The 55741-nt window shown below is 65.7% G+C and carries 56 protein-coding genes, 2 tRNA genes and 1 pseudogene (2 of these 59 only partly in view); 41 read left to right on the forward strand and 18 right to left on the reverse strand.

The window, feature by feature from the left end; genetic code table 11:
• Window positions 1-403 carry the final stretch of a carbohydrate ABC transporter permease gene (locus G5B40_RS19520; protein WP_165102373.1) on the forward strand. It extends 485 nt beyond the left edge of the window, so the window shows 403 of its 888 coding nt (coding positions 486-888); its start codon lies off the left edge, out of view; the stop codon is at window positions 401-403.
• Between the two features lie 147 nt (window positions 404-550).
• Here G5B40_RS19520 and G5B40_RS19525 read toward each other — a convergent pair whose 3' ends face one another.
• Window positions 551-2134 carry an MFS transporter gene (locus G5B40_RS19525; protein WP_246209653.1) on the reverse strand — a complete coding sequence of 528 codons (1584 nt, stop codon included), beginning with the start codon at window positions 2132-2134 and terminating at the stop codon, window positions 551-553.
• A gap of 500 nt (window positions 2135-2634) precedes the next feature.
• Between G5B40_RS19525 and G5B40_RS19530 the strand changes: the two genes are divergently transcribed.
• The 3 genes from G5B40_RS19530 (at window position 2635) to G5B40_RS19540 (ending at window position 5742) form a co-directional block, all read left to right on the forward strand.
• A complete protein-coding gene (locus G5B40_RS19530) occupies window positions 2635-3168 on the forward strand; it encodes a TRAP transporter small permease subunit (protein WP_165102376.1) in 534 nt (177 codons plus the stop codon).
• 54 nt (window positions 3169-3222) lie between these two features.
• A complete protein-coding gene (locus G5B40_RS19535) occupies window positions 3223-4281 on the forward strand; it encodes a TRAP transporter substrate-binding protein (RefSeq protein ID WP_165102379.1) in 1059 nt (352 codons plus the stop codon).
• 153 nt (window positions 4282-4434) lie between these two features.
• The gene (locus G5B40_RS19540; RefSeq protein ID WP_165102382.1) at window positions 4435-5742 is read left to right on the forward strand and encodes a TRAP transporter large permease; all 1308 of its coding nucleotides are present in this window, start codon (window positions 4435-4437) and stop codon (window positions 5740-5742) included.
• A gap of 171 nt (window positions 5743-5913) precedes the next feature.
• Here G5B40_RS19540 and G5B40_RS19545 read toward each other — a convergent pair whose 3' ends face one another.
• Entirely contained in the window at window positions 5914-6612 is a 699-nt protein-coding gene (locus G5B40_RS19545) for a LysR substrate-binding domain-containing protein (RefSeq protein WP_165102384.1), read from the reverse strand.
• A gap of 51 nt (window positions 6613-6663) precedes the next feature.
• Window positions 6664-6765: pseudogene (locus G5B40_RS21560) on the reverse strand (helix-turn-helix domain-containing protein); the annotation flags it as partial.
• Between the two features lie 126 nt (window positions 6766-6891).
• Here G5B40_RS21560 and G5B40_RS19550 point away from each other — a divergent pair.
• Both G5B40_RS19550 and G5B40_RS19555 read left to right on the forward strand, forming a co-directional pair.
• Entirely contained in the window at window positions 6892-7881 is a 990-nt protein-coding gene (locus G5B40_RS19550; RefSeq protein WP_165102387.1) for a fatty acid desaturase, read from the forward strand.
• Window positions 7878-8726: a sugar phosphate isomerase/epimerase family protein gene (locus G5B40_RS19555; RefSeq protein WP_246209654.1), complete on the forward strand. Its 849-nt coding sequence runs from the start codon at window positions 7878-7880 to the stop codon at window positions 8724-8726. The genes G5B40_RS19550 and G5B40_RS19555 overlap by 4 nt, the downstream gene beginning before the upstream one ends.
• A gap of 72 nt (window positions 8727-8798) precedes the next feature.
• Here the strand turns inward: G5B40_RS19555 and G5B40_RS19560 are convergent, their stop codons facing one another.
• Window positions 8799-9392 carry a VPLPA-CTERM sorting domain-containing protein gene (locus G5B40_RS19560; RefSeq protein WP_165102390.1) on the reverse strand — a complete coding sequence of 198 codons (594 nt, stop codon included), beginning with the start codon at window positions 9390-9392 and terminating at the stop codon, window positions 8799-8801.
• A 173-nt stretch (window positions 9393-9565) separates the two neighbouring features.
• On the opposite strand from G5B40_RS19560, the gene G5B40_RS19565 reads away from it, so the two are divergent.
• Window positions 9566-9650: transfer RNA gene (locus tag G5B40_RS19565), tRNA-Leu, on the forward strand.
• 89 nt (window positions 9651-9739) lie between these two features.
• On the forward strand, window positions 9740-11134 hold the full coding sequence (locus G5B40_RS19570; protein WP_165102393.1) for an L-serine ammonia-lyase: 1395 nt from the start codon (window positions 9740-9742) through the stop codon (window positions 11132-11134).
• 19 nt (window positions 11135-11153) lie between these two features.
• Here the strand turns inward: G5B40_RS19570 and G5B40_RS19575 are convergent, their stop codons facing one another.
• Entirely contained in the window at window positions 11154-11612 is a 459-nt protein-coding gene (locus G5B40_RS19575) for an NUDIX hydrolase (protein WP_165102397.1), read from the reverse strand.
• Window positions 11613-11707: 95 nt separating this feature from the next.
• On the opposite strand from G5B40_RS19575, the gene G5B40_RS19580 reads away from it, so the two are divergent.
• Window positions 11708-13204 carry a CoA-acylating methylmalonate-semialdehyde dehydrogenase gene (locus tag G5B40_RS19580; RefSeq protein WP_165102400.1) on the forward strand — a complete coding sequence of 499 codons (1497 nt, stop codon included), beginning with the start codon at window positions 11708-11710 and terminating at the stop codon, window positions 13202-13204.
• 66 nt (window positions 13205-13270) lie between these two features.
• Here the strand turns inward: G5B40_RS19580 and G5B40_RS19585 are convergent, their stop codons facing one another.
• Entirely contained in the window at window positions 13271-14125 is an 855-nt protein-coding gene (locus tag G5B40_RS19585; RefSeq protein ID WP_165102403.1) for a PEP-CTERM sorting domain-containing protein, read from the reverse strand.
• A 395-nt stretch (window positions 14126-14520) separates the two neighbouring features.
• Between G5B40_RS19585 and G5B40_RS19590 the strand changes: the two genes are divergently transcribed.
• The 11 genes from G5B40_RS19590 (at window position 14521) to G5B40_RS19640 (ending at window position 27766) form a co-directional block, all read left to right on the forward strand.
• Window positions 14521-15660, forward strand: coding sequence for a carboxylate-amine ligase (locus G5B40_RS19590; RefSeq protein ID WP_165102406.1), 1140 nt, complete (start codon window positions 14521-14523; stop codon window positions 15658-15660).
• Between the two features lie 132 nt (window positions 15661-15792).
• Window positions 15793-16941: an acyl-CoA dehydrogenase family protein gene (locus G5B40_RS19595; protein WP_165102409.1), complete on the forward strand. Its 1149-nt coding sequence runs from the start codon at window positions 15793-15795 to the stop codon at window positions 16939-16941.
• Complete coding sequence (locus G5B40_RS19600) at window positions 16938-17975, forward strand: 3-hydroxyisobutyryl-CoA hydrolase (protein WP_165102411.1); 1038 nt, start codon at window positions 16938-16940, stop codon at window positions 17973-17975. Before G5B40_RS19595 ends, G5B40_RS19600 begins: the two co-directional genes overlap by 4 nt.
• A gap of 14 nt (window positions 17976-17989) precedes the next feature.
• Window positions 17990-18859, forward strand: a complete 870-nt coding sequence (gene mmsB, locus G5B40_RS19605) for a 3-hydroxyisobutyrate dehydrogenase (RefSeq protein ID WP_165102414.1) — start codon at window positions 17990-17992, stop codon at window positions 18857-18859.
• A 2-nt stretch (window positions 18860-18861) separates the two neighbouring features.
• Entirely contained in the window at window positions 18862-19632 is a 771-nt protein-coding gene (locus tag G5B40_RS19610) for an enoyl-CoA hydratase (RefSeq protein WP_165102417.1), read from the forward strand.
• A gap of 106 nt (window positions 19633-19738) precedes the next feature.
• Window positions 19739-20974, forward strand: coding sequence for an SAM-dependent methyltransferase (locus G5B40_RS19615; protein WP_179961590.1), 1236 nt, complete (start codon window positions 19739-19741; stop codon window positions 20972-20974).
• A gap of 94 nt (window positions 20975-21068) precedes the next feature.
• Complete coding sequence (gene gpmI / locus G5B40_RS19620; protein WP_165102420.1) at window positions 21069-22604, forward strand: 2,3-bisphosphoglycerate-independent phosphoglycerate mutase; 1536 nt, start codon at window positions 21069-21071, stop codon at window positions 22602-22604.
• On the forward strand, window positions 22604-23734 hold the full coding sequence (locus G5B40_RS19625; RefSeq protein ID WP_165102423.1) for a murein hydrolase activator EnvC family protein: 1131 nt from the start codon (window positions 22604-22606) through the stop codon (window positions 23732-23734). Before gpmI ends, G5B40_RS19625 begins: the two co-directional genes overlap by 1 nt.
• Complete coding sequence (locus G5B40_RS19630) at window positions 23731-25050, forward strand: S41 family peptidase (protein ID WP_165102427.1); 1320 nt, start codon at window positions 23731-23733, stop codon at window positions 25048-25050. The genes G5B40_RS19625 and G5B40_RS19630 overlap by 4 nt, the downstream gene beginning before the upstream one ends.
• Before the next feature lie 4 nt (window positions 25051-25054).
• Window positions 25055-25564 carry an RNA pyrophosphohydrolase gene (locus tag G5B40_RS19635; RefSeq protein WP_246209656.1) on the forward strand — a complete coding sequence of 170 codons (510 nt, stop codon included), beginning with the start codon at window positions 25055-25057 and terminating at the stop codon, window positions 25562-25564.
• A gap of 108 nt (window positions 25565-25672) precedes the next feature.
• Window positions 25673-27766 carry a transglycosylase domain-containing protein gene (locus G5B40_RS19640; protein ID WP_165102430.1) on the forward strand — a complete coding sequence of 698 codons (2094 nt, stop codon included), beginning with the start codon at window positions 25673-25675 and terminating at the stop codon, window positions 27764-27766.
• A 3-nt stretch (window positions 27767-27769) separates the two neighbouring features.
• Here G5B40_RS19640 and G5B40_RS19645 read toward each other — a convergent pair whose 3' ends face one another.
• The 3 genes from G5B40_RS19645 to G5B40_RS19655 all read right to left on the reverse strand — a co-directional run bounded on the left by G5B40_RS19645 (window position 27770) and on the right by G5B40_RS19655 (window position 30719).
• Window positions 27770-28531, reverse strand: coding sequence for an SDR family NAD(P)-dependent oxidoreductase (locus G5B40_RS19645; RefSeq protein WP_165102433.1), 762 nt, complete (start codon window positions 28529-28531; stop codon window positions 27770-27772).
• Between the two features lie 137 nt (window positions 28532-28668).
• The gene (locus tag G5B40_RS19650) at window positions 28669-29373 is read right to left on the reverse strand and encodes a M48 family metallopeptidase (protein ID WP_165102436.1); all 705 of its coding nucleotides are present in this window, start codon (window positions 29371-29373) and stop codon (window positions 28669-28671) included.
• Between the two features lie 8 nt (window positions 29374-29381).
• Entirely contained in the window at window positions 29382-30719 is a 1338-nt protein-coding gene (locus G5B40_RS19655; protein WP_246209659.1) for a polyhydroxyalkanoate depolymerase, read from the reverse strand.
• A 202-nt stretch (window positions 30720-30921) separates the two neighbouring features.
• Between G5B40_RS19655 and G5B40_RS19660 the strand changes: the two genes are divergently transcribed.
• The 18 genes from G5B40_RS19660 to G5B40_RS19745 all read left to right on the forward strand — a co-directional run bounded on the left by G5B40_RS19660 (window position 30922) and on the right by G5B40_RS19745 (window position 46526).
• The gene (locus tag G5B40_RS19660; RefSeq protein WP_165102438.1) at window positions 30922-31377 is read left to right on the forward strand and encodes an FYDLN acid domain-containing protein; all 456 of its coding nucleotides are present in this window, start codon (window positions 30922-30924) and stop codon (window positions 31375-31377) included.
• Between the two features lie 106 nt (window positions 31378-31483).
• Window positions 31484-31559: transfer RNA gene (locus tag G5B40_RS19665), tRNA-Ala, on the forward strand.
• Between the two features lie 84 nt (window positions 31560-31643).
• Window positions 31644-33041, forward strand: a complete 1398-nt coding sequence (locus tag G5B40_RS19670) for a M20 family metallopeptidase (protein ID WP_165102441.1) — start codon at window positions 31644-31646, stop codon at window positions 33039-33041.
• A 162-nt stretch (window positions 33042-33203) separates the two neighbouring features.
• Window positions 33204-35507 (forward strand): bifunctional salicylyl-CoA 5-hydroxylase/oxidoreductase, encoded by a 2304-nt coding sequence (locus G5B40_RS19675; RefSeq protein WP_165102444.1) that lies wholly within the window; start codon window positions 33204-33206, stop codon window positions 35505-35507.
• Entirely contained in the window at window positions 35507-36268 is a 762-nt protein-coding gene (locus G5B40_RS19680) for an SDR family NAD(P)-dependent oxidoreductase (RefSeq protein ID WP_165102447.1), read from the forward strand. The genes G5B40_RS19675 and G5B40_RS19680 overlap by 1 nt, the downstream gene beginning before the upstream one ends.
• Window positions 36265-36774: a MarR family winged helix-turn-helix transcriptional regulator gene (locus G5B40_RS19685; RefSeq protein WP_246209661.1), complete on the forward strand. Its 510-nt coding sequence runs from the start codon at window positions 36265-36267 to the stop codon at window positions 36772-36774. Before G5B40_RS19680 ends, G5B40_RS19685 begins: the two co-directional genes overlap by 4 nt.
• The gene (locus G5B40_RS19690; RefSeq protein ID WP_425500071.1) at window positions 36771-37583 is read left to right on the forward strand and encodes an enoyl-CoA hydratase family protein; all 813 of its coding nucleotides are present in this window, start codon (window positions 36771-36773) and stop codon (window positions 37581-37583) included. The genes G5B40_RS19685 and G5B40_RS19690 overlap by 4 nt, the downstream gene beginning before the upstream one ends.
• Window positions 37583-38734, forward strand: a complete 1152-nt coding sequence (locus G5B40_RS19695; protein WP_165102449.1) for an acyl-CoA dehydrogenase family protein — start codon at window positions 37583-37585, stop codon at window positions 38732-38734. The genes G5B40_RS19690 and G5B40_RS19695 overlap by 1 nt, the downstream gene beginning before the upstream one ends.
• Before the next feature lie 24 nt (window positions 38735-38758).
• Entirely contained in the window at window positions 38759-39211 is a 453-nt protein-coding gene (locus G5B40_RS19700; protein ID WP_165102452.1) for a cupin domain-containing protein, read from the forward strand.
• Between the two features lie 4 nt (window positions 39212-39215).
• Window positions 39216-40832, forward strand: coding sequence for an AMP-binding protein (locus G5B40_RS19705; protein WP_165102454.1), 1617 nt, complete (start codon window positions 39216-39218; stop codon window positions 40830-40832).
• Between the two features lie 10 nt (window positions 40833-40842).
• The gene (locus tag G5B40_RS19710) at window positions 40843-41079 is read left to right on the forward strand and encodes an Lrp/AsnC ligand binding domain-containing protein (RefSeq protein ID WP_165102457.1); all 237 of its coding nucleotides are present in this window, start codon (window positions 40843-40845) and stop codon (window positions 41077-41079) included.
• Window positions 41080-41113: 34 nt separating this feature from the next.
• On the forward strand, window positions 41114-42256 hold the full coding sequence (locus G5B40_RS19715) for an ABC transporter substrate-binding protein (protein ID WP_165102460.1): 1143 nt from the start codon (window positions 41114-41116) through the stop codon (window positions 42254-42256).
• 121 nt (window positions 42257-42377) lie between these two features.
• Window positions 42378-43298 (forward strand): branched-chain amino acid ABC transporter permease, encoded by a 921-nt coding sequence (locus G5B40_RS19720; RefSeq protein WP_165102463.1) that lies wholly within the window; start codon window positions 42378-42380, stop codon window positions 43296-43298.
• Window positions 43295-44275, forward strand: a complete 981-nt coding sequence (locus G5B40_RS19725) for a branched-chain amino acid ABC transporter permease (RefSeq protein WP_165102466.1) — start codon at window positions 43295-43297, stop codon at window positions 44273-44275. The genes G5B40_RS19720 and G5B40_RS19725 overlap by 4 nt, the downstream gene beginning before the upstream one ends.
• Window positions 44268-45017, forward strand: a complete 750-nt coding sequence (locus G5B40_RS19730) for an ABC transporter ATP-binding protein (protein WP_165102470.1) — start codon at window positions 44268-44270, stop codon at window positions 45015-45017. The genes G5B40_RS19725 and G5B40_RS19730 overlap by 8 nt, the downstream gene beginning before the upstream one ends.
• Window positions 45017-45706, forward strand: coding sequence for an ABC transporter ATP-binding protein (locus G5B40_RS19735; RefSeq protein ID WP_165102473.1), 690 nt, complete (start codon window positions 45017-45019; stop codon window positions 45704-45706). Before G5B40_RS19730 ends, G5B40_RS19735 begins: the two co-directional genes overlap by 1 nt.
• Window positions 45707-45708: 2 nt before the next feature.
• Window positions 45709-46134, forward strand: a complete 426-nt coding sequence (locus G5B40_RS19740) for an acyl-CoA thioesterase (protein ID WP_165102476.1) — start codon at window positions 45709-45711, stop codon at window positions 46132-46134.
• Window positions 46131-46526 (forward strand): RidA family protein, encoded by a 396-nt coding sequence (locus G5B40_RS19745; protein WP_165102479.1) that lies wholly within the window; start codon window positions 46131-46133, stop codon window positions 46524-46526. The genes G5B40_RS19740 and G5B40_RS19745 overlap by 4 nt, the downstream gene beginning before the upstream one ends.
• Window positions 46527-46559: 33 nt before the next feature.
• Here the strand turns inward: G5B40_RS19745 and G5B40_RS19750 are convergent, their stop codons facing one another.
• On the reverse strand, window positions 46560-47285 hold the full coding sequence (locus G5B40_RS19750; protein ID WP_165102482.1) for a COQ9 family protein: 726 nt from the start codon (window positions 47283-47285) through the stop codon (window positions 46560-46562).
• Between the two features lie 94 nt (window positions 47286-47379).
• Between G5B40_RS19750 and rpsU the strand changes: the two genes are divergently transcribed.
• Both rpsU and G5B40_RS19760 read left to right on the forward strand, forming a co-directional pair.
• Window positions 47380-47586 (forward strand): 30S ribosomal protein S21, encoded by a 207-nt coding sequence (gene rpsU / locus G5B40_RS19755; RefSeq protein WP_165102485.1) that lies wholly within the window; start codon window positions 47380-47382, stop codon window positions 47584-47586.
• 209 nt (window positions 47587-47795) lie between these two features.
• Entirely contained in the window at window positions 47796-48713 is a 918-nt protein-coding gene (locus G5B40_RS19760) for a LytTR family DNA-binding domain-containing protein (RefSeq protein WP_165102488.1), read from the forward strand.
• A 45-nt stretch (window positions 48714-48758) separates the two neighbouring features.
• Here the strand turns inward: G5B40_RS19760 and G5B40_RS19765 are convergent, their stop codons facing one another.
• From G5B40_RS19765 to G5B40_RS19785, 5 genes are all read right to left on the reverse strand, one after another.
• Window positions 48759-49550, reverse strand: coding sequence for an enoyl-CoA hydratase/isomerase family protein (locus G5B40_RS19765; RefSeq protein ID WP_165102490.1), 792 nt, complete (start codon window positions 49548-49550; stop codon window positions 48759-48761).
• A 145-nt stretch (window positions 49551-49695) separates the two neighbouring features.
• Window positions 49696-51099, reverse strand: coding sequence for an NAD(P)(+) transhydrogenase (Re/Si-specific) subunit beta (locus G5B40_RS19770; RefSeq protein ID WP_165102493.1), 1404 nt, complete (start codon window positions 51097-51099; stop codon window positions 49696-49698).
• Between the two features lie 11 nt (window positions 51100-51110).
• Window positions 51111-51551, reverse strand: a complete 441-nt coding sequence (locus tag G5B40_RS19775) for an NAD(P) transhydrogenase subunit alpha part 2 (protein WP_165102496.1) — start codon at window positions 51549-51551, stop codon at window positions 51111-51113.
• A 4-nt stretch (window positions 51552-51555) separates the two neighbouring features.
• Window positions 51556-52692, reverse strand: coding sequence for a Re/Si-specific NAD(P)(+) transhydrogenase subunit alpha (locus tag G5B40_RS19780; protein ID WP_165102498.1), 1137 nt, complete (start codon window positions 52690-52692; stop codon window positions 51556-51558).
• Between the two features lie 49 nt (window positions 52693-52741).
• The gene (locus G5B40_RS19785; protein ID WP_165102501.1) at window positions 52742-52876 is read right to left on the reverse strand and encodes an aa3-type cytochrome c oxidase subunit IV; all 135 of its coding nucleotides are present in this window, start codon (window positions 52874-52876) and stop codon (window positions 52742-52744) included.
• A 112-nt stretch (window positions 52877-52988) separates the two neighbouring features.
• On the opposite strand from G5B40_RS19785, the gene G5B40_RS19790 reads away from it, so the two are divergent.
• A complete protein-coding gene (locus G5B40_RS19790) occupies window positions 52989-53477 on the forward strand; it encodes a GNAT family N-acetyltransferase (protein WP_211907373.1) in 489 nt (162 codons plus the stop codon).
• 56 nt (window positions 53478-53533) lie between these two features.
• Here the strand turns inward: G5B40_RS19790 and G5B40_RS19795 are convergent, their stop codons facing one another.
• The 3 genes from G5B40_RS19795 to G5B40_RS19805 form a co-directional block, all read right to left on the reverse strand.
• Window positions 53534-54259 (reverse strand): PEP-CTERM sorting domain-containing protein, encoded by a 726-nt coding sequence (locus G5B40_RS19795; protein WP_165102506.1) that lies wholly within the window; start codon window positions 54257-54259, stop codon window positions 53534-53536.
• A gap of 176 nt (window positions 54260-54435) precedes the next feature.
• The gene (locus tag G5B40_RS19800) at window positions 54436-55326 is read right to left on the reverse strand and encodes an SDR family oxidoreductase (RefSeq protein ID WP_165102509.1); all 891 of its coding nucleotides are present in this window, start codon (window positions 55324-55326) and stop codon (window positions 54436-54438) included.
• A gap of 11 nt (window positions 55327-55337) precedes the next feature.
• Window positions 55338-55741, reverse strand: the 3' end of a protein-coding gene (locus G5B40_RS19805; protein WP_165102512.1) for an MBL fold metallo-hydrolase. 676 nt of this gene lie beyond the right edge of the window; only the last 404 of its 1080 coding nucleotides appear in the window; its start codon lies beyond the right edge, outside the window — the gene reads right to left on this strand; the stop codon is at window positions 55338-55340.

The following is a 55741-nucleotide window of genomic DNA, read 5'->3' on the forward strand; positions in this document are numbered from 1 at the left end:
GACCTATCCGACCTTTCTGATCCCGTTCTGCACCTGGCTATTGATGGGGTATTTCCGCACGATCCCCTTCGAGCTTGAGGAAAGCGCCCTGGTGGACGGCGCGACGCGCTGGCAGATCCTTACCCGTGTGATTCTTCCACTTGCGGTTCCGGGGCTGATCTCGGCCGGTATCTTCGCTTTCACGCTGTCGTGGAACGAATTCATCTATGCGCTCACCTTCATCTCTTCGTCCGAGAACAAGACCGTCCCCGTCGGCGTGCTGACCGAACTGGTGCGCGGCGATATCTACGAATGGGGGGCGCTGATGGCCGGGGCGCTCTTCGGGTCGCTTCCCGTGGTGGTCCTCTATTCATTCTTTGTGGACTACTATGTCTCGTCCATGACCGGCGCAGTGAAGGAATGACCTGAAACCCGGCGCGGCCCGTCCCGTGCGGGCGCGGCGTCTCGGGAGTCATCAGCCGATACGCTGGGCGTCCGCCTGTCGATCCGACGCAATATAACCGGGCCTTTTCTGTTCCCGGGCGTCGCCCGCCGCCGCGGCCAAGAGACGCTACGCCGGGGGCTCGTTCCCGATCGGTTTCAACGGCGTGTCATCATGCGACGGCACTGTCTCGCGCTCGATCATCCGGTGCACTCGCGGTCGCTCTGGGCCGCGGTGCAGAGCGACGAGCCGGTCGTAGGACGCCTGGTCGGCCTGCGTGCGCCGTTCATTGTGCCGCACATACTCCACCCATGTCGGGACATGATAACACTCGGTCCAGACATCGGGATTTTCGAGATCGCGCAGCAATGTCCAATGTTGCGCGCCGTCGCGTATCCGGATGCGCCTGCGTTCGCTCATCGCGGAGAGGAAACGCGGCACGTTCGCCTGATCGATCACATAGTCGACCATGATCATGATCGGCCCGCTGCGCTGGGTCAGGTCCAGCCGAAGCGGGGGTTCGCGAAAGCGATTCAGCGGGTCGAGATCCAGCATTCCGTACGCCGGCACCGGCAAGGCGAAACCGACGGCCGCGCCCAGGACGAGAGCGGCGGTCGCGACCAGCAGAGCGACGTCGGAGCCGTAGTGTTCCGCGATTACGCCTGCGATCCAGCTGCCGGCGGCCATGCCGCCGAAAACGCCAGTCTGGTAGAGCGCCAGCGCCCGTCCGACCACCCAGCGCGGCGTCGACAGTTGGATCGTCACGTTGAACATCGACAGCACGACCACCCAGCAAGCGCCGCCGAGCAGAAGGGCGCCGCCGCTGATCGCATAGTTGGTGCTCAGCGCGAGAACGAGGCAGCTCACCCCGAATCCGATGAACGACCCGCGGGCGATGGTCTCGTTCTCGAACTGTTCGCGCAGCCGCGCGTTCGCCAGCGCGCCGAAGACCGCGCCGACGCCGAAACAGCCGAGCATGACGCCGTAAACGAGCGCGCGCCCGTTCAGGTTCTCGCGCACGACGAGTGGCAGCAAGGCGAGGAGCGCAATCGCGGAAAGCCCGAAGAGAAAGCTCCTCACGATGACCCGGATAAGGTTCGGCGACATCGCGACGTAGCGGAGCCCCGCCTTGAAGGCGGCGCCCAGCGGCTCCCTCGGCAAGTTGCGCTGAGGCGCCGCGGGATGCCAGCGAAACAGCGCCGCGATGATCGCGATATAGCTGAGCGCGTTGACCGCGAAAGCCGCCGCCGCGCCGGCGAGCGCGACGATGGCGCCGCCAATCGCGGGGCCCACGCTGCGCATCAGATTGAACCCCATGCTGTTGAGCGCCACCGCCGACGGCAGGTCGCTCTTCGGCACGATGTCGCCCATCGTGGCCTGCCATGATGGATTGTGGAGCGCCGTCCCGCACCCGATCAGGAAGGTGAAGCCAAGCAGCAACCACGGTGTGACGAACCCGGCATAGGCCAACAACGCGAGAGTGACCGATACAGCGAACATGAAGCACTGGGCCGTCAGCATCACGCGCCGGCGGTCGAATCCGTCGGCGAAAACCCCAGCCAGCATGGAGAAGATCACGATCGGCAGCGTGATCGAGGCCTGCACCAGCGCCACCATCCTCTCTGAATCCGACAGGGTCGTCATCATCCATGCCGCGCCGACCGCTTGAACCAGCCCCCCGAAATTGGAGGTGAGGGCGGCGATCCAGAGCATTCGGAAAGTCTGATTTTGAAACAGCGCCAGCGGAGAAGTGCGGTAGGGCACGTCGACATCACCTTCGAACGGGCGACCAGAGCGCCTCGATAGCGGCAGTTTAGCCATTCCAGCCGACGTCAGCACGGGCGAGGGCGGATTACGGCCCGTCTGCGACGGTATACGAAAGTAGTATCGAGCAATTTCATTTGCGTAAATGAACGGTTGAGGTTTCAGAGACGCATATCGTCCTTTCCCGCCGTAAGCTCCGAGATCGGGAACGGGAATGAAGGGATGGCTATTCCCGAGAGGAGCTTCGGCGCGCGCCCGGAAATCATCCGAATATCGGCGCGTTTTGCTGTTCATTTCCATGTCGGGAGGATGGGCGCGGGCGGCGCCGCCCGTGGTGAATGCTACGGGGCGCCGCGCGAATTATTGCAAGACATGGCGAATTCGGATACCCAGATTCCACGTCCGCTCAGGGGACAGGCGGGCCGCATCCGAAATGGGGGGACGCCGCAATGCTGTATTGGGCCGAGCGCTGCATCGGGGCGATGTCCGAACTTCTGGGCTGGATGGGTTGGATTCTCATCCTTTACTGCATGTGCTTCGGAATTTCGGACGTTTTCATGCGCTACGCGTTGAATGCGCCATCCATGTGGATCGGCACCTCGATCCAGGCCGCGCTCGTACTGATCGCCTGCGTCGGCGGCGCCTATGCGCTGAAGCATCGGGCTTTCGTGAAGTTGGACCTGTTCTACGCCGGAGCAAGCCCGCGCAGAAAAGCCATTCTGGACCTCCTGACGGCGCCCTTCACGTTTCTGTTTCTGGGCGTTCTGATCTGGAAAGGCGCCGAAGCGGCGATGCTTTCCATCAAGCTCAATCAGATGACGCCGACGGGCGTGCCGATTCCAATCTATCCGATCAAGACAGCGATTCCGATCGCGGGAATCGCCGTTCTGCTGGTCGTATTGCAGCAATTGGCGATCGACATCCGCACGCTGGTCAGCGGACAGGATCCCGAAGACGACAACGACGAAAATGGCTTGCCTTGAAACCCGGATGGGCAAGCATGCGAGAATCACGAAACCGATGGGAGGAATAATATCGTGAGTACACTGACTGACATTCTGAAGACGACACTCGTGTCGGCGGGTGCGTTGGCGGTGAGCGGCGCGTTCGCGCTGGCTCAGGCCGACGGGCCGCCCGACACGGTGACGGAATGGGTTTTCCAGCCTGCGTTCGACCAAACCGACGCGGGCTGGGACAACGGGGTGATGCCCTGGGTCAAGGCGGTCGAGGAGGCTACGGAAGGGACCGTCAAGATCCGCGTCGAGCCCGCCGGCGCGCTGACCAGCGGTTCGGAGGCGTTCGGCGCGGCGATCGCCGGGCAGACCGACGGCTACGCCGGCTGGGCCACCGTCTATGGCGGCGACATGCCCGAGGGCATGCTGGCCTTCGGCATGGCGATGGGCGCCAACAGCCCCGAAGAGGCGTGGGAGGCGATGTGGGGCAACCCGGATTACCGGATCGGCGACATCGTGCAGAAAGCGGCGCATGATCGCAATCTGCACTGGGCCGGCTGGTCCGATCAGGGCCCCAACGCCATGTTCAGCACGTTTCCCATCAACAAGCTGGAGGATCTGGCGGGAAAGAAGATGCGCGCCGGCGGGCCGCATGCGATTTTCCACGCGGCGATGGGCGGCTCGCCCGTTTCCATGAACGCCGGTGAGATCTACACGGCGATCAAGCTGGGCACTATCGAGGGCACCTATTGGGATACGGGCGGGATCGACGACATGTCCTTCCAGGAGGTGATACAATACGCGAGCCTGCCGGGCTGGAACCCGGCCCAGCATCAAGAGATCTACATCAATCTCGACAAGTGGAACGCCCTGACCGACTGGCAGCGGGAAAAGATCGACGGCATTTTCGAGTCGACCTATTTCGAGACCAGCAAGATGCATCTGGACGGGGTCGATCACGCCCTGCAGGTGCTGAAGGACGCCGGCGGCGAAGTTATCACCATGTCGGATGAGGAGGTCGCCCGCATGCGCGAAAAATCCGTGAGCGAGGTTTGGCCGCAGGTCGCGAAATTGTCCGAAGGAAACAAGAAGGGCGTCGAGATCTGGACCCGCTTCATGAAGGACAAGGGCTACATCAAGTAGGCGCGCCAAGCGTCTTGCGCCCGCCCCCCGGAACGGGGCGGGCGCGCATGAATTTCGTCTGAACGCTGCATAAATAAGTGAAGACGCCGCTATATATACGGATGTCCGCGCAATGATCGCTGTCGAATATCGACACAATTTACAGGTCCGCCCATGAGCTTGGAACTCATCACTGCGCTTTATTTCATTATTCTTTTTGTCGTTCTATTCATGGGGCTTCCGGTCGCGTTCGGTCTGGGCGGAACCGCCGTCCTCTTCGCGATGATCTTCGAGCCTCGCGCGCTCCTCGCAATTCCGAGCGCCTTTTACTACACCCCCTGGAATTCGGTGCTGGTCACGGTGCCGCTCTTTCTCTTCATGGGCAGCCTGATCCGGTATTCGGGCATCGCCGATATGGCGTATGACGCCGTCTACAAGCTGATCGGGCATGTTTACGGCGGCCTGGCGATGGGCACCGTCGTCGTCTGCACCGTATTCGCCGCCGTGACCGGGATCACTCCGCCGGCGACGATCACGATGGGGCAGATCGCCTACCCGTCGATGATGAAATACAACTACGATCGCAAGATCGCGATCGGCGCGATCGCTTCGGGCGGCGCGCTGGGCGCCTTGATCCCGCCGAGCGTGCCGTTCATTTTCTACGGCTTGCTGGCGAAGGTTTCGATCGGCGATCTGTTTCTCGCCGGGATCGTTCCGGGGCTGTTGCTGGCCAGCCTCTACATCATCTACATCGGCGTGCGATGCCGCCTTCAGCCGGATCTCGGGCCGGCGCTGCCGCGCGATCAACACTTCAGCCGCAGGGAGAAGGCGCAGTCGGTCATCAATATATGGCCGTTCGCCGTGCTGATCTTCATCGTCCTCGGCGTAATCTGGGGCGGCGTCGCGACGCCATCCGAGGCCGCCGCATTCGGCGCCACCGGGGCCTTCATCATCAATCTCGTCTACGGGCGCCTCACCTGGGACGTTTTTCGCGACTCCATCGCGACGACCCTCAAACTGACGGGGATGGGATTCTGGATCCTGATCGGCGCGAATATCTATCTGAATATCTTCAACACGCTCGGAAGCCAGGACCTGTTGACGGAGTTGGTTCTTTCCATGCCCGGCGGCGCAAACGGCATCATGGTGATGATGATGCTGATTATCCTGATCCTCGGGATGGTCATGGACGACTGGGCGATCATCATGCTCTGCACGCCGCTGTTCATTCCGATCGTTGATGAGCTTGGGGTGGACAAGCTCTGGTTTGGCGCCCTCTTCATCGTGAATATCCAGATCGCCTATCTCACGCCGCCGTTCGGGTTCGTCCTGTTCTGGCTGAAGGGTGTCCTGCCGAAGAACGTGAGTTTCGGCGACGTATACTCATCCGTCGGGCCGTTTGTGGCGCTGCAACTGGTGGGCCTGACCTTGATCTTCCTGTTCCCCCAGATCGCTATCGGACTTCCAAACTTCTTCAAATAGGTTCGCAGGTCGCCCGATCAGGAATGCGCGCGCGGACTGACTGTTGTCAGCGTCTCGGATGGAATGGCGCCGCCAGACCGCTCGGGCGCACGCATTGAACAGATTTCATGGTTCGGTATTCGCCGACCGGTCGCGCAATGCGCCGGCGGGAATGAATATAGTGCGTTGGCGTCAGGGCCCTGTCAGGGCGCGACGAAGCCAATCCGCGAACAGCATCGCTGCGCGCCCGGCCCCTGGCTGGATCCGCAAGTGATAGCCGCGCTCCGCCGGAGCCTCCGCTGCGAGGGGGCGCGTGAGCGCGCCCGAACGCAGCGCAGCGGAAGCGGTCGCCGCATCGCCGAGCGCAACGCCGAGACCGGCGCGCGCCGCGGCCACCAGAAGCGCGACATCGCCGAAGATCATCTCCCGCCCGTCGCGTGCGGCGTCGGCGATCATGTCCGCCGGCGCGCCGCAGGCGGCGGCCCAGAGCGACCAGTCCTTCCGGTCTCCGAGATGGAGAAAGGTGAGCCCCCTAAGCGCCGAGACGCGCCGCAGACCGCCGGCGCGCTGCGCCAGAACAGGCGCCGCAACTGGAAAGAACGCCGGCTTCATCAGAAACAAGGCGTCTGCCGGCGCTTCTTCCGGAATGGCGAACAGAATCGAGACTTCCGCCGCAGCGTCCTCGCCCGCGACCAGCGTCAGGCGGATGCCCGGATGCGCGTTCCGGAAACTCTCCAGCCGCGGGATCATCCAGGATGCGGCGAAACCCGGCGGCGCGGCGACGCGGAGCGGGCCGGCGGGCTCCGCTCCGCCAGCCCTGCGCGCGGCCGCCCTGAGCGCATCTAGCGCCGGGCGGGCTTCGTCCAGAAACCGCCGCGCCGGCCCCGTCAACGCAAGACCCCGGCCATGCGGCGCGACTGTGGGAAAGCCGAGCGCGTCGTCGAGCGTCCGCAGCCGGTGGCTGATCGCCGATGGAGTGACGGACAGCGCGGTGGCGGCGGCGGCGACCGAACCGAGCCTGTCAATCCTGTCCAGCGCTTCGATGGCGGCGAGGGGGGGGCAGCATGGGCGACTTTCGCTGAATAAAACTCAGCAATCTTAGCACGAATTTTCAATTGTCCTGAAGAGTCGGAATCGACGATCCTGCCCCGGCCGGAAAGGAGATCGCCCATGGACGCCACATTCGCCCGCCGCCGCATCCTGGAGCCCGCCCGTTTGCGCGCGCTCGCCCAGCGTTCCGACCTTCGCGGCGCAGCGCAGGCGCTTTCGCATTTCGGGGCGATCCTGTTCACCGGCTGGCTACTATGGGAGACTTGGGGAACATGGATCGCGATCCCGGTTTTCATGGTCCACGGAACGCTGTTGAACTTTCTTTACGCGGGGCAGCACGAACTTTCGCACGGCACGGTTTTCGCGACCAAATGGCTCAACGAATGGCTTGGGCGGGCAATCGGCTTCATCCAGATCTTCCCGCGCGATTTCGATCAGATTCAGCATTTCGCCCATCATCGCCACACCTCCGACTGGGAGCGCGACGGCGAACTGGCGCGCGAACCCTATAGGTTGACCAGCTATCTCTTGTGGCTCTCCGGACTCAGCTATTGGCCGACGCGCATCGCGCGCATCCTGCGGTTCGCGCGGGGTGAGGTGATCGAGCCCTATATCCGCGTCGATGAGGAACAGCGGGTCATTCGCGAGGGGCGCTGGCATCTCGGGCTCTATCTCGCGCTGATCGCGGTCTCGCTCGCCTTCCAGTCGTGGGCGCTGGTGATCCTCTGGATCGCGCCGATGTTCGCGATGAAATGGACTCACCAGCTCCAGAACACGATCGAGCATCTCGGGCTGGAGCATTCGAACGACATTCTTTCTAACACCCGCTCGACCCGCACCAGCGCGCTGATGCGCTGGATGTGCTGGCAGATGCAGTACCACACCGCCCATCACATGTTTCCGTCGGTGCCGTTCTGGAAGCTGCGCGATCTCAACGCCGATATCGAGAAAGGCATTGGCGGGGCGCCGCACCGGATGGGCTATATCGAGTTTCAAATCGAGGTGATCCGGAAACTCGCCGGCGCCTGCTCGGAGGCGGATTTCCCGATGAACGAAGTCTGGATCGCTCCGCGCGCCGGCGGAGGATTCGCGCGGCTGCCGGCGATATGAGCCGCGAGCTTCACTTCTACCAGTCCCTCTGGGCGATGCAGCCGCACGACCAGTCGGGCGTGAAGGCGCCGCTCGGCGTGGTTTGCGACATGGTCGCCGAAGCCGGTTATCACGGGATCGCCATCGATCTCGGCGCCGCGGATGTCGCGGTGGCGCATGAAATCCGCCCGCATCTGGAGCGGACCGGCCTCACCCCGTTGATCGTCGCATTCCCGAAGACAGTCGAAAGCTTGCGAGAGACGCTTTCGATGGCGAAGGATTTCGGCGCGCCATTCGTCGATGTGATCGGCCAGGTGACGCCGCTGACGGTGGAAGGGATGATCCCGGTTATCCGCCGCTGGATCGAGATGGCGGATGAGATCGGCATGCCTGTGATGTTCGAGACGCACCGCAACTGCATCACCAACGATCTCTATCCGACGCTGACTCTGCTGGACGCGATCCCGGAAATGCGGCTCTGCGCCGATCTTTCGCACTATGTCGTCGATCGCGAATTCTGGCATCCGCTCTCGACGCGCGACATGGGGTTGATTTCGCGCATCCTCGCGCGGTCCGATAGTTTTCAGGGCCGGGTCGCGAGCCGTCAGCAGATCCAGCTGCAGCTCGACTTCCCGCAGCATCGGAAATGGGTCGACCTTTTCGAAGGCTGGTGGGAGGAGGGGCTCCGGGGGTGGCGCGCGCGCAACGACGAAGGCGTCTGTGTTTTTCTCTGCGAACTCGGCCCCCCGGAATATGCGATGACCGGCCCGGACGGGCGCGAGCTGTCGAATCGATGGGAGGAAGCGCTGAAGATCAGGTCTTCGGTTGAGAGGATCTGGTCGCGGTTGGAGGCGACAGGCGCCTGAACCGGAAACGGCGCCCGGTTCGCCGGACGCCGTTCGCTATCTCATTCGGGGCGTCGCCGCCCCCTCGTCACGTCAGGCCGCAGCGGCGCTACGCCGACGGGACACGAACCCGAGGCCGCCGATGGCGCCGAGCATGAGCCAGATCGCCGCCGGCAGCGGCACCTGAACCTGCGCGAACTCGAACGCGTCGGAGTTGCCAGAGGTGAAGATCACCTGATCGAACAGCAGATCGCTGATGCGCACGTTGACGAAGCCCGCGCCCGGAGCCGGCGGATTGTCGACATCCGTTCCGGTCAGCGAGAAGACGACCGCATCGTCGAGCTTGAAGACGAGATCGTTATAGCTGTCGGGAGAGCCCCACATCAGGCCGAAATTCGTCTGATCCACGTCGAAGTCATAAGTCAGCGAGGCCCCGGCGGAGACCGAGTGATATTGGCCGGAGTTCACGAAAGCCGTGCCATCCCAGGGCGAACGAGAGTTCGGAGCCGGGTTGCTGAGGTCGTTGCCCACGAAGTTCAGTCGAACGTCGCCCGTGGTCGCCGACGGCGCGCGGACATCGCCGGCGGGCGTCGGAACGTCATAGTTGAGCGAAACGGTCGCCGCCTGCGCGACTCCCGCAGTGAAAGCCATGGCGATCGCCGCCACGCTCATGCGATACATGTTCATGTTTTTCATCCCACAACAGAACCAGTTACATCTCCACGCATCCTAGTTAAACTGAGTTCGTGTTTTTGTAAAATTGAATCTTCGCGCGCATGTTCAAGCGTGGGTTGAGTGGCGATCGCGCGCCTTCTTGCCCCGACGCCAGCTTCGCGATATGCGCGTCTCTGCGCATCCGCGGCCCCGTGGCGGAACTGGTAGACGCGACGGATTCAAAATCCGTTTTCTTCGGAAGTGCCGGTTCGAGTCCGGCCGGGGCCACCATGCCGGTCGTGTCGGTTTTCCGCGCCTATCCGCCGCGCCTCTTGAAACATGATCTGCGAATGCTCCCTATCGAATGCGTTGGAGGCGCCATGTTCCTTTCAGTTTTCGACATCTTCAAGGTTGGCCTCGGCCCGTCCTCTTCGCACACGATGGGGCCGATGACCGCCGCTGGCCGATTCCTCACGACGCTTCGCGCCGGGCGCGACCGCGTGCCGGGGGCGGGGGCGCCGGCGCGGCTCTCGTGCTCGCTCCACGGCTCGCTCGCCTTCACCGGAAAGGGCCATGCGACGGATCGGGCAGTGCTTCTGGGCCTCGCCGGACAGAACCCAAGCGATGTCGACCCGGATGAAGCGGTGGGGATCGAGGCGCGGGTTCGGGCGGAGAAGGCGGTTGATGTCGAAGGGCTCGGCCGGCTCGGCTTTGATCCGGAGGCCGATATCGTCTTCGACTACGGTCCGCCGCTCGCCGGTCACGCCAACGCGCTGAAGCTCTTCGCGCATGACGGGGCGGGCAATCTGGCGATGGAGGAGACATATTATTCTGTCGGTGGCGGGTTCGTGCTGACGGCGCGGGAACTTCGCGACGGCGCGCCCGTCGCGGCCGAAGGGCCGACGCGTCCTTTCCCGTTCGATTCGGCGGCCGCGATGCTGGAGATGGCGAAATCCTCCGGCCTTACGATCGCGGCGATGAAGCGGCGAAACGAGGAGACGGGGATGAGCCCGCGCGCGCTCGACGCTGCGCTGGACGGGATCGCCGCGGCGATGAACGCCTGTATCGAGCGCGGCCTTGCGCAGGAGGGGGAGTTGCCGGGCGGGCTGCGCGTGCGCCGCCGGGCGAAGCGGATCCATGAACAACTGGAGGCCGAGAAGGGCCTCAACATCGCCCAGCCGCATATCGCCAATGACTGGCTTTCGGTCTACGCGATGGCGGTGAACGAGGAGAACGCCGCTGGCGGCAAGGTCGTGACCTCGCCCACCAACGGGGCCGCCGGCGTGACGCCCGCCGTCTTGCGCTATTACCGCGACCACTGCCAGGGCGCGACCAAGGCGGGGGAGCGCGAGTTCCTGCTGACCGCGGCCGCCATTGGCGGACTGATCAAGCATCGCGCTTCGATCTCGGGGGCGGAAGTGGGTTGTCAGGGCGAGGTGGGCTCCGCCTCCGCGATGGCGGCGGCGGGGTTCTGCGCCGCGCTTGGCGGCACGCCCGAGCAGATCGAGAACGCCGCCGAGATCGCGCTGGAGCATCATCTGGGAATGACCTGCGACCCGGTCGGCGGGCTGGTTCAGGTGCCCTGCATCGAGCGCAACGGCCTTGGCGCGATCAAGGCGGTCTCCGCCGCTTCGCTCGCGCTACGGGGCGACGGGGCGCATTTCATGCCGCTCGACAACTGTATCGAGGCGATGCGTCAGACCGGCCGGGACATGAGCGAGAAATACAAGGAGACGAGCCAGGGCGGGCTGGCCGTCAACCTGCCTGAATGCTGAGGGCCGCCGGGGCGCCCGCTCAGGGCGTGAAGCCGAGGATCATCCGGCGAAGCGCTCCCTCGCGCACCGCGTGCGCGGCCGCCGCGCGCGGGAACCAGCGCAGCGTCCGTTCACCGTGCTCCGGAAAGCGCGGCTCCATCTCCGTCACGCGGAGCGGGTAGACCTCCACGGAGAGTTTGATCCAGCCGCCGTTCTTGCGGGACTTTAGCGTCGCATAGGCGCCGAGCGCCGCGCTGGCGACCTCGCCTCTGACCCCGGCTTCCTCCCAGGCCTCGATCGCGGCGCATTCGGCGTTGGTCCGGCCCTTCATCAGCCCGCCCTTCGGCGGCGTCCAGCGACCGGATCGCCTTGTTGTAATGAGCAGAATTTCGACGCCCGCGGCGCCGTGCCGCCAGCAGAGCGCGCCCGCCTGCCGCGTAGCGACCGGCCCGAGCGCGGCGATGGCGCGCGCGAAGATCAATCTTACCCGACGGAACATCGACCGGTTCCTAGACGGCGGCGCAGGGAAAGTCGATTGCCCGGTCTCAGCCTTTCTTTTAAGCCTGTGTCGAAATTCACTCGGAGGAGACGGCCATGGTCGCGGAATTGACCCATTTCATCGACGGCGCGCATGTGAAGGGGACCTCGGGCCGCTTCGCGGACGTGTACAACCCTGCAACCGGCGAGGTTCAGGCCCGCGTTCCGCTGGCCGGTCAGGACGAGATGGACGCCGCGGTGGCGAGCGCGAAAGCGGCGCAACCCGGCTGGGCGGCGACGAACCCGCAGCGCCGCGCGCGGGTCATCATGGAGTTCGTGCGCCTTCTGCATCGCGATATGGACAAGCTCGCGACAGCGCTGTCCCGCGAACACGGCAAGACCGTGCCGGACGCCCGGGGCGATGTGGTGCGCGGGCTCGAGGTCGCGGAGTTCTGCATCGGCGCGCCGCATCTGCTGAAGGGGGAGTTCAATGAAGGCGCGGGTCCGGGGATCGACCTTTATTCCATCCGCCAGCCGGTTGGCGTGGCGGCCGGGATCACCCCGTTCAATTTCCCGGCGATGATCCCGATGTGGAAATTCTGCCCGGCGATCGCCTGCGGCAACGCCTTCATCCTGAAGCCTTCGGAGCGCGACCCCTCCGTGCCGCTGATGCTGGCGGAACTGATGATCGAGGCGGGATTGCCGAAGGGGGTGCTGAACGTCGTGAACGGGGACAAGGGCGCGGTGGACGCGATCCTCGACCATAAGGATATCGGCGCGGTCGGCTTCGTCGGCTCGACCCCGATCGCGCAATATGTCTATGGGCGCGGAACCGCTTCAGGCAAGCGCGTGCAGTGTTTCGGCGGCGCGAAGAACCATCTGATCGTCATGCCGGACGCCGATATGGATCAGGTTGTGGACGCGCTGGCCGGCGCCGGTTACGGCGCGGCCGGGGAGCGTTGCATGGCGATTTCGGTCGCCGTTCCGGTCGGGGAGGAGACCGCCGACAGGCTGATCGAGAAACTGGCCCCGCGGGTCGAGTCGATGAAGATCGCGCCCTATACCGACGGCGACGACGCCGATTTTGGCCCGCTCGTCACCGCCGAGGCGAAGAAGCGGGTGCTCGGCCTGATCGACCGGGGCGTCGAAGAGGGCGCGAAGCTGGTTGTCGACGGGCGCGGCTTCAAGATGCAGGGCTACGAGAACGGGTTCTTCGTCGGCGGTTGCCTCTTCGACAACGTCACGCCGGACATGGATATCTACAAGACCGAGATCTTCGGCCCCGTCCTCTCCACCGTCCGCGCCGACAGCTACGAGACGGCGCTGAAACTGGCGACGGATAACGAGTATGGCAATGGCGTCGCGATCTACACCCGCGATGGCGACACGGCGCGCGATTTCGTCAGCCGGGTCGAGGTCGGCATGGTCGGCGTGAACGTGCCGATCCCGGTGCCGCTCGCCTATTACACCTTCGGCGGCTGGAAGAAATCGGCCTTTGGCGATCTCAACCAGTATGGGCCGGACGCGTTCCGCTTCTACACCCGCACCAAGACCGTGACCTCGCGCTGGCCGTCCGGCGTGAAAGAGGGCGCGGAGTTCCACTTCCCGTCATAGGGAAAAGAGAAGCCCGGCCCGGAGCGGTCGCTCCGGGCCGGGCCTCGGCGTTCGGTTGGGCGCGGCTCAGGCGGCCGCGGCGCGCCGGCGTCGGCTGACGAAGCCGAGCAGGCCAAGCCCGCCGAGCAGCAGCGGCAGCGCCGCCGGAACCGGAACCGCAGAGGGCGTGACCCCGGTCGAGTCGAGGAAGACGCCCGAACTGGACGTGTAGGTGACGCCGGGGTCCGCATCGATCGCGAACGTGCCGGTGTTCATGAAGTCCATCATGATGCTGATGTCGTTCTGGTTGGTCGCAGCCGCGACCGATAGCGAGGCGAAGACGTCATACTGCTTGTTCGCCTCGACGGTGATCGAACCGGAAAGCGTCTGGTCGATATCGAAGAACGTGCTTGACGGCGTTGCGCCGGAGGACGTGCCGTAATCCTGGGCGAACGACCGGGAGATGAGCGCGCCGCCAAGCGTATTGAAGTTCTGATAGGTCGCGCCCGCGCTCGAATCGTAAACGAAGAGATTGGCGAAGACGAATGCGCTGTATCCCGTCGCCAGAGGCCCGTTCAGCAAATCGGACACCTCGATGGTTCCGTCGAAATCGAAGGAGAAGCTGACAGTCGTGCCGGCCGCGTCGGGCGAGAACGCCACGCGCTCGCCGAACGAGCCGCCAGACTGGCCGTTGCTCTGGGCGGACGGGATATTCGTCCGCGCCTTGACGGTCCCGTCATCCAGGTCGACCGTGGACTGGAAATTGGTCCCGAAGTTCTGCGAGGCGTTCGTCGCCCCGTTCTGCTGAAGGCCGTCGATAAGTCCGCCGCCACCCACCTGGATAAACGGACGCACGAAATAGGAGGCCGCTTCGGCCGTATGCGGGGCGAGCAGCCCCGCGACAGCCAGAGCCAGCCCCGTGATGGTCAGTTGCTTCGACACGACAATAGTCCCTTTCTCGCGGGTCTCCCCGCGCAAAGCCGAACGGCGGACCGATGCGAACTCGTCGCGGGCCGACGGTCGCAGCGAAAGCCTTGCTGCGACAGCCCGTGCGACGCCTCACATCGCCGGCGACGGCGATGTTGATCTCACACTCGATTTCGAACGAACCCACAAGCCGGCGGGCGAAAACACCCTGAAACGCCCCAGCTTCACACTTGCACAAAACCTGCACACGCTCGACGATTAGCCAGCGTCAATAATGAAGTCAAAGAAATTTCCACGCATATCGGTAGGGATATGCGTTATCTCACATCGTGTTAGCGCCGGTCTCATGCGCCCGCGCGCTGACGCGCCGCCTCTTGCGCGCGGGTGTCCGCGCGGGCCATTCTGAGGGCATGGAAGCGCCCGCGTTCAGCATCGGGGTAGAGGAGGAGTATCTTCTCGTCGATCTTGAGACTCTGTCGCTGGCGGAGGCGCCGCCGGGGCTGATGGAGGCCTGCGCGGCCGAGCTGGAGGAGCAGGTCTCGCCCGAGTTCCTGCAATGCCAGATCGAGATCGGAACCAAGGTCTGCGCGACGGTGGACGAGGCGCGCGACGACCTGAAGCGCCTGCGCTCGACAGTCGCGCGCGAGGCGAAGCGCCACGGGCTGGCGCCGATCGCCGCATCGTGTCATCCGTTCGCCGACTGGAAGCAGCAACGTCACACCGACAGGGACCGGTATCACGAGCTCCGGCGGGCGATGGGCGGCGTCGCGCAGCGCCTTCTCATCTGTGGGATGCATGTTCATGTCGGGCTCGGGGAAGGGGCGGGGGGCGACGCGCTCCGTGTCGACCTCATGCCGCAGATGAGCTATTTCCTGCCGCATCTTCTGGCGCTGTCCTGCTCGTCACCGTTCTGGCAGGGGCGCGACACCGGGCTCTCCTCCTACCGGCTTTCGGTGTTCGACGGCCTGCCGCGCACGGGCCTGCCGCCGAACGTGGCGAGCTGGGCGGATTACGAGCGCATGGTGGCGGTGCTGACCGATCTCTCGATCATTGAGGACAGCTCGAAGATCTGGTGGGATCTTCGCCCCTCGCATCGCTTCCCGACGCTTGAGAGCCGGATCTGCGACGTCTGCCCGCGGCTGGAGGATACGCTGACCATCGCCGCGGCGACGCAGGCGTTGATGCGAATGCTCTGGCGGCTGAAGGCCGGGAACCAGCGCTGGCGCGCCTATGACCGGTTCCTGATCGCAGAGAATCGCTGGCGCGCGCAGCGCTACGGCATGGCCGAAGGGTTGATCGATTTCGGGCGGGGGGAGATCGTTCCCTTCGACGAACTCGCCGCCGAAATAATGGCGCTTGTCGAATCGGATGCGGCGGCGCTCTCCTCGCTGAAGGAGATAGAGGGGTTGGCGCGCATCGCCTCAGATGGCAACGGCGCCGACCGGCAGCGCCGCATCGCCGAGGCGGCGCGCGCCGGCGGGGCGGAAGGCGAGGCCGCGCTCGGCGCTGTCGTCACGCACCTGATCGAGGAATTCCACGTCGACCTCTGACCGGCTTCGCGCTGCGCGGGAAGATGCCAACGGCTCGAAATGCGGCCGGCTTTGGCAGGACAGGTTGATGCGGAGAAGCGAGGCGGCTACTCCGAACCATTCACTGCGCGCAGCGCTCTTCGGAGGATAGAAATGGATTTCGCGCTTTCGGAGGAACAGCAGGCGATCTTCGACATGGCTCTTGAGTTCGGCCAGGCGGAGATCGCGCCGCACGCGCGGACCTGGGAAGCGGCGGGGACGATCCCGAAGGAATTGTGGCCCAAAGTCGCTGCGCTCGGGCTTGGCGGCATCTATGTGTCCGAGACATACGGCGGCTCCGGGCTTTCGCGGCTCGACGCGACGCTGGTCTTCGAGGCGCTGGCGATGGCTTGTCCGGCGGTCGGGTCGTTCCTGTCGATCCACAACATGTGCGCCGGCATGATCGACCGGTTCGGATCGGCGGAGATGAAATCGGAATGGTTGCCGCGGCTTACCTCGATGGAGACGGTGATCTCCTATTGCCTTACCGAGCCGGGGTCGGGCTCCGACGCCGCCGCGCTCCGGACACGCGCGGCGCGGACCAATGAAGGCTGGGCGCTGACCGGGACCAAGTCCTTCATCTCCGGCGGCGACTATTCGGACGCCTATCTGGTCATGTGCCGCACCGGCGACGAAGGGCCGAAGGGCGTTTCGGCGATCATTGTCGAGTCAGGGACGGACGGGCTCTCCTTTGGCGCGAAGGAAGACAAGATGGGCTGGCGCGCGCAGCCGACCGCGGAGGTGCGGCTCGACGGCGCGTCCGTACCGGCGGCGAACCTGATCGGCGAGGAAGGGCGCGGCTTCGCCTACGCCATGGCCGGGCTCGATGGCGGCCGGCTCAATATCGCCGCCTCGGCGCTTGGCGGCGCGCAAGCGGCGCTCGACGCGGCGCTGCGCTATGTCGGCGAGCGCAAGGCGTTCGGCAAGACCATCGACCAGTTCCAGGGGCTCCAGTTCCGGCTGGCGGATATGGAGACCGAACTGCAGGCGGCGCGCATCTTTCTGCGGCAGGCGGCGTGGAAACTGGACAAGGATGCGCCCGATGCGACGAAGTTCTGCGCCATGGCGAAGCGCTTCGTCACCGATGCCGCCTTCCGGGTCGCCAACGATGCGCTTCAACTTCATGGCGGGTATGGTTATCTCGCCGATTATGGAATGGAGAAGATCGTCCGCGATCTGCGGGTGCACCAGATCCTTGAAGGAACGAACGAGATCATGCGGGTGATCATCTCCCGCGCGTTGCTGGCGGAGCGGGCGGCGTGAGCGACATTCTGATCCGCATCGAAGGGCGCGCCGGTCGGATCACGCTCAACCGGCCGGAAACGCTCAATTCGCTCACCTACGACATGCTGCGCGCGATCGACGCCGCGCTGGAAGAATGGCGGGACGACGATCGCGTCGCGCTGGTGCTGATCGACGCGGCGGGCGCGCGCGCCTTCGCCGCTGGCGGCGATATCCGCGATCTCTACGAGACAGGCCGCGCCGGGGATTTCGCTTTCGGGCAGGGGTTCTGGGCGTTCGAATACCGGCTGAACGCCAAGATCGCGCGGTATCCGAAACCCTATGTCGCGATCATGCACGGCTTCGTCATGGGCGGCGGCGTCGGCGTCTCCGCGCTCGGCTCACACCGGGTGGTGACGGACGGGACCGAGGTGGCGATGCCGGAATGCGGGATCGGCCTGGTTCCCGACGTCGGCGGCTCATGGCTTCTCGCGAACGCGCCGGGCCGCGCGGGGGAGTATCTCGGCATGACTGGCGCGCGCATGGGGCCGGCGGACGCGATCCACGCGGGGTTCGCGGACGCCTATGTCCCTTCCGATCGGCTCGAAGCGTTGAAGACCCAGCTGGCGGAGTCCGGCGATCCGGGGGAGATCCGCGCCTTCGCCGAAAAACCTGAAGGTGGCGAGCTCGCCTATTTTCGACTGCCGATGGACGACGCTTTCGCGGCCGCCTCCACCGTCGAGCTCGAAGCGAACCTGGAGGAGGTGGCGCGCGCCGGTTTGCCGTGGGCGACGAAGACATTGAAGGCGCTCCGTCGCGGCTGTCCGCTCTCCGTCGCCACGACGATGGAGATGGTGCGCGCCGCGCGGTCGATGACGCTGGAGGAGGCGCTGGCCCAGGAATACAGGTTCACTGCGCGCTGCATGGAACATGGCGAGTTCCTCGAAGGCGTGCGCGCGGCGGTGATCGACAAGGATCGCGACCCGCACTGGGCGAAGCCACGCCTCGCGGACGTTCGCCGCCCCGATGTCGATGCGATGCTCGCCCCGCTCGGGGCGGACGAATTGAAACTCTGAGGGAGGGAAGCGCCATGAAGATCGGATTCATCGGCCTCGGCAACATGGGCGCGCCGATGGCGGCCAATCTGGCGAAGGCGGGGCATGAAGTAACGGGGTTCGACCTCGCGCCCTATGATGTCGACGGCGTGGCGAAGGCGGGATCGGCGGCGGCGGCGGCGGCGGGGCGCGAAGCGGTGCTCACCATGCTGCCGAACGGCGAAATCCTCGCCTCCGTCATGGCCGAGATCGCGCCGGCGGCCATGAAAGGCGCGGTGCTGATCGATTGCTCCACCGTGGATGTGGCCGCCGCGCGCGCGGCGCATGAGACGGCGGCGGCGGCGGGGCTGCTATCGGTCGACGCGCCGGTCTCCGGCGGCGTCGGCGGCGCGTCGGGCGGCACGCTCACCTTCATGTGCGGCGGCTCCGACGAGGCCTTCGCGGCGGCGCAGCCCCTGTTCGAGATCATGGGTCAGAAGACGGTGCACTGCGGCGGCGCGGGCGCCGGACAGTCGGCGAAAATCTGCAACAACATGATCCTCGGCGCGACGATGATCGTCACCTGCGAAGCCTTCGCCCTCGCCGACAAGCTCGGTCTTTCCCGGCAGGCGATGTTCGACGTGGTCTCCACCTCCTCCGGCTATTCCTGGTCGATGAACGCCTATTGCCCGGCGCCTGGCATCGGTCCGCAAAGCCCGTCCGATAACGACTACAAGCCCGGATTCGCCGCCAGCCTGATGCTGAAGGATCTCAATCTGAGCCAGCAGGCGGCCGAGGCCGCCGGCGCCGCCACGCCGATTGGCGCCCACGCCGCGAGGCTCTACGCGGCGATGGTTGAAGAGGGCGGCGGGGGAAAGGATTTTTCCGCCATGCTGCCGCGGCTCGAAACGATGAAGAGGGATTGAAGATGGCCGAGACCGTTCTTGTCGAAAGGAAGGGCCGCGTCGCGACTCTCAGGATCAATCGCCCCGAAGCGCTTAATGCGCTCAACAGCGCCGTGCTGGCGGAGATGTTGGAGAAAGCGGCGGCGCTCGACGCCGACCGCGAGATCGGGTGCCTGATCGTCACCGGTTCCGAGAAGGCCTTCGCCGCCGGCGCGGACATCAAGGAAATGAACGAAAAGTCCAATATGGACATGTTCTATGACGACTTTTTCGCCGGCTGGGACGGGTTCGCGAAACTTCGCACCCCGAAGATCGCGGCGGTCGCAGGCTATGCGCTCGGCGGTGGGTGCGAACTGGCGATGATGTGTGATTTCATCATCGCCGCCGACAGCGCGAAATTCGGTCAACCGGAGATCAAGCTCGGGGTCATCCCCGGCATGGGCGGCTCGCAGCGCTTGGCCCGCTCGATCGGCAAGGCGAAGGCGATGGACATGGTGCTGACCGGCCGGATGATGGACGCGGCGGAGGCCGAACGGTGCGGTCTTGTCTCTCGCATCGTGGCGGCGGATGCGCTGATGGACGAGGCGATGAAGGCGGCGGAGATCATCGCCGGTTACTCGAAACCCTCGACCATGGTCGCGAAGGAGGCCGTGGACCGCGCCTTCGAGACCTCGCTCGCCGAGGGGCTGCACTATGAACGACGCGTTTTCTTCGGGCTGTTCGCGACCCATGATCAGAAAGAGGGCATGAGCGCATTCGCTGAGAAACGCAAACCGGACTTCCGGCACGAATGAGATTCAGCAGGCGTAATCCGCCGGCTGGTGTTCGCGGCGCCGGGCTCTTTGATCGCCGGCGCTGCTTGGGTTAGATGACTTTCGAACGACAAGGAAAGGGCGCTTTATGATCGAAAACCGACTTGCGGGGATGCTGAAGCGAGGCTTTCGCAAAGGCGCGCTGGAGGTCGTTTTTCCGTCCGGCCGGGTCGAGACCTTCGGTGACGGAAGCCCGCCGGTGGCGCGGGTCAGGCTGACGGACAAGGCGGCGGTGCGGGCGATCTGGTCCGATCCGGCGCTCCAGTTCGCCGAGCTCTACATGCACGGCCGCCTCGTGGTCGAGGAGGGCGATCTCTATGAATTTCTCGCCCTCGCCAAGCAGAACGGGACGGCCGGCTTTATCAGCGCGCCGGCGGCGTTGCGCGAGGTCTGGCGCATCGTCGACCGGATACTCCGCCGCTACGTTCTGCCGGAGAATGCGAAGCGCAATGTCGCGCATCACTACGATCTGGACGAACGGCTTTTCCGGCTCTTTCTCGATGAGGACCTGCAGTATTCCTGCGCCTATTTCGAGACCGGCGAAGAGACGCTGGAGCAGGCGCAGCGCAAGAAGAAACGCCACATCGCGGCGAAGATGCAGCTTGGGCCGGGGCAGCGCGTGCTCGATATCGGCTGCGGCTGGGGGGGGATGGCGCTCTATCTCGCCGAAACCGGCTCCGCCGACGTGACCGGCGTCACCCTGGCGGAGGAGCAGTTGCGCGTCGCCAAGGCGCGGGCGGTCGAGACCGGCCTTGCGGAACACACGGATTTCCGGCTGGAGGACTACCGGAAGGTGGAGGGCCGTTTCGACCGGATTGTCTCCATCGGCATGTTCGAACATGTCGGCCCGCATCACTTCAAGGAGTATTTCTCCAAGATCCAGGAATTGCTGACGGACGATGGGATCGCCGTCGTTCACTCCATCGTGCGCGCCAAGCCGAACCGGTCCGACCCGCCCTTCATCGAGAAATACATCTTTCCGAACGGCCATATCCCGAGTCTCGCCGAGACGTTTGCGGCGATCGAGAAGACCAAGCTGCTGGTCAAGGATGTCGAGATCCTGACCATGCACTACGCGGATACGCTGCGCGAATGGCGGAGCCGTCTTCACGCCAACCGGGACGCGGTGGTCGCGCTTTTCGATGAGACGTTCTTCCGGATGTGGGATCTCTACCTCATGACTTCGGAGATCAGCTTCCGCTTCGGCAAGTTGGCGAATTTTCAGGTCATCCTGACCAAGCGTCATGCCGAGGCGCCGCGAAGCCGCGCCTTCATCGCCGAGGCCGAGGCGCGGCTGGCGGCGGCGGAAACGCGCGAGGGGTGAGTGCGCCCGCCGCCGCGGAATCTGGCCGCCGGTCTCGACGCGGCGCGCTTCGGCGCATACTGAAGGCGGGATTGAAACCGGAAGCCGGATCGCCATGCAAGACACGCCCGAAGCCGCCATATCGCCCGTCGTGCTCTGCATTCTTGACGGCTGGGGCTGGCGGGAGGCGCGCGAGGGGAATGCGCCCGCGCTCGCGCGGACGCCGAATTACGACGCGCTCGTCGCCGCTCAAACCCCGGCGATGCTGGCCTGCGCGGGCCCGGATGTCGGGCTGCCGGAAGGGCAGATGGGAAATTCCGAAGTCGGTCACATGAATATCGGCGCCGGCCGCGTCGTGTGGATGGACCTGCCGAAGATCGACCGCGCCATCGAGGACGGATCGTTCAGAACGAATGAGGCGCTGAAGGCGTTGTGCGCGACCCTGAAAGCGTCGGGCGGGACCGCGCATCTGATGGGCCTGATGAGCCCGGGCGGCGTCCACGCGCATCAGCGCCATATCGCCGAAGCGGCGAGGGCGGTGGCGGAAGCGGGCGTTCCGGTCGCGCTCCATCTCTTCACCGACGGGCGCGATACACCGCCGCAGGCCGCGGCTGGCTATCTGGAGGATTTCCTCGCGGATCTCGGCGGCGCGGGGCGGGTCGCCACGGTTTCCGGACGATTCTACGCCATGGACCGGGACAAGAGATGGGAGCGGGTGGCGGCGGTCTACGCCGCCATCGTCAGGGCTGAGGGCGCGCGCGCGGATGACGCCGCCGCCGCCATCGCCGCCGCCAATGGCCGAGGCGAGACGGACGAGTTCATCACGCCGACGGTGGTCGGCGGCTATGAAGGCGCCCGGCCCGGCGACGGCGTGCTCTTCCTCAATTTCCGCGCCGACCGCGCGCGGGAGCTTCTCGCCGCGCTTGGCGACCCTGATTTCGACGGGTTCGAGGTCGGCGAGCGCCCGCATTTCGCGGCGATGGCGGGGCTTGTCGATTATTCCGACCGCCACAAGACTTATATGAGCACGCTTTTTCCGGCCAAACCCATCGTCAATACGCTTGGCGCATGGGTGTCCGCCGCCGGAAAACGTCAACTTCGCCTCGCGGAGACCGAGAAATACCCGCATGTCACGTTCTTCCTGAATGGAGGGGAGGAGACGCCGAGCGCCGGTGAGACGCGGATCATGGCGCCGAGCCCGAAGGTCCGCACATACGACCTGGCGCCCGAGATGGCGGCCGCCGAGGTGACTGCGGCGCTGGTCGAAGGGATCAAGGCCGGCCACGATCTGATCGTGGTGAACTACGCCAACCCCGACATGGTCGGTCATACCGGGGATGTTTCCGCCGCGATCCGCGCCTGCGAAGCGGTGGACGCGGGTCTTGGCGAGGCGCTGGAAGCGCTGGCGGCGGTCAGTGGGGCGATGATCGTCACCGCCGATCACGGCAATTGCGAGATGATGATCGATCCGGAGAGCGGCGGCCCGCATACCGCCCACACGACGACCCCGGTCGCGGCGCTCCTCGCCGGGGTTCCGGACGCGTCGCTGGCGGGGCCGGGGCGTCTCGCCGATCTAGCGCCGACCGTTCTGGACCTCATGGGCATCGCGCCGCCGTCGGAAATGACCGGCCGGTCACTTCTGAAGCGTTGATGCGGACCGCGCTGCTTCTTCTCTCCATGATGCTGCTCGCCGGGGTCGGACCCGAGGAGCGCGCGGCGGAGATGCTGGAGCGCGCCGAGGCCTCCCTCGCCGCCGCGCGAACCCCAGGCGAGCGGCTCGCCGCGCTCGGCCGGGCGGCCCAGGCGGAGGAAGCCGCGCTGGCGGCGATTCGGGAAAATCTGCGCTCCGGCGCCAATCGGCGCGCGGAGATCGAGGCCGGACTCGAGGGGGAGAGACGTCGACTGGTCGCGGTCCTGTCGGCGCTGCAGCGGATCGAAAGCGCGCCGCGCGCCGCAGCGCTGGCGCATCCCGACGGGGTCGTCGCCGGGGCGCGGGCGGGAATGCAGCTCGCCGCGCTCGCGCCAGCGCTCGAAGCGGAGACGGCGCGGCTTTCGGCGCTGCTCGCTGAGCTTTCGGCGCTCGATGTGCGCCGCGATATCGCTGCGTCCGATGCGCGCCGGTCGCTCGCCGCCTTGCAGCGGCTCAGGGCCGAGATCGCCGAAATCGTCGATCGCGATCGCGGCGCCGGCAATGTTTCCGCCGCGACCCGCGCGCGTCTGGTCGCAGAGGGAGAGGCGCTCGCGCAATCGGCGAAGTCCCTCAAGGCGCTCGCGGCCGCGCTGCCGTCGGCCGTGGCGGAAGAAGAAGCGCCCCGCGCTGCGAGTTTCGCCGCCGCGAGGGGCGCATTGCCGCCGCCCGTTGAAGGCGAACTCGAGCGCCGTTTCGGCGCGCCCGGGGCTGGCGGCCCCCTGGAGGGGGTGGAGATCTCTGCGCCGGCCTACGCGGCGGTCTACGCGCCCTGGCGTTCCGTGGTTCGTTTCGCCGGTCCGTTTGGCGAGGATGGCGTGGTTGTGATGCTGGAGCCCGACCCGGAAATCCTTATCGTCTTCTCCGGCCTCGCCGCCGCCCGGGTTCAACTGGGGGACGTCGTCGCCGCGGGCGAGCCACTCGGCGCGTTGGGCGGGCCGCCGCCTGCTGCTGAAGAATTTTTGATCGCGGCGACGACGCCTGTTGAATCGCTCGGCAGGGAAACGCTCTATATGGAAGTAAGACGAGGCGGCGCGCCGGTCGACCCGGCGATCTGGTTCGCGCTCGACACAGAGGAAGGTGACAGACAATGAAACAGGCGTTCATCGCCATGGTCGGCGGGGTCGCGCTCGGCGTCCTCGCGACGACCCAGCTCACCCAGCCGCTCGCGGCTCAGGAGCAGAGTTCGCGAAACACCTATGAGTATCTCGATCTGTTCGGTGAGATATTTGAACGCGTGCGTAGCCAATATGTCGAGGAGACCGACGAGGACGAACTGATCGAGAGCGCGATCAACGGCATGCTCGCTTCGCTCGATCCGCATTCAAGCTATCTGCCGCCCGACAATTTTGAGGACATGCGCGTCCAGACCAAGGGTGAATTCGGCGGCCTCGGCATCGAGGTCACGATGGAGAACGGCGTCGTGAAGGTCGTGGCGCCGATCGACGACACGCCGGCCGCCGCCGCCGGAATCGAATCGGGCGACTACATCACTCATCTCGATGGCGAAGCGGTGCTGGGTCTCTCGCTATCCGAAGCCGTCGACAAGATGCGCGGCGGGGTCGGCGAAGAAATCGTTCTGACCATCGTCCGTGAGGGTGAGGATGAGCCTTTCGACGTCACCGTCGTTCGCGACACCATCACGATCCGCGCGGTGAGGGCCCGCGTCGAAGGCGATGTCGGCGTGCTGCGGATCACGACTTTCAACGAGCAGACCTTCGAGAACCTCGAAGCGGGCATCGCCGAGGTAAAGACCGAGATCGGACCCGACAAGATCAAGGGCTACGTCATCGATCTGCGCAACAATCCGGGCGGTTTGCTCAATCAGGCGATCGAGGTCTCCGACGCCTTCCTGGAGAAGGGCGAGATCGTCTCGACCCGCGGGCGCGACCCGGCCGACAGCGAGCGTCACAACGCGCAGCCCGGCGATCTGACCGGGGGCAAGCCGCTCGTCGTGCTGATCAACGGCGGTTCCGCCTCGGCTTCGGAAATCGTCGCGGGAGCGCTCCAGGACCACCGCCGCGCGATCGTTCTTGGCGAGAAAAGCTTTGGCAAGGGATCGGTTCAGACCATCATGCCGCTTTCGGGCGATGGGGCGCTGCGGCTGACGACGGCGCGCTACTATACGCCGTCGGGCCGCTCGATTCAGGCGCTGGGTATCGAGCCGGACATCCTCGTCGCGCAGAAGAAGTTCGAGGAGGAAGAGGATGAGGGCGTGAACCGCTTCAGCCGCTCCGAAGCGGATTTGCGCGGCAGTCTCAAGAACCAGCTCACCGAGGAGGAGCAGGAGCTTCTGGAGGAGGAGCGTGCGCGCCACGAAGCGACGGCGAAGCTTCGCGGCGAAGATCTGCAGCTCGCCTACGCGCTTGATCTGCTGACCGGCTTGTCAGTCTACGCGGGAGCCGAGTGACCCGATGGCTGATCGGATGAAACCGAGCGCGGCGAATATCGCCGCGCTCCCCTATCGCCCATGTGTCGGGCTGGTGGTGCTGAACCGGCGCGGCGAGGTCTTCGCCGGGAAACGCATCGACAATCCGGGCGACGCCTGGCAGATGCCGCAGGGCGGCGTTGAGACGGGCGAGGCGCCGCGCGACGCGGCGTTTCGCGAGCTTGGCGAAGAAACCGGGATCGCTCCGACGAGCGTCTCGTTTCTGGCCGAAACCGCCGGCTGGGTCTGCTATGATTTGCCGCCGGATCTGTTGGGAAAGCTCTGGAAGGGCCGGTATCGCGGGCAGCGGCAGAAATGGTTCCTGGCGCGGTTTCTGGGCGCCGATTCAGAAGTGTCGATCGACGGCGACCACGCCGAGTTCAGCGATTGGCGCTGGTTCGCCCCCGATGTTCTGATCGAGAAGATCGTGCCCTTCAAACGAGAGGTTTACGAGGCGGTTTTCAAGGAGTTTGCGACGAAGATCGCCCCGCTCTGACCAGCGCCCGTCCCGCGCCCGGGCCAATCCGCGCAGCCCCTCCACATTGTCGCCGCACTCGTCTACGATTTCCATTCCGCGCTGCAGAGCAGAAAAAAAGAGGCGTGCGTGGCCCGAAAACCGAAGAAACCCGCCGGAAAGCCAGCGGCGAAGAAATCGCGACACGGCAAGAGGCAGCGGCGGGACGCGCGCGCGCCAGGCCGGTTCGACCGGGCGGTCGGCGGCGCGGTGAAGGCGCTCTTTCGCCTGCTTTTCTGGCTTGGGTTCAGGATCGCGCTGATCCTGTTCGTGATCCTCGCCGGGGCGGTGACCTATTATCTGGTGAAACTGCCGCCCGCCTCGGAGCTTCTGGATGCGCGGACGCACGGATCCGTCACCATGCTGGACCGCAATGGCGACGTCTTTGCGTGGCGTGGCGCGCAGTTTGGCGGAGAGATCGGCCCCGGCGATGTGTCGCCGCATCTAGTCGATGCGATCCTCGCCGCGGAAGACCGGCGCTTCTATTCGCATTTCGGCGTGGATCCGCGCGGGCTGCTCCGGGCGATGCTGGTCAATTTGCGCGCCGGAAGATTCGTGCAGGGCGGCTCCACGATCACCCAGCAGGTTGCGAAGAACGTCTTTCTCACCTCCGAGCGCACGCTGGAGCGCAAGTTGAAGGAGGTGCCGGTCGCATTGGCGCTGGAGTTGAAATACACCAAGGATGAGATCCTCTCGATCTACATGAACCGCGTTTATCTCGGGGCAGGCGCGACCGGGTTCGAAGCGGCGTCGCAGCGGTATTTCTCCAAATCCGCGAAATTCGTCACGATTCCAGAGGCGGCGATGCTGGCCGGGCTTCTGAAAGCGCCGACCCGGTTCGCGCCGACCTCCGACATGGGCCGGGCGGAAGGACGCGCCGCGGTCATCATCAGCGCCATGGTCGAGACAGGCGCGATCACCGAATCCGAAGCCGTGGCGGCGTTGGCGCGCCCGGCGCGGCTGTCCGAGGAGGCCGCCCGGCGCACCGGCGGTCATTTTGCAGACTGGGTGATGGACAGCGGCCCCGCGTTCTTGACCGCGACGACGACCGAAGATGTCAGGATCACAACGACGTTTGATCCGAAGATTCAGGCCGCTGCGGAGGCCGGGCTCAAGACCGTGTTCGAGACCAAGGTGAAGGAAGGCAGCCCTGCGGAGGCGGCGGTGGTGGTGATGACGCCGTCCGGCGAGGTTCGCGCGCTGATCGGCGGGCGCGACCCGGCGGCGGGGGCTTTTAACCGCGCGGTCCAGGCGTTGCGCCAGACCGGTTCGGCGTTCAAGCCGATCGTTTACGCCGCCGCGCTCGAAGCGGGCTATTCTCCGCTTGACGTGATGGTCGATCGGCCGCTGACGATCCACATTCCCGGCTCCGGCCCCTGGAGCCCTGAGAACTATGGCGGCGGGTATGAGGGCGAAGTCACCCTGACGACGGCGCTAGCGCATTCGATCAACACGGTCGCGGTGCGGCTCTCCGAACGGGTCGGGCGCGAGAAGGTGCGCCGGCTGGCGGCTGAAATGGGCATCACGTCGCCGATCGCCGAGGGGCCGGCGGTGGCGCTGGGCGTGTCCGAGGCGACTCTCCTCGAGATGACTGGGGTCTATGCGGTGATCGCCAATGGCGGCTATCGCGCGCCGCCGCGCGGCATCACGGAAATCACCATTCGCGGCGACGAGGCGCCGGTGATGTCGGCCGCCGATACCGGCGCCGGCGCGCAGGTGATATCGGAGGCGAGCGCGGGCCAGCTCACCGGCATGATGGAGGAAGTGGTGCGGAGCGGCACCGGGCGGCGCGCCGATCCGGGCCGACCGGCGGCGGGCAAGACTGGCACGACGCAGGGCGCCCGCGACGCCTGGTTCATCGGCTTCACAGCCGATTACGTGGTCGGCGTCTGGATGGGAAAGGACGACAACGAGCCCCTGACAGGTGTCACGGGCGGCGGCCTCCCCGCGGGGATATGGCGCGAGATCGCGATCCGGATCAACGAGGGCCTGCCCCCCCGGCCGCTCAAGACAAGCCCCCCGCGCGGCGGGGCGGTCGTCGCCGGGCGGGACGGGCGGCCGGCGCCACAGGCCGCGCGGGAGCAACGCGGCGTTGTCACTTCGGTGGTCAACGGGGTTTTCGAGCTGTTCGGCGGCGAGTCGGACGACGCGTCCCAGCCAGAGCGCGAACGGATCGAACGCTGACGTTCAGATCAGCCCGATCCGCCTGCGGATCGTTTCATCACGCAGCGGGATATCGCGGCCGTGGAACTCCGCCCCTTCCGGCCCGGCGGCCCAGGCGATGGCGCGCGCCGCCCATTCGGCGGGGATATGGACGGAGGGATCGAGCTGCGAAACCGGATTGACCCCGGACGTCCGGATCACAACCTGCATTTCGGTCGCCACGGTGCCGGGGCTGAGCCCGACGACGCGCACCGCGCCATCTCCCAACTCGGCGTCGGCGCAACGCGTAAGCATCAGCGCCGCCGCCTTCGAAGCGCAGTAGTGGCTCCAGCCTTCGAGCGGGTTCGTCGCGGCGCCGGACGAGATGTTGACGATCACACCGGCGCCGCGCGAGCGCATCCCCGGCAGCGCGGCGCGAAGACCGTGAAAGACGCCCTTGACGTTCACGTCGATCACCTTGCCCCATTCTTCCGGGGCGAGTTCGTCGATGCGGCCGATCGGCTCGATCAGACCGGCGTTGTTGACGAGAATGTCGAGCGGGCCAAACGCGGATTCGGCGCGCGCGATGGCGGCTTCGACATCCCCGTAGACGGCGACATCGCAGGCGACGGCCTCGGCCCGTCCGCCTGCGGCGTTGATTTCTGCGGCGACGGCCACGGTTTCATCCGGCGTGCGCGCGGCGAGGACGACAGCGGCGCCGGCCTTCGCAAAGACCCGCGCCGTCTCCGCGCCGATGCCCCGGCTCGCGCCGGTGATGAGCGCGACCTTGTTCCTCAGATGCTCCATGTTCACCCTCCCGGCTGTTCGAATCTGACGCCCCGACCCCGGATTGTCGCTTCTTTCCCCTAGTCATGTTGGAGCGCCGGTTCAACTTGCGTCGATGAAAGACTCGCCCGGCACATGTCCAATGCGGCGCGGCTGGGTTACTTCGGTTCGGTGCTGAAACGGTATCGATGCAGCCCCGGCCCCTCTCGCTTCAGCCAGTCGCGCTGGCGTCTCCATTCGGGACGCAGCCGCGTCACCAGCGCCCAGAAGCGCGGCCCGTGATTCATTTCCAGGAGATGCGCCGCCTCGTGCGCGGCGACATAATCCAGCGCCTCGGGCGGCGCCATCGCGAGCCGCCAGGAAAAGCTGAGGTCGCCCGCCGAAGTGCACGAACCCCAGCGCCCGCGCTGATCGCGCACCGATATACGGCCGTGCCTGACGCCCAGCGCGCGGGCCGCTTCGGCGGCGATCGGAAGAACCGAGGCGCGCGCGCGCTCCTTCAGCCACGCTGCGACGCGCGGGCCCGGCGCGCCCGGCCCCTCGACAACCAGCTTGCCGCCTTCTAGCCGGGGCGCCCGCCGCCGACCCGGTCTTGTTTCGAGCTCCACCATCCGGCCTGCGACCGGCAAGCGCGCGCCGCAGGCGATGGCGACCGGCGCCGGCGCGCGCGCCATCGCGGCGCGAAGCCAGTCGGACTGACGCAGGAGGAACATCCTGAGTTCGGCCTCTGCGATTCCCGGCGGCGCCGTCAAGCGCGGCGGCGCCCCGGTCTGCGGGACGGTCAGCGTCAGCCGGCGCGCGCGCGAGGACCGGCGGATCGAGACGTCGATGTCGAGATCGTCAAGCCTGAGGCGCGAGGCCATGCCCGCACCTAGGCGGCGGCGACGGGGGCTGCGCCCGTTTTCATCAGTTTGAGCTTGGGCGCGGCTTTCGGCTTCACTGGGGAGCCGCGATTCTCGGCGATGAAATCGGCGATTTTCGGTTGGATATTGGTGCGAAAGCGAGAGCCGTTGAACACGCCGTAATGGCCGACGCCTTTCTGCTCCCAATGAAATTTCTTCGCGCCGGGCAGATCGGGGCAGAGCGCATGCGCCGCCGCAGTCTGGCCGCGCCCGGTGATATCGTCCTTTTCGCCTTCGACCGTCATCAGCGCGATGTCAGTAATCAGTTCGGGCTTCACCAGACGCTCGTCGCGATAGGTCATCAGGCCTCGAGGAAGGCTGTGCTCCTGGAACACGGTTTCGATCGTCTCGAGGTAGAATTCGGCGGTCATGTCCATCACGGCGAGATATTCGTCGTAAAAAGCCGTGTGCGCCTCCGCGCTCTCGCCGTCGCCCACGACCAGATGCTGGAACTGCTTCATATGCGCGTCGACGTGCCGGTCCAGATTCATTTGCATGAAGCCTGTAAGCTGCATGAATCCCGGATAAACCCGCCTGAGAAACCCGGGATTGGGAAAGGGGACGGTGACGATCACGTTCTTTTCGAACCATGAAAGCGGGTGCGTCGTCGCCAGAAGGTTCGGCTCTTGCGGGTTGCGTCTCGTGTCGATGGGGCTTCCCATCAGGATGATCGAGGCGGGCCGGTCCGGCGCATCGTCCTCCGCCATCAGCGCCGCCGCAGCGAGGACCGGAACGCCCGGCTGACAGACCGCCATGACCGCCGGGCGCTCGCCCGTGGCCGTGTGCAGCACGCCGCAGAACTCGCGCACGTAGTCGATATACTCGTCGAGTCCGAAGCGACCATCGCTCATCGGCACGTCGCGCGCGTCAATCCAGTCGGTGATGTAGACGTCGTGACCCGGCAGCATCGCCCGAACGGTGCCGCGCAGAAGTGTGGCGAAATGCCCCGACATCGGCGCGACGATCAGAACCGCCGAATCGTTCCGTCGCTCCGCGCCCTCGCGTCGAAAACGCACCAGATTGCAGAACGGCTTCTCGACCACCTTCTCTTCGACCACCGCGACCGGTTCGCCGTCGACCTCCACCGTGTCTATGTCAAATTCCGGCTTGCTGTATCGCTTGGTGGCGGAGATGAACATCTCCAGCATCGCCGCCGTGGTGCGCGCCGGCAGGGTGGGCGCAAACGGATTGAAGGGGTTGCGGAGCATCCGCATGGACATTTTCGCCGCGTTCCTGAGCGGCGAAACCGCCGCATGGGTATATTCATAGGCGTGATAAAGCACGAATTCTGTCCCCTCGATGGTCACATGGACGCCATTCCAGCCCCACTGTCGGCGCCACGGCCGCGTGAAGACTAACCAGCCTTTCGCACTGCGACAAGAAAGTTTCGCAATTGCGGCGCCAAGGTGTCATCTTCGTGCGCCGCTCACCTTTCCTTTTGACTAGCGGGACGACATATGGCACTTGGCCGCTTCTTTCGAATCGACCGATCCTGCCTTGGGGGTTCTGATGCCCAAAGACGAATGGGGCGTGAAACGCCTTTGCGGCGCCTGTGGCGCGCGCTTTTATGATCTCGGCCGCGACCCGGTCGACTGCCCGATCTGCGGTGCGACCTATGTGCCGACCGTGACCGCGGCGGTGAAGAGCCGCGCGTCCAAAGCGACGGCGTCCAAGGTCGTGGCCGACGACGTCGATGATGATGACGACGACGATGACGTCATCGAGAAGGATTTGGACGACGATGATGATGACGAGGACGACGACATCAAGGACGTGAAGGTCAAGATCATCTCCGGCGACGACGATGACGACGACGAGGACGATGATCTGGTCGTTGTGGATGACGACGACGCCGATGATGACGATGACGTGGAGGAAGACGTGCTTCTCGCGGATGACGACGAGGAGGACGATGACGACCTGGGAGAGTTCTCCAAGATCGATCCGAAGGACAAGGACGTCTGACCGCGAACCCGGATGGCGTCGCGGGCTAATTCGGGCTTGCGCGGCGCGCCGGGCGAACCTAATGAGTGTCCGCATCCGGGCCCCCAACCCGGATGTCGAGAATTAGGGGGCCATAGCTCAGATGGGAGAGCGCTTGAATGGCATTCAAGAGGTCGGGGGTTCGATTCCCCCTGGCTCCACCAGAACAGAGAAACCCTCGCGCCCCATGACAGGCGCGAGGGTTTTTCTTGTCCGCCGCCAATGAGTTTCAACAACAGGAGCCGCCGATGACCCGCGATGCCGCGATCAGCGCCGCAGAGGCGCGTTTCGACGATGGCGCATTCATTGGCGATCTCGCCAGACTCGTGGCGATTCCGACTGAAAGCCAACGCCCCGAGAGCGCGCCCGCGCTGGCGCGTTACCTGGAGGTCGAAATGCGTCCGCTGCTGGCGGCGATGGGCTTCGAATGCCGCATTCTTCCCAACCCGGCGCCTGGCGGCGGGCCGTTCCTCGTCGCCGAGCGACGAGAAGGCGACGAGTTGCCGACGGTGCTGACCTATGGCCATGGCGACGTCATTCTCGGCATGGAGGATCGCTGGCGCGATGGGCTCTCACCGTGGCGGTTGCAGGCGGAGGGTGAGCGGCTCTATGGGCGCGGCGCCGCCGACAACAAGGGCCAGCATCTGCTCAACCTCACCGCGCTTTCGGCGGTGCTGGAGACGCGCGGGCGGTTGGGATTCAATGTTCGCGTCGTGATCGAGACCGGGGAGGAGGCGGGCTCGCCGGGGATGCACGAGCTTTTCATCGCCGAGCGCGCCGCGCTGGCGGCAGACGTGTTGATCGCTTCCGATGGGCCGCGGCTGTCGGCGGACCGGCCAACGCTCTTCATGGGCGCGCGGGGGGCGGTGACGATGGACCTGACTGTTGACCTGCGCGAGGGCGCGCATCATTCCGGCAACTGGGGCGGGCTCATCGCCGATCCGGGGCTGATCCTCGCCCATGCGCTTGCGACGATCACCGATGCGCGGGGGGCGATCCAGGTGCCGGAATGGCGGCCTTCGAGCTTGACGAACTCGGTGCGCGCGGCGCTCGCCGACCTGGCGATCGAGGCGTCCGCGGGCGGACCATCGATCGACGAGGACTGGGGCGAGCCAGGGTTCAGCGCGGCGGAGAAGGTGTTCGGCTGGAACTCCTTCGCGGTGCTCGCTTCGGTTTGCGGCGACCCGGCGCGCCCGGTGAACGCGATCCAGCCGAAAGCTTCCGCCCGCTGCCAGCTTCGTTTCGTCGTGGGGACGGAGATGGAGGATATCGTTCCGGCGTTGCGCCGGCATCTGGACCGTGCCGGCTTTCCGATGGTTCGGGTCGAACAGTCGAGCGAGGCGGCCTTCACCGCCACGCGGCTGGACCCGGACGCGCCCTGGGCGCGCTGGGCGGCGGCGTCGCTGGAGAAGACGACGGGGGCGCGGCCGGCGATCCTGCCGAATCTCGGCGGTTCGCTCCCGAACGAGGAGTTCGCTGAGACCCTGGGGATGCCGACGATCTGGGTGCCGCATTCCTATACCGGCTGCTCCCAGCACGCGCCGGATGAGCACGCCTTGAAGCCGATTCTGCGCGAGGGACTGGCGATCATGGCCGGGCTCTGGTGGGATCTGGGCGAGCCGGGAACGCCGCCGCGGGATGCATAACCATGGTTATGGGGCGCAAGCGACTGAAATATAATGTAATTCCAGAGTAAGCGTTTTTTCAGCCTCCCGGCCGGGCGGTTCCGGCGAAGTATTTTATGCTTGAAATGAATTTCGGCGCCGCTATCGTTTCCGGTGATGGAAAACCCGGCGCGGACCTCCCCGATGCGAATCGCCTGCCTCGGCGGCGGGCCCGCCGGCCTCTATTTCGCGATCTCGATGAAGCTGCGCGATCCCGCCGCCGAAGTGGTGGTGATCGAGCGCAACCGTGCGGACGACACCTTCGGCTGGGGCGTGGTGCTCTCCGACGAGACGCTGGAGAATCTCGCCCGGAACGATTCGGAATCCGCGGCGGCGATCCGCGCGCATTTCGCCTATTGGGATGACATCGCGGTCGTTCATGACGGCCATCGCACCGTCTCCACCGGCCACGGGTTCTGCGGCATCGGGCGCAAGACGCTGCTTCTGCTTCTGCAGGATCGCGCCCGGGCGCTCGGCGTCGACCTGCGATTCGAGACTGAGGCCGACTGCGCCGAGAGCTATGCGAAGGATCACGACGTCGTCGTCGCCTGCGACGGGCTGAATTCCAAGACCCGCGCCGCGCATGCGGATGTTTTCCAGCCGGATGTCGATCTGCGGAAGCTGAAATTCACCTGGCTCGGCACCAGGGCGAAATTCGACGACGCTTTCTCCTTCATCTTCGAGAAAACGCCGAAGGGCTGGGTCTGGGCGCACGCCTACCAGTTCGACGAAGAGACCGCGACCTTCATCGTCGAATGCGCCGGGGAGACATGGGCCGCCTATGGTTTCGGCGAGATGAGCCAGGAGGAGAGCATCGCGGTCTGCGAGACGATCTTCCGCGATCATCTCGACGGCGCCCCATTGATGAGCAACGCGAAGCATCTGCGCGGCTCGGCCTGGCTGAACTTCCCGCGCGTCCTCTGCGAGCGCTGGCATCACGGCAACATCGTGCTGATGGGCGACGCGGCGGCGACGGCGCATTTCTCCATCGGCTCCGGCACCAAGCTCGCGCTGGAGAGCGCGATCGCGCTGGCGGAGTATCTGGCCACCGAGCCGAGCCGCGAGGCGGCGTTCGAGAAATATCAGGAGGAGCGCCGCGTCGAGGTGCTGAAACTGCAATCTGCGGCGCGCAACTCGATGGAATGGTTCGAGGATGTGGAGCGTTATCTCGACCTCGAGCCGGAGCAGTTCGCCTATGCGCTGCTCACGCGATCGCAGCGCATCAGCCATGAGAACCTGAGAATGCGTGACGCGAAATGGCTGGAGGGGGCGGAGCGCTGGTTTCAGCGACGAGCCGGCGTGAGCGAAGCGATGCAAGACGGGGCGCCGGTCCGGGCGCCGATGTTCGCGCCCTTCCGGCTGCGCGGCATGGCGTTGAAGAATCGCATCGTCGTCTCGCCGATGGCGCAATACAAAGCCGTCGATGGCGCGCCGACCGACTGGCATTTCGTCCATTACGCCGAGCGCGCGAAGGGCGGCGCCGGACTGGTCTACACCGAAATGACCTGCGTCAGCCCGGAAGGCCGGATCACGCCGGGTTGTCCGGGGCTTTACGCGCCGGAACACGAGGCGGCCTGGGCGCGGCTGGTGGAGTTCGTCCACCGCGAGACGGACGCAAAAATCTGCTGCCAGATCGGTCATTCCGGCAGGAAGGGCTCCACCCAGCTCGGCTGGGAGGAAATGGACGCGCCGCTTAAGGTGGGCAACTGGCCGCTGATCTCCGCCTCCGCGATCCCCTGGTCTGCGCGGAACGCGACGCCGAAGACCATGGACCGCGCCGATATGGACCGGGTGACGGCGGAGTTCGTCGCGTCGGTGGAAATGGCGGCGCGCTGCGGGTTCGACATGATCGAGCTCCATGCCGCGCATGGCTATCTGATCTCTTCCTTTATCTCGCCGGTCTCGAACCTGCGCGAGGACGAATATGGCGGGGCGCTCGACAACCGGATGCGCTGGCCGCTCGAAGTCTTTCGCGCCATGCGCGCGGTCTGGCCCGATGACAGGCCGATGTCGGTGCGTATCTCGGCGAATGACTGGGTCGGCGAGGCGGGAATCGGCCCGGAGGACGCGGTCGCGGTCGCGCGCATGTTCGCGGAAGCCGGGGCGGACATCATCGACGTCTCCGCCGGGCAAACCTGCGTCGAGGCGCAGCCCGTCTACGGGCGGATGTTCCAGACGCCGTTTTCCGACCGCATCCGCAACGAAGCCGGGATCGCGACCATGGCGGTCGGCAATATCTACGAGCCGGACCACGCCAATTCGATCCTGATGGCGGGGCGGGCCGACCTCGTCTGCCTCGCGCGTCCGCACCTCGCGGATCCGTACTGGACTTTTCACGCCGCCGCGGCGCTCGGCGATGAATACGAGAAATGGCCCGATCCCTATCTGCCAGGGCGGGACCAGTTGCTGCGCCTCGCGGCCAGGACGGAAACCATGGGGAGAGTCTGATGACCGATCTTCGCGCCGATCTGACCGGCAAGCGCGCCTTGGTCACCGGCGGCGGCGCCGGGATCGGCGCGGCCATCGCGCTCGCGCTGGCGGACGCGGGGGCGGAGGTGGTGATCACCGGGCGGCGCGAGCGGCCGTTGAAGGAGACCGCCGCGCGGTCCAGCCGCATCGCATGGCGGGTGATGGACGTGACCGACGAGGCCGCGGTCACAGAGAGCTTCGTCGCCACCGCGCCGATCGACATCATGGTCGCGAACGCCGGCGTTGCCGAGACCCAGCCGGTGGCGAAGACCACGCTGGAGTTCTGGCGTCATGTGCAGGCGACGAATGTCGAAGGGGTCATGCTCTGTGTTCGCGAGGCGCTGAAACCGATGGTCGAGCGCGGCTGGGGCCGCGTCATTATCGTCTCTTCGGTCGCGGGGCTGCGCGGGTTGCGCTACGGGTCGGCCTATTGCGCCTCCAAGCACGCGGTCCTCGGGCTGATGAAATGCGCGGCGGAGGAAGTGCTGAAGACCGGGGTCACCGTCAACGCGATCTGCCCCGGCTATGTCGCGACCGGCATTGTCGAGCGGAATGTCGAGAATATCGTGGCGCGCACCGGCATGTCCGAAGAGAACGCGCTGGCGGCGCTCAGGGATGCGAACCCGTTCGGCCGGATGATCGAGGCCGACGAGGTGGCGGCGGCGGCGCTCTGGCTGTGTGGTCCGGGTTCGGGCGCGGTCACCGCGCAGGCGATCCCGGTCTCCGGGGGGCAGGTTTGAGCGGGGCCGGCGTAAGCGGCGTGGGGGCGGCGGCTTCGGCGCGCGAACCGGCGTCGAAAACGCGACTCCGGCTCTGGCTGCGGCTGCTGAAGACGACGCGGGCGATCGAGGCGGAACTTCGAGAGCGGCTGCGCGCCCGCCACGAGAGCACGCTGCCGCGCTTCGATGTGCTCGCGGCGCTGGAGCGCAACCCGGAGGGGCTGCGGATGAGCGCGCTTTCCGGGGTTTTGCGGGTCTCCAACGGCAATGTCACCGGCATCGTCGACCGGCTCGCGGCCGAAGGGCTGGTGCGCCGGCAGGCGGTGGCGGACGACCGGCGGGCGATGAGGGTACGGCTGACCGAAGCGGGCGCGCGGCGTTTCGCCGCGATGGCGGTGGATCACGAAACCTGGATCGATGAGATGCTCGCCGGCCTCTCTGCGGATGAGGCGGACGCGCTGAGCCGGCGGCTCGGCGAGATGGTGCGGAACCGCAGGAATGAGACGCATGAAGGAGGTCGGGCATGACCGAGATCAGGGCCAGCCGCCCCGAGCATTTCGATCTGCGGATCGAAGGCGATGTCGCCATCGTCTCTCTGAAGCGGCCGGAACGAAAGAACCCGCTGACCTTCCAGAGCTATGCGGAGCTGCGCGACTGGTTCCGCGATCTGCATTACGCGGAGGATGTCGGCGCGGTCGTCTTCGCCTCGAATGGCGGGAATTTTTCTTCGGGGGGCGATGTTCACGACATCATCGGTCCACTTCTGAAGATGGACATGAAGGGTTTGATCCGGTTCACCCGGATGACCGGAGACCTAGTCAAGGCGATGGTGAATTGCGGGAAGCCGGTGATCGCCGCCATCGACGGGGTTTGCGTCGGGGCCGGCGCGATCATCGCCATGGCCTCCGATATCCGTTTCGCCAGCCCGGAGGCGAAGACGGCGTTTCTCTTCACCCGCGTCGGGCTTGCGGCCTGCGACATGGGGGCCTGCGCGATCCTGCCGAGAATCATCGGGCAGGGGCGGGCGGCCGATCTCCTTTATTCCGGCCGGGCGATGAGCGCGGAAGAGGGTGAGCGCTGGGGCTTTCATAACCGCGTCGTGCCGGCGGAAGCGCTGCTGGCGGAGGCGGTTTCCTACGCGCAGCGGCTCGCCGACGGACCGAATTTCGGGCACATGATGACCAAGACCATGCTGGCGCAGGAATGGTCGATGGGGATCGAACAGGCGATCGAGGCGGAGGCGCAGGCGCAGGCCATCTGCATGCAGACCGGAGATTTCCAGCGCGCGTTCGACGCTTTCGTCGCGAAGGAGAAGCCGGTGTTCAAGGGGGATTGATGGCGGATCGGAGCTTTCTCGACTGGCCGTTCTTCGAGTCGCGTCATCGCGAGCTGGCGGTGGCGCTGGACGGCTGGTGCGCCGCGCACCTGGTCGATGTCGGTCATTCCGATGTCGACGCCGCCTGCCGCTCGCTCGTCGCGTTGCTCGGCGAGGGCGGCTGGCTCCGCCACTCCGCGGTCGACCCTGACGCGCCCGGCGCGCTCGACGTGCGTTCGCTCTGTCTCATCCGGGAAACGCTGGCGCGCCATGATGGGCTGGCGGATTTCGCCTTTGCGATGCAGGGGCTGGGGACCGGTGCGCTCTCGCTGTTCGGGACGGATGCGCAGCGCGACTGGTTGCGGCGGACGCGGGCGGGCGAGGCGGTTTCGGCTTTCGCGCTGACCGAGCCGCGTTCCGGCTCGGATGTCGCCAACATGGACCTCGCGGCGGTGCGGGAGGGCGAAAGTTACGTGCTGAACGGCGAGAAGACATGGATTTCGAACGGCGGGATCGCAGATCTCTACACCGTTTTCGCCCGCACCGGCGGGCCGGGCGCGAAAGGGGTGTCGGCGTTCCTTGTTCCCGCCGCGACGCCGGGGCTTGTCGTCGCCGAGCGGCTGGAGGCGGTGGCGCCACACCCGCTGGCGCGGCTGGCGTTCCGCGACTGCCGCATTCCCACCACGGCGCTGATCGGAGAGGAGGGACAGGGGTTTCGCATCGCGATGGCGGTGCTGGACGTCTTTCGCTCCACCGTCGCCGCCGCCGCGCTGGGGTTCGCGCGCCGCGCACTGGACGAGACGTTGGCGCGGGTGCGCGCGCGCGAGCTTTTCGGCGCTCCGCTCTTCGATCTGCAGATGGTGCAGGGCCATGTCGCGGAGATGGCGCTGGATATCGACGCCGCCGCGCTTCTTACCTATCGCGCCGCATGGCTGAAGGATACGGGCGCTCCGCGGATCAGCCGGGAGGCGGCGATGGCGAAGCTCTACGCGACCGATCGCGCGCAGGACGTCATTGACAAGGCGGTGCAGATTCATGGGGCCGACGGGGTCCGCAAGGGCGGGATCGTGGAGAGTCTCTACCGCGAGATCCGCGCGCTCCGGATCTACGAGGGCGCTTCGGACGTGCAGAAGGTGATTATCGCCCGTGCGACGCGGGATCTGTCATCATAAACCGAAACAGCGGGGAGCTAAGCAATGACCAACGAACTGAGTGGTGGAATCACCAGGGCCGGCGAGGGATTCGACGGCGTGGAATGGTCGATTCTCGGACAGCAGTATTTCCCCAAGGCGATCTCGGACGCGAGTTTCGCGTTTGAGGCCAACAGTCTGCCGGGGCAATTCGTGCCCGTTCATATCCATCCGACGCAGGACGAATTCATCCTGGTGCAGGAGGGCGAGCTGGAGCTGAAGCTGGACGGCGTCTGGTCCCGTGCCGGCGCGGGCGATCTTGTGCGGATGCCGAAGGGCGTGCCACACGGATATTTCAACAAGTCGGACAAGCCTGTGAAGGTGTTGTTCTGGGTGTCCCCCGCCGGGAAGCTGAGGGACCTCTTCGCGGCGCTGCATGGGCTTGACGACGTGGAGCGGGTCGTCGCGCTATCCGCCGAGCATGACGTCGATTTCCTGCCGCCTGAAGCGAACGAATGATCCGATGCTCGGGCCATCCGCACATATCGACAGTTTTGCGCGCGACAACCTGCCGCCGGAAGCCGCGCAGCCGGAATTTCGGCTGGAGGGGTTCGATTATCCGCCTTATCTGAACGTCGGGGTCGAGCTGACCGACCGCATGGTCGAGAAAGGCTTCGGCGACCACACCGCGCTGATCGGCAATGGCAGGCGGCGCACCTACAAGGAGCTGACCGACTGGACCAACCGGTTGGCGCATGCGCTGGCAGAGGATCTCCACCTGCGCGCCGGCGATCGGGTGCTGATCCGCTCCGCCAACAATCCGGCGATGGTCGCCTGCTGGCTGGCGGCGACGAAGGCTGGCGCGGTCGTCGTGAACACCATGCCGCTGCTGCGCGCGCGAGAATTGGAGCAGATCGTCGACAAGGCGCAGGTGAAGCTGGCGCTCTGCGACACGCGGCTGATGGACGAATTGGTCGCCTGCGCCAAGACCTCCCGGTATCTCGACAAGGTCATCGGCTTCGACGGAACCGCGAACCACGACGCGGAGCTTGACCGGCTGGCCCTCACGAAACCGGTGCGGTTCGAGGCGGTGCGCACCGGGCGGGACGACGTGGCGCTGCTCGGCTTCACCTCCGGCACCACCGGTTCTCCGAAGGCGACGATGCACTTTCATCGCGATTTGCTCATCATCGCCGATGGCTACGCGAAGGAAGTCCTTGGCGTGACGCCGGAGGATGTCTTCGTCGGCTCGCCGCCCCTCGCCTTCACCTTCGGGCTCGGCGGGCTCGCGGTCTTTCCCCTGCGTTTCGGGGCGGCGGCGACGTTGCTGGAGCAGGCGACGCCGCCGAACATGATCGAGATCATCGAGACCTACAAGGCGACGGTCTGCTTCACCGCGCCGACCGCCTATCGCGCCATGCTGGCGGCGATGGAGGCGGGGGCCGATCTGTCTTCGCTCCGGGCCGCCGTCTCCGCTGGCGAGACCCTGCCCGCGCCGGTCTATGAAGACTGGATGAGGAAGACCGGCAAGCCGATGCTGGACGGGATCGGCGCGACCGAGATGCTGCATATCTTCATCTCGAACCGTTTCGACGATCACAAGCCCGCCTGCACCGGCAAGCCGGTGACCGGTTACGTGGCGAAGGTCGTCGATCAGAACATGAACGAGGTGCCCGACGGCGAGATCGGCAGGCTGGCGGTGAAGGGGCCGACCGGCTGCCGCTATCTCGACGACGAGCGGCAGGCGAGTTACGTCAGGGATGGCTGGAACATCACCGGCGACAGCTTCCGCCGCGACGCCGAGGGCTATTTCCACTTCGCCGCCCGCAATGACGACATGATCATATCGAGCGGCTACAATATCGCCGGGCCGGAGGTGGAGGCGGCCTTGTTGGCGCATGAGGCGGTCGCCGAATGTGCGGTGATCGGCGCGCCGGATGAGACGCGGGGCATGATCGTCGAGGCGCATGTCGTGCTCGCCGCCGGGCGCGCCGCTGACGCGGATATGGCGCAGGCGTTGCAGGAGCATGTGAAGGCGACCATCGCCCCTTACAAATATCCGCGCCGCGTGCTTTTCATTGAGGCGCTGCCGAAGACCGAAACGGGAAAGGTCCAGCGTTTCAGGCTTCGCAACGGCTGAGGAGGACAAGATGACCTGCGTATTCGTGCAACTCCGTTGCGATCCCGGCAAGACTTATGAAGTCGCCGACGAGATCTACGACCGGGAGATTGTCTCCGAGCTCTATTCGACCTCGGGCGATTTCGACCTGCTGATGAAGCTCTATATTCCTGACGAAGAGGATGTGGGCCGCTTCATCAATGAAAAGCTGCTGACGATACCGGGCATCGCGCGGTCGCTGACAACGCTGACGTTCAAGGCGTTCTGACAAGACTTGAGAAACCGACAGGAAGGATAATCAGATGAAATTCAACGCCAAATTCGCGGCGGCGCTTTCGGCGCTGGCGCTCGCGGCCTCGGCGGCGGCTGCCGAGCAGGTCAAGGTGGGCATGATCACCACCCTCTCGGGCGGCGGCGCCGGGCTGGGCATCGATGTGCGCGACGGGTTCCTGCTGGCGCTGAAGCAGGCCGGCGCCTCCGATGTCGAGATGATCATCGAGGACGATCAGCGCAAGCCTGATGTCGCGGTGCAGCTTTCCGACAAGATGATCCAATCCGATAAGGTCGACATCATGACCGGGATCATCTGGTCGAATCTCGCCATGGCGGTGGCGCCTGGCGCGGTCAAGCAGGGCAAGTTCTATCTTTCGCCGAACGCCGGGCCGTCGGCGCTGGCCGGGAAGGGCTGCGACAAGAACTATTTCAACGTCGCCTGGCAGAACGACAACCTGCATGAGGCGGCGGGCGCATACGCCAATTCCGCCGGCTACGAGAAGAGCTTCATCCTCGCGCCGAACTATCCGGCCGGAAAGGACGCGCTCACGGGCTACAAGCGGTTCTTCGAGGGCGACTACGCCGGTGAGGTCTACACCAAACTCGGCCAGACCGATTACGCCGCCGAGATCGCGCAGATTCGCGCCTCGGGGGCCGACTCGGTGTTCTTCTTCCTGCCCGGCGGCATGGGCATCGCGTTCATGAAGCAATACGCGCAGTCCGGCGTGGATATTCCGCTGATCGGGCCGGCCTTCAGTTTCGATCAGGGCATCTTGCAGGCGGTCGGCGACGCCGCGCTCGGCGTCAAGAACACTTCGCAATGGTCGAAGGATATCGACAACGAGACCAACAAGGCCTTTGTCGCCAGTTTCCAAGAGGAATACGGTCGGCTCCCCTCGCTCTATGCGAGCCAGGGGTTCGACACCGCGAACCTGATGCTCTCAGCGCTGAAGGTTGCGCAGCCTTCGGACGCGGACGCCTTCAGGGCGGCGCTGGAGACAGCGGACTTCGCCTCGACCCGGGGCGATTTCAAGTTCGGTCCGAACCACCACCCGATCCAGGACATCTATGTCCGTGAAGTGATCAAGGAGGGCGACGTATTCACCAACAAGATCGTCGGGGTCGCGCTAGAGGATCACGGCGACGCCTACGCGGCCGAGTGCAAGATGTAGGCGGAGGCCTCCTGCGCGGTCCCGGACCCGGTCCGGGGCCCCGACCGGGCCGCCGCGCCTTTGAGGTCGGGGTCCCGGGGCAAGCCCGGTATCGCGTGGAGCTTCGAGGCGGCGAGCGCCCATGTCCCTGATCCTTCTCATCGAACAGGTCCTGAACGGGCTTCAACTCGGCGTCATGCTGTTCCTGATGGCGGCCGGGCTGACGCTGGTCTTCGGGGTGATGGGGCTGATCAATCTCGCGCATGGCTCGCTCTACATGGTCGGGGCATTCGCCTGCGCGGCGGTGGCCGCGGCGACGGGCTCTTTCTGGCTCGGCCTCGCCGCCAGCCTCGCCGCCGCGGCCGGCGCAGGGGCGTTGGTGGAGATCACCGTCATCCGTCGCCTCTACCGGCGCGATCATCTCGACCAGGTGCTCGCGACGTTCGCGCTGATCCTGATCTTCTCGGAGTCTGTGCGCTGGCTCTTCGGCTCCTTTCCGCTTTATCTTGATACGCCGCCGCTATTGGCGGGGGCGGTGACGCTACCGGGCGGCATCGAATATCCGCTCTACCGGCTCGCCATCATTGTCGCCGGGCTCGTAGTGGCGACGGGGCTTTTCCTCCTGATCGGGCGCACGCGGCTCGGCGTCCGCATTCGCGCCGGCGAGAGCGACCGCGAGATGATCGCCGCGCTTGGCGTCGATATCGACCGGCTCTACACGGCCGTCTTCGCGCTCGGCGCCGCGCTCGCCGGGTTCGCCGGGGCGATGGTCGGCGCGATCCAGTCGGTGCAGGTCGGGATGGGTGAGCCGGTTCTGATCCTCGCCTTCGTGGTGATCGTTATCGGCGGCGTCGGCTCGATCAAGGGGGCGTTGATCGGTGCGATTCTGGTCGGGGTGACGGACACGCTGGGGCGGTTCTTGTTGCCGATCGCTTTCGGCGCCGTGATGGAGCCTTCGGCGGCCACCGCCATCGGCGCCTCGCTGGCCTCGATGCTGATCTACATTTTGATGGCGCTGGTGCTGGTCTTTCGGCCGACCGGACTTTTCGGGGCTGGCGCGTGAGCCGGGAGACGGCGCTCAACGCCGCGCTTCTTCTCGGGTTGCTCGGGGTGGCGCTGGTCGCGATGGCGGCGGCGGAGCCCTTCATCGTGACCCTGGCGACGAAGGTCGCGATCCTCGCGCTCGCCGGGGTCGGGCTCAACATCGCGCTCGGGCTCGGCGGCATGGTGTCCTTCGGTCACGCGGCGTTTTTTGGTCTTGGCGGCTATGCGACCGGCGTGCTGGCCAGCCATGCGCTGAATTACGAGCCGTTGATGGAGACGCCCATCCTGATCGAGGGAACGACGCAGATGCTGGTGATCTGGCCGGTCGCGATGGCGCTTTCCGGCGTCGCCGCGCTCGCCATTGGCGCACTCTCGCTCAGGACGAGCGGCATATTCTTCATCATGATCACGCTCGCCTTCGCGCAGATGATCTATTACTTCGCCATCTCCTGGCCCGCCTATGGCGGTGAGGACGGTCTTTCGATCTATGTGCGCTCCGAATTTCCCGGCCTGGATACCCTCGATCCGATCCAGTTCTTCGCCATCTGTTTCGCGCTGCTCTGCCTCGCGCTGCTGTTCTCCGCCATGCTCGCGCGTTCGCGCTTCGGGTTGGCGCTTAGCGGGGCGCGGCAGAACGAGGCGCGGTTGCGCGCCGTCGGGATCGGGCCATACGGCGTCAGGCTGATCGCTTTCGTGATTTCGGGGATGATCACCGGCCTCGCCGGCGCGCTTTTCGCCGATCTCAATCGCTTCGTCAGCCCGTCGATGCTGGACTGGCACACTTCCGGGCAGATCATCGTCTTCGTCATTCTCGGTGGAGTCGGCCGGCTCTGCGGGCCGGTGGCGGGGGCGGGGCTTTATATCCTCCTCGAGCACAATCTCGGCGGACTGACCGAGTTCTGGCAGGCGCCTTTCGGTCTTTTGCTGCTGCTCGTGGTGCTGTTCGCGCCGGGCGGGATCATTGGGCTGCTGGCGCGGGGGCGGCGTCATGGCTGAGCCGGTTCTTTCCGTTCGCGGCCTATCAAAGAGCTTCGGCGCCCTGAAGGCGACCGATGATGTGACGCTGACGCTGAAGCGCGGCGAGATTCACGCGCTGATCGGGCCGAACGGGGCGGGGAAGTCGACTCTCATCAGGCAGATCACCGGCGAGATCAGGCAGGATTCCGGCGAGATCCGGCTTGGCGAAGCGGAGATCAGCGCGCTCTCCACCCAGGCGCGGGCGCGGCGCGGGCTGGCGCGGAGCTTTCAGGTCTCGTCATTGGCGCCGGAATTCACCGTCCTTGAGAACGTCATGCTGGCGGTGGCGGGGGCTTCCGGCCGGCGGCTTGGCCTCATCCGTCCCGCGACAGGCGACGGGGCGCTGACCACGCCGGCTCGCCGTCATATCGCCCGCGCCGGGCTGGAGGGGCGCGAAAATGCGCGCGCCGCCGATCTCAGCCACGGCGAGAGGCGAAGCCTTGAGATCGCTATGGCGCTGGCGCTGGAGCCTGTGGCGTTTCTGCTCGACGAGCCAATGGCCGGTATGGGGCCGGAGGGCTCGGAGCGCCTTACCGCGCTGCTTTCCGGGTTGCGGGCGCAGGCGCCGATTCTGCTCGTCGAACATGACATGGACGCGGTGTTCGCGCTCGCCGACCGGATCAGCGTTCTGGTCTACGGCGCGCTGATCGCGACCGGCACAGTTGAGGAGATTCGCGCCGACGCGGAGGTCCGGCGCGCCTATCTCGGCGAGGAGGGCTGATGGCTCTGCTGGAGTTGGAGGCCGTCACGGCGTTTTACGGGGCCAGCCAGGCGCTTTTCGGCGTCGGGCTGACTGTCGGCGAGGGCGAATGCCTCGCGCTTCTGGGGCGCAACGGCATGGGCAAGACGACGACGATCCGCGCCATCACCCGGATGCTGCCGCACCGGGGCGGCAGAATCGTTTTCGACGGCCATGATCTTGGGCGGCTGCCGAGCCACCGCGCCGCGCAACTCGGGATCGGGCTGGTTCCGGAAGGGCGGCGCTGCTTTCCCAACCTCACCGTCGAGGAGAATCTGACGGCCGCGGCCCGGCCCGGCCCGTGGGATCGCGCGGCGGTCGCCAGGCTTTTCCCCCGGCTGGAGGAACGCCGCCGCCAGCGCGCCGCTTCGCTCTCGGGCGGCGAGCAGCAGATGCTGGCGATCGGGCGGGCGCTGATGACCAATCCGCGGCTCCTGATTCTAGACGAGGCGACCGAAGGGCTGGCGCCCGTCGTGCGTCAGGAGATCTGGGTGGCGATCCGGAAGCTGAAATCTGACAGCGGGTTCGCCATCCTGGTCGTCGACAAGTCGCTGAAGGAGCTGCGGGCCGTCGCCGACCGGTTCAGCGTGCTGGAAAAGGGCGAGTCCGTCTGGACCGGGGCCGGCGACAGTCTGACAGGCGACCTCGTCGAGCGATATCTGGGGGTCTGAGGATGGCCTTCACCCATCATCTGAAAGTGCTGTTCCAGCATTGCGACCCGGCCGGGATCGTTTTCTATCCGCGCTATTTCGAAATGGCGAACGAAGCCGTCGAGGCCTGGTTCGCCGATCGGCTCGCGACCCCGTTCGAGCGCCTGCACGGGACGATGGGCCTCGCGATTCCGACCGTCGCGCTACAGGTCGAGTTCGTCGCGCCGAGCCGGCATGGCGACCGTCTGACGTTCCGGCTCCAGCCGGATCGGATCGGACGGAGCAGCCTCGCGCTGGGAACGCTGGCGATGGCGGAGGATGGCGAGGAGCGGATGAAGATGCGCTCCACCCTCGTCCTGACCGAGCGGGCGGGTGGCGGCGCCCGCCCCTGGCCGGACGAGCTTCGAGCGCGGCTGAACACCGAACTGAAAGAAGAGGAAACCCGATGAAGGTCATTCACCCGGAGGGCTGGGCCCCGGCCAGGGGGTACGCGAACGGCTTGCTGACGCCGGACGGCGCCCTTCATGTCGGCGGCCAGATCGGCTGGGACGCGGATCAGGTCTTTCGCAGCCATGATTTCATCGGGCAGATGGAGCAGACCTTGCGCAATGTCGTCGCGGTGGTCGAGGCGGCCGGCGGCTGCGCGGCGGATATCGCCCGGCTCACATGGTTCGTGAAGGACAAGTCGGAATATGTCGCCCGTCAGAGAGAGATCGGCGAGGTCTATCGTCGCGTCATCGGCCGGCATTTTCCGGCCATGACCATGGTCGTGGTGAAGGACCTGATAGAGGATGAAGCGCTGATCGAGATCGAGGCGACGGCCTATATCGCGCCGCGCTGAACTCGCCCCCGCCTGCGGACCGGCGTCGAAGGCTTAACGCCGTCTGCCCGGCAGGCCGACCGGCAATCCGGTTCCAATACGCCCGGCGCCCGGCGCGCGGATGCGCGCCAGCGCCGCCGCCGGGCCGGCCATAAGAACGCGCGTGAGCGGGTTCTTCCTGGCCTGCGCCTTGGCCTTCTCGAAGCGCATCACATCCGAGATCCGACGGTCGAGAAAGGCCCATGTTCGCTCATGCCCCTCGCTCTGGTCGCCGAGCCAGTAGAGGAGGGTGGAGGAATAGACGCCCGACAGGATCGCCCGCTTCGAATACCAGTTGAAATCCTCGGAGGTGTCACCGAGCGCTGACCAGACAGCGTCTGCGGTTCCCCAGATCAGCCGGGCGCCCTCGGCGGCGTTCATCGGCAACGAAAAGAGCGTGGCGCCGCGGCGCACCGCCTCGCGGTGCATCTCCGCGACCTCCAGCCGAATGCGAATAAGTTTCGCCACGCGCTCGCTGTAGCGCAGTGCGCTGAGATCCGTCTCCGCCGCCAACCGCTTCATTTCTTCGTCGCCGGCCTTGTGAAAGGCGACGGCGAGATCGAACCCGCGCCGCGGCGCCGCGGCGCGGGCGGTCGCCTCGTCGATCCCGGTGTCAGCCAGCGCGGCGCGCCAGGTCGCATCTGTCCAGCCGTCGAAAGGCGCGTGAACCAGCGCCGCTTCAAGGAGCGCGGCGCGCGTCTGCTCCAAGCGGTCGGGCTCGGTCCGGTTCTCTTCGCTCATGTCTGCTCCTGCGGTGGACAGGCTTCTCTTGCTTCGCTATATAGCGCGCTCCTGCAAAAACCGAAACTCGAACACTGGAAAGGTGGTGACGTAAGTGCAGGTTCTGGTTCGCGACAACAATGTCGATCAGGCGCTTCGCGCATTGAAGAAGAAGATGCAGCGCGAGGGTATCTTTCGCGAGATGAAGCTTCGGCAGCATTATGAAAAGCCGTCCGTGAAACGGGCGCGCGAGAAGGCCGAGGCGATTCGCCGGGCGCGCAAGCTGGCGCGCAAAAAGGCGCAACGCGAAGGCGGTCTCTGATCGCTTGATGGGGCCGCCGCTGCGGCCCGGTCGGACAGGACGCTGACGCGTCAGGCCTCCGGAAACATCGTTTCCGGGGGCTTTTTCGCGCGCGGCCCGAGAAAATCGGGCGATTTTCGTTCGGCCATATGTCTGCTGTTTCGCCTGGCGGGCCGGTGGACTATCCACCCGTTACCGTTCATGTTGCGCGAACGGTACGAGGAGAAACGATGAAGTCTGAACGAGGACCATTGGCGAACGGCGCCATTCTCGCGGTCGCCCTGGCGCTTATCCTCGCGGCGCATGAGGTGAACCGCCAGCCGGGCTGGTCGCTGTTCGGGGTCTATATCTACTGGTTCTGCCGCGTCGGCATGGCCTATCTCATTATCGTCGGGGCCTACGCGGCGCTCGGGCAGGCGATGACGGAGCGCTCGTCGCCCTACGCCCATGTCGGCCTCGCGGCATGCCTTTCGTTTCCGCCATTCGTGATGGCGGTCACCACGCTCGACCTCATTATCGGCGACGTTTCGCTGCTCAACACCAGCCCGGACGTGCTGGTCAGCCGGTTGGGGATCGAGGCGGCGTCGCTGATCGACAACCATCTGACCACTTCGGCGCTGCTGTTGACGCCCTATCTTCGCCAGGCGCTGCGCGAGCGTAGGGAGCAGCAAGGCCAACCCGCCGCCGCCCCGTCTCGCCCCGCGCCGGCCCCGCCGCAGGCGACGCAGCAGCCGGCGCTGCGCCCGGCTCCGGATGAGCCCGAGGTCGGCGAGAAGGTCGCCGCGCCGGGCGAGATCGAAACGCGCGCCGAGCCCGAGGTTCCTGGGCTGCTTCTCGCCTCGCAACCGCCGGTGATCGGCGATCTGCTCGCGGCCGAGGCGCAGGAGCATTATGTGAAGCTGAAGGCGACCGAGCAGGGCGGCATGGCGCTTTACAGGTTCGGCGATGCGGTGCGCGACCTCGGCCGCTATCGGGGTATGCAGGTCCACCGCTCGCACTGGGTCGCGGACGACGCTGTCGTAGCCGTGATCGGCAAGCGCGGCGCGCTGCGGGTGGAGTTGACCAGCGGCGAAGTGGTTCCCGTCTCTCGCCGCTACGAGCTTGAGGTTGAAGCGCGTTTCGCCGACCGGGAGCGGCGGGCGGAGTAAGGGCTGGTCGATCGGCGAATTCGCCTGCGGGGCGGCGTCCCGATCCTATCTTTCCCAGCGAGGCGGGCGTTTCGAGAGGAACGCCGCAACGCCCTCACGGAAGTTCGCGTGCGCCGCGAGCCGGCCGGCTTCCGTCGCCTCGATCGACAGGCCATCTTCGAAATCCGCGCCGCCGCCGCCGATCAGGCACCTCCGGATCGCGGCGAGCGCGTTGCCCGGCTTACGCGCCAGATCGAGCGCGAGGGCCTGAACCTCGGCGTCGACCGCCCCCGGCGCGCTGAGCGTGTCGACGAGGCCGATGGTGAGGGCTTGCGCGGCGCTGATGATTTCGCCGCTATAGAGCATTCTGAACGCCGCACTTCGGCCGATCAGCCGCACCAGCGCCTGCGTTCCTGCCACCGGCGGGATGAACGCGATGTTGATCTCCGGCTGACCCAGTTTCGCGTCGGGGTCCGCGAATCTGAGATCCGCGTGAAGACACATCTCCAGGCCGCCGCCGACCGCGACGCCCTTGATCGCCGCCAGCAAGGGCTTCTCGGAAGCGCGCATGCGCCGGGCAAGGGCGTGGGAAATGGCGATCCATTCGCGCATCTGCTCGGGCGTCGTTTCCCTGAAAACCGTGAGATCGGCGCCAGAGCTGAGATGGGAGCCAAGCGCGCTCCCCAGCACGATGATGCGCACGTCTTCCGATGCGTCCAGTGTGTCGAAACCGAGGCGGGTTTCGTTCAGCATTCTCCAGTCGAACGCGTTGACGGGCGGGCGGTTGAACCTGAGCCAGCCGACGCCCTCCCGAATCTCGAGCTGGATGCTCTCGAGGACATGCGGGTCGGATTTCATGAGATCGTCACGAGCGCAAATGGCTACCCCCGGGCGGCGCAATGACGGGCGGCGGCCGGTTCGGCGCAGGGTTCGCTCCGTCCTCCGCCGGGCATAGAAAGGGCCGCCCCGCCGGGCGGCCCTCCGGTCTGGCGTCGGGCGCTGGTCACTCCATCGCCTTGACGACGTCTTCGCACATCTTCTTGGCGTCGCCGAGCAGCATCATCGTCTGGTCCATGAAGAAGAGCGGGTTCTCGATCCCGGCGTAGCCGGGAGCGAGCGAGCGCTTCACGAAGAGCACGGTCTTGGCTTTCTCGACATCGAGCACCGGCATGCCGGCGATCGGCGATTGCGGATCGGTCTTCGCCGAGGGATTGGTGACGTCGTTCGCGCCGATCACGAAGACCACGTCAGTCTGGCTGAAGGCGGAGTTGATGTCGTCCAGCTCGAACACCTCGTCATAGGGCACGTTGGCTTCCGCCAGCAGGACGTTCATGTGGCCGGGCATCCGGCCCGCGACCGGGTGGATCGCGTATTTCACGTCGACGCCGCCCTCTTTCAGCTTGTCGGCCATCTCGCGGAGCGCATGCTGCGCCTGCGCCACCGCCATGCCGTAACCGGGGACGATGATGACCGACCCGGCGTTCTGCATGATGAAGGCGGCGTCGTCGGCCGAGCCGCGCTTGACCGGCTTTTGCTCGCCGCCGTCTCCGCCGCCGCCGGCGGCAGCGTCATCGCCGCCGAAGCCGCCGAGGATGACGGATATGAAGCTCCGGTTCATGCCGTGGCACATGATGTAGCTGAGGATCGCGCCGGAGGAGCCGACAAGGGCGCCGGTGATGATCAGCGCCATGTTGCCGAGCGTGAAGCCGATGCCGGCCGCCGCCCAACCGGAATAGGAGTTCAGCATCGAGATCACGACCGGCATGTCGGCGCCGCCGATCGGGATGATGATCAGAACGCCGAGAACGAGCGCGGCGATCGCGATAGCCCAGAACCAGAAGGTCGCCTGCGTGGTGATCAGAAGGATCACCATGACGACAAGCCCGACGGCGAGCGCGAGATTGATCATATGGCGGCCGCCGATCATGATCGGCGCGCCAGACATCCGCCCATCGAGCTTGGCGAAGGCGATGATCGAACCGGAGAAGGTGATCGCGCCGATGGCGACGCCGAGGCTCATCTCGATAATCGAGCCGGTATGGATTGCGCCGACCTCGCCGATTCCGTAGGCCTCCGGGCTGTAGAAGGCGCCGGCGGCGACGAAGACGGCCGCGAGGCCGACGAGGCTGTGAAACGCCGCGACAAGCTGCGGCATCTTGGTCATCTCGATGCGTTTCGCGATGACGGCGCCGGCCCCGCCGCCGATGACGAAGCCGAGGATGATCAGCGCCCAGCCGCCGAAGCCGCTCGGCGGAAAGACGATCAGCGTTGTGGCGATCGCCACGGCCATGCCGGTCATGCCATAACGGTTGCCCTGCCGGGAAGTCGTCGGGTGGCTCAGCCCCCTGAGCGCGAGGATGAAGAGCACCCCAGCGACGAGATAGGCGAATGCCGCGAAATTTGCCATCTATCCGCCCCTCAGCCTTTTTTCTTGTACATGGCGAGCATTCGTTCGGTGACCAGGAAGCCCCCAAAGATGTTCACCGCCGCCATGGTCAGCGCCAGAACGCCGAAGACCGGCGTCCAGGAGGAGGCGAGCGCCGTGTCGACACCGACCGCGACCAGCGCGCCGACGACGATGACCGACGAGATCGCGTTGGTCACCGACATCAGCGGGGTGTGGAGCGCCGGCGTCACCGACCAGACCACGTAATAGCCCACGAAACAGGCGAGGACGAAGGCGGAGAGGTAGAAGACGAAGGGCGAAATGGCGGAGCCGTGCGCCGCCGCCTCGACCGCGTCGCTCACCGCGCCTTCGGGGGCGGTCACCGCCGCCGTCGCCGCCATATCGGCGACCTTCTGGCTGGCTGTCGCCGCCGCCTCGGCCGCGTCTTTCAGGGAATTGAGAAGCTCGGACATCGGTTCAGCCCTTCTCGCCGGTCAGTTGCGGGTGGATCACGGCGCCGTCTCGCGTGAGGCGGACGCCCTTTACCAGTTCGTCCTCTTCATCGAGCGCGAAAGCGCCGTCCTTGAAGAAGGGGGAGAGGAAATTGAAATGGTTGCGCGCGTAGAGCGCCGAGGCGTCGGCGGTCAGCCGCCCGGGCAGGTTGGCGAAGCCGAGGATCGTGACGCCGTTGTCGGTCACCACCGTCTCGCCGAATTTCGCCCCTTCGACATTGCCGCCCTGTTCGACCGCCAGATCGACGAGGATCGAGCCGGGCTTCATCGACGCGACCATCTCCTTCGTCACCAGGATCGGCGCCTTGCGGCCCGGAATCAGCGCGGTGGTGATGACCATGTCCTGCTTGGCGATATGCCCCGCGACCAGCTCCGCCTGCTGCTTCTTGTAATCGTCGGACATCTCCTTGGCGTAGCCGCCAGCTGTCTGCGCCTGTTCGAACTCCTCGTTCTTCACGGCGATGAACTTCGCGCCGAGCGAGGCGACCTGCTCTTCCGTCGCCGGCCTGACATCGGTCGCACTGACGATGGCGCCGAGCCGGCGTGCGGTGGCGATGGCCTGCAGCCCGGCGACGCCGACGCCCATGATGAAGACCTTGGCCGGGGCGATGGTGCCCGCGGCGGTCATCATCTGCGGCATGGCGCGGCCATAGGCGTTCGCCGCCTCGATCACCGCCTTGTAGCCGGCCAGATTGGCCTGGGAAGAGAGCACGTCCATCGACTGCGCGCGACTGATGCGCGGCATGAATTCCATCGCGAACGCCTCGACGCCCTTTTCCGCCAGCGCGTCGGTCAGCGCCCGGTCGCTATGCGGCGACATCGTGCAAAAGAGCATCTGGCCTTTCACGAAGCTTTTCACCTCGGCCTCGGACGGGCGCAGGATCTTCAGCACGATATCGGCGCCCTTCAGCGTCGCCGCGAAAGTCTTGGCGATGGTCGCGCCGGCGGTCTCATAGGCGGCGTCGGGAAAGGAGGCGCCGTCGCCGGCGCCGCTCTGCACCGCGACCTCGGCGCCGAGGCCGACGAACTTCTTTACCGTTTCGGGAACGGCGGCGACGCGGGTCTCGTTTTCCCGCGTCTCCCTGGGGATGGCGATTTTCATTGATGTCCCTCTGTCGTCGCCCGATTCTCCGGGCAGTCGGCGGCGTGGCTCAGGTGGCGAAGATCGCCAGGAAGATCAGTGTGACCGCGGTCGCCACCGCGAGCCAGATTCCAACTCGGATGAAGCCCGCGAAAGCCCGCTTCTGCTGGCTGATGTCCATTTCACCGGGAACGTAGTCGCTCATTGACGGTCTCCTTCAGTATGCGTCTTCAAGCGGATACCATAGGCGTTTTCGCGCCGCATCGGGTTTCTTTTCCGAAAGGGGGTGCGAACGCTCAACCGGCCGGAGAATGGCGATGGAGATCCGCGACTTCGACGCAAATGATGCGGGGGCGATCCGCACGCTGCTGCGCGCCGCCTTCCCCGGCCCGCAGGAGGCCGATCTCGTCGAGGCGATTCGCCGTGATGGGGATGCGGTGATCGAACTTGTCGCGGGGAAAGTGGACGCCATGGCGGGCGCGCTCCTGCTGTCCCGGATGCGGGCGCCCTTTCGCGCGCTTGGCCTCGGGCCGCTCGCGGTGGCGGAGGGGGCTCGCGGTCGCGGGCTCGGCGCGGCGCTGGTCAGGTCCGGGGCGGGCCGGGCGCGCGCGCAGGGGTGGGAGGCGCTCTTCGTTCTTGGCGAGCCGGACTATTATCGGCGGTTCGGCTTCGACGTCGCGGCCGCAGCGTGCTACGAATCACCCTACGCTGGCCCTTATCTCATGATGTTGACGCTGACGGAGCGGGCCTTGCCGAAGAGCGGGCCGATCGCCTACGCGCCGGCCTTCGCCGCCCTCGAAAGCTGAACAACCGCCCCAGGGGGCGGCTGTCAAATTCATCGAAACATGTGGTTCCTGCTGGATTAGGTCGCGCGGCGGCGGCGAGACGCGAAGCCGAGACCGGCGATCGCGGTCAGGAAGAGCGGCAGCGCCGCAGGAACGGGTACCGCGCTGACCGAAATGTCGTCGATCAGACCGCCCAGCGTGTTGGCGGTTCCGGTCGCCGAGAAGCCCAGCGTGATCGGCGTGTTGTCCGAAGCCACCGTGAAACTGGCGGTGATCAGAGTCCAGAGGCCGACGCTCGTGCTGCTGTTCGCGTCAGGCCCGGTCACTTCGCCGAGAAGCAGGGAATTGCTGAGCCCGTCGATCACGGAAAAGCCGATGCCGTTGCTGCCGACATCGCCATTGCGCGGGCTGTAGTAGAATTCGAGGTTGTAGCGCCCGGAGTCGAGAACCAGATCCTGCGCCATGGTCGAATTCGAGTTCGGCGCCGGATGGCTGTCGAGTTCGACATAATGCTGGCCGGTACGCGCGTCGATCGAACCGAGCGTATTGTTGGTCTGAACCTCGATGCCGGAGCCGGCGGTCGTCGTCCAGCCGTTGAGCGATGTGAAAACATCCCAGGACCGGCTGCCGGAGCCGCTGGCGAGACTGCCGAGTGTATTCTGGTTCACGAGGCCGACGCCCGGCGTCGAGCTCGTCGTGTCCTCGAAGCCGCCATTGACGACAAGGGCCTGCGCCGGAGCGGCGGCGAAGCCGAAAAGCACGGCGAGCGCAACGGCGCCGACGGAAGATTGCACGCTATTCATTTTGTTACTCCCCACAACATTTAACAAACACACTGGGAATATGTGGGAATCTCTCTCGAAATGATAGTGATATTCTCCACGCACAGCCATCGAGCATCGCATGTTCTTGGTTAATCAAGTACTTGCCGACCGTCGCGGTGCGAAATACCTTTATTCTGACACTTTCGCGCCCTGTTTCACCCCCGAGCGGGTAGGGTTGGAGCCCGCCAGCCCACGACCCCACCGGCTTCGGCCGGCGCGGGCGCGTCGTGCGGAAAGAAGAAATCGAGTTGAAGCTTGCCGCCAGGCGTCACCGCGAATCGGTCGAAATCGGTCACGCCGTCCGCCGCCAGTACAAGATCGTCGAGGCAGCACCAGCCGGTGAAGTCGCGGCCCTTCGCGAGGATCGCGGTCGCCGCTTCGCCCATGATCGCGGGGGTGCGCGATTGGGACGCCATCGCCGATCCGCCGAGGAGGTTTCTGACCGCAGCAGTGTCGATTGTCGTGCGCGGCCAGAGGCAGTTGGCGGAGATCTTCCCCTCGAATTCCGCCGCCCAGGCCAGCGTCAGCATGGTCATGCCGTATTTCGCCAGCGAATAGGCCGGGTGATTGCGGAACCAGGCGGGGTTGAAGTCGAGCGGCGGCGACAGCGTCAGGATATGCGCGTGATCGGATTTCAGCAGATGCGGCAGGCAGGTCCGTGTGACGAGGAACGTCCCGCGGCTGTTGATCCCGGTCATCAGGTCATAGCGTTTCAGATCCGTCGCCGCCGTCCCCGTAAGCTGGATCGCCGAGGCGTTGTTGACGCAGATGTCGATCCCGCCGAAATGCGTGGCCGCCTTCTCTACGGCCTCGGCGACCTGCGTTTCGTCGCGAATATCGCAGGTGAGCGCGAGACCCTTGCCGCCGGCCGCCTCCACCGCCGCGACGGCGGTGTGGATCGTGCCGGGAAGCTTGGGGTGTGGCTCGGCGGTCTTGGCGGCGATGGCGACATTCGCGCCCTGGCGCGCCGCTTCGACCGCGATCGCCTCGCCGATCCCGCGGCTGCCGCCGGAAATGAACATCGTCCGTCCCGTCAGCGCGCCCATCGCTTGTCCTTTCAGGGTTTCAGAACGAACCGGTAGGCGCCGTTGGCGTCGAGTCGCCGTTCAGCCTCTCCCGTCGTCATCATGTGGTTGAGATGTGCGATCGCCTCGACCATGGCGAGGCCGAACTCGCCATCCTTGATCGGGCGTTTGTAGATCGTGTCGTAGCACTCGATGGCGGTGCGCGGCTGGTGGAGGAATTTCCTGAGCCGCCTGATCACGCCATGATGGTTGGCGATAAGCTGATCCAGCCGTTTCGGAAGGCCGGTGAAGGGCCGGTTGTGACCGGGAAGGGCGAGATGCCCCTCCCGCGCGTAAGGCTGGAACTTCTTGCAGGAGGCGAGCCATTCGCCCAGCGGGTCGGCGTCCGGTTCGGTCGAGAAGACGCCGATATTCGGCGAGATGCGCGGCAGGATCT

The sequence above is a fragment of the Pikeienuella piscinae genome (assembly GCF_011044155.1).
GTDB classification, from domain to species: domain Bacteria; phylum Pseudomonadota; class Alphaproteobacteria; order Rhodobacterales; family Rhodobacteraceae; genus Pikeienuella; species Pikeienuella piscinae.

Bases quoted from the DNA above. Each gene is read 5' to 3' on its own strand.
- G5B40_RS19735 (WP_165102473.1), top strand. From the start codon at position 45,017: ATGGCTCTGCTGGAGTTGGAGGCCGTCACGGCGTTTTACGGGGCCAGC.
- G5B40_RS19630 (WP_165102427.1), top strand. From the start codon at position 23,731: ATGAAACAGGCGTTCATCGCCATGGTCGGCGGGGTCGCGCTCGGCGTC.
- G5B40_RS19710 (WP_165102457.1), top strand. From the start codon at position 40,843: ATGACCTGCGTATTCGTGCAACTCCGTTGCGATCCCGGCAAGACTTAT.
- G5B40_RS19690 (WP_425500071.1), top strand. From the start codon at position 36,771: ATGACCGAGATCAGGGCCAGCCGCCCCGAGCATTTCGATCTGCGGATC.
- gpmI (WP_165102420.1), top strand. From the start codon at position 21,069: ATGCAAGACACGCCCGAAGCCGCCATATCGCCCGTCGTGCTCTGCATT.
- G5B40_RS19595 (WP_165102409.1), top strand. From the start codon at position 15,793: ATGGATTTCGCGCTTTCGGAGGAACAGCAGGCGATCTTCGACATGGCT.
- G5B40_RS19670 (WP_165102441.1), top strand. From the start codon at position 31,644: ATGACCCGCGATGCCGCGATCAGCGCCGCAGAGGCGCGTTTCGACGAT.
- G5B40_RS19795 (WP_165102506.1), bottom strand. From the start codon at position 54,259: ATGAATAGCGTGCAATCTTCCGTCGGCGCCGTTGCGCTCGCCGTGCTT.
- G5B40_RS19540 (WP_165102382.1), top strand. From the start codon at position 4,435: ATGAGCTTGGAACTCATCACTGCGCTTTATTTCATTATTCTTTTTGTC.
- G5B40_RS19580 (WP_165102400.1), top strand. From the start codon at position 11,708: ATGGTCGCGGAATTGACCCATTTCATCGACGGCGCGCATGTGAAGGGG.
- G5B40_RS19765 (WP_165102490.1), bottom strand. From the start codon at position 49,550: ATGAAATCCGACCCGCATGTCCTCGAGAGCATCCAGCTCGAGATTCGG.
- G5B40_RS19550 (WP_165102387.1), top strand. From the start codon at position 6,892: ATGGACGCCACATTCGCCCGCCGCCGCATCCTGGAGCCCGCCCGTTTG.
- G5B40_RS19575 (WP_165102397.1), bottom strand. From the start codon at position 11,612: ATGTTCCGTCGGGTAAGATTGATCTTCGCGCGCGCCATCGCCGCGCTC.
- G5B40_RS19525 (WP_246209653.1), bottom strand. From the start codon at position 2,134: ATGCTCTGGATCGCCGCCCTCACCTCCAATTTCGGGGGGCTGGTTCAA.
- G5B40_RS19590 (WP_165102406.1), top strand. From the start codon at position 14,521: ATGGAAGCGCCCGCGTTCAGCATCGGGGTAGAGGAGGAGTATCTTCTC.
- G5B40_RS19720 (WP_165102463.1), top strand. From the start codon at position 42,378: ATGTCCCTGATCCTTCTCATCGAACAGGTCCTGAACGGGCTTCAACTC.
- G5B40_RS19660 (WP_165102438.1), top strand. From the start codon at position 30,922: ATGCCCAAAGACGAATGGGGCGTGAAACGCCTTTGCGGCGCCTGTGGC.
- G5B40_RS19570 (WP_165102393.1), top strand. From the start codon at position 9,740: ATGTTCCTTTCAGTTTTCGACATCTTCAAGGTTGGCCTCGGCCCGTCC.
- G5B40_RS19555 (WP_246209654.1), top strand. From the start codon at position 7,878: ATGAGCCGCGAGCTTCACTTCTACCAGTCCCTCTGGGCGATGCAGCCG.
- G5B40_RS19675 (WP_165102444.1), top strand. From the start codon at position 33,204: ATGCGAATCGCCTGCCTCGGCGGCGGGCCCGCCGGCCTCTATTTCGCG.
- G5B40_RS19695 (WP_165102449.1), top strand. From the start codon at position 37,583: ATGGCGGATCGGAGCTTTCTCGACTGGCCGTTCTTCGAGTCGCGTCAT.
- G5B40_RS19750 (WP_165102482.1), bottom strand. From the start codon at position 47,285: ATGAGCGAAGAGAACCGGACCGAGCCCGACCGCTTGGAGCAGACGCGC.
- G5B40_RS19610 (WP_165102417.1), top strand. From the start codon at position 18,862: ATGGCCGAGACCGTTCTTGTCGAAAGGAAGGGCCGCGTCGCGACTCTC.
- G5B40_RS19740 (WP_165102476.1), top strand. From the start codon at position 45,709: ATGGCCTTCACCCATCATCTGAAAGTGCTGTTCCAGCATTGCGACCCG.
- G5B40_RS19785 (WP_165102501.1), bottom strand. From the start codon at position 52,876: ATGAGCGACTACGTTCCCGGTGAAATGGACATCAGCCAGCAGAAGCGG.
- G5B40_RS19700 (WP_165102452.1), top strand. From the start codon at position 38,759: ATGACCAACGAACTGAGTGGTGGAATCACCAGGGCCGGCGAGGGATTC.
- G5B40_RS19780 (WP_165102498.1), bottom strand. From the start codon at position 52,692: ATGAAAATCGCCATCCCCAGGGAGACGCGGGAAAACGAGACCCGCGTC.
- G5B40_RS19800 (WP_165102509.1), bottom strand. From the start codon at position 55,326: ATGGGCGCGCTGACGGGACGGACGATGTTCATTTCCGGCGGCAGCCGC.
- G5B40_RS19635 (WP_246209656.1), top strand. From the start codon at position 25,055: ATGGCTGATCGGATGAAACCGAGCGCGGCGAATATCGCCGCGCTCCCC.
- G5B40_RS19560 (WP_165102390.1), bottom strand. From the start codon at position 9,392: ATGAACATGTATCGCATGAGCGTGGCGGCGATCGCCATGGCTTTCACT.
- G5B40_RS19530 (WP_165102376.1), top strand. From the start codon at position 2,635: ATGCTGTATTGGGCCGAGCGCTGCATCGGGGCGATGTCCGAACTTCTG.
- G5B40_RS19680 (WP_165102447.1), top strand. From the start codon at position 35,507: ATGACCGATCTTCGCGCCGATCTGACCGGCAAGCGCGCCTTGGTCACC.
- G5B40_RS19650 (WP_165102436.1), bottom strand. From the start codon at position 29,373: ATGGCCTCGCGCCTCAGGCTTGACGATCTCGACATCGACGTCTCGATC.
- G5B40_RS19745 (WP_165102479.1), top strand. From the start codon at position 46,131: ATGAAGGTCATTCACCCGGAGGGCTGGGCCCCGGCCAGGGGGTACGCG.
- G5B40_RS19790 (WP_211907373.1), top strand. From the start codon at position 52,989: ATGGAGATCCGCGACTTCGACGCAAATGATGCGGGGGCGATCCGCACG.
- G5B40_RS19715 (WP_165102460.1), top strand. From the start codon at position 41,114: ATGAAATTCAACGCCAAATTCGCGGCGGCGCTTTCGGCGCTGGCGCTC.
- mmsB (WP_165102414.1), top strand. From the start codon at position 17,990: ATGAAGATCGGATTCATCGGCCTCGGCAACATGGGCGCGCCGATGGCG.
- G5B40_RS19645 (WP_165102433.1), bottom strand. From the start codon at position 28,531: ATGGAGCATCTGAGGAACAAGGTCGCGCTCATCACCGGCGCGAGCCGG.
- G5B40_RS19615 (WP_179961590.1), top strand. From the start codon at position 19,739: ATGATCGAAAACCGACTTGCGGGGATGCTGAAGCGAGGCTTTCGCAAA.
- G5B40_RS19730 (WP_165102470.1), top strand. From the start codon at position 44,268: ATGGCTGAGCCGGTTCTTTCCGTTCGCGGCCTATCAAAGAGCTTCGGC.
- G5B40_RS19705 (WP_165102454.1), top strand. From the start codon at position 39,216: ATGCTCGGGCCATCCGCACATATCGACAGTTTTGCGCGCGACAACCTG.
- G5B40_RS19625 (WP_165102423.1), top strand. From the start codon at position 22,604: ATGCGGACCGCGCTGCTTCTTCTCTCCATGATGCTGCTCGCCGGGGTC.
- G5B40_RS19770 (WP_165102493.1), bottom strand. From the start codon at position 51,099: ATGGCAAATTTCGCGGCATTCGCCTATCTCGTCGCTGGGGTGCTCTTC.
- G5B40_RS19775 (WP_165102496.1), bottom strand. From the start codon at position 51,551: ATGTCCGAGCTTCTCAATTCCCTGAAAGACGCGGCCGAGGCGGCGGCG.
- G5B40_RS19760 (WP_165102488.1), top strand. From the start codon at position 47,796: ATGAAGTCTGAACGAGGACCATTGGCGAACGGCGCCATTCTCGCGGTC.